General features: G+C 71.8%; 41 protein-coding genes. 15 read left to right on the top strand and 26 right to left on the bottom strand.

Going from position 1 to position 48,101, the window contains the following annotated elements; genetic code table 11:
* The coding region (locus ACZ37P_RS15825; protein WP_467346835.1) for a biotin/lipoyl-containing protein at window positions 1-567 on the top strand (567 nt) is incomplete at its 5' end.
* Window positions 568-726: 159 nt separating this feature from the next.
* Here the strand turns inward: ACZ37P_RS15825 and ACZ37P_RS15820 are convergent.
* Window positions 727-2,160, bottom strand: a complete 1,434-nt coding sequence (locus tag ACZ37P_RS15820) for an MFS transporter (RefSeq protein ID WP_391050566.1) — start codon at window positions 2,158-2,160, stop codon at window positions 727-729.
* 220 nt (window positions 2,161-2,380) lie between these two features.
* On the opposite strand from ACZ37P_RS15820, the gene ACZ37P_RS15815 reads away from it, so the two are divergent.
* Entirely contained in the window at window positions 2,381-2,992 is a 612-nt protein-coding gene (locus ACZ37P_RS15815; protein ID WP_355350344.1) for a TetR/AcrR family transcriptional regulator, read from the top strand.
* A gap of 75 nt (window positions 2,993-3,067) precedes the next feature.
* On the opposite strand, the gene ACZ37P_RS15810 is transcribed toward ACZ37P_RS15815, so the two are convergent.
* Together ACZ37P_RS15810 and ACZ37P_RS15805 are read right to left on the bottom strand one after the other, a co-directional pair.
* Complete coding sequence (locus ACZ37P_RS15810; RefSeq protein ID WP_467346858.1) at window positions 3,068-3,985, bottom strand: DeoR/GlpR family DNA-binding transcription regulator; 918 nt, start codon at window positions 3,983-3,985, stop codon at window positions 3,068-3,070.
* Between the two features lie 178 nt (window positions 3,986-4,163).
* Window positions 4,164-5,621, bottom strand: coding sequence for an NAD(P)H-quinone dehydrogenase (locus tag ACZ37P_RS15805; RefSeq protein ID WP_355350338.1), 1,458 nt, complete (start codon window positions 5,619-5,621; stop codon window positions 4,164-4,166).
* Window positions 5,622-5,751: 130 nt separating this feature from the next.
* Here ACZ37P_RS15805 and ACZ37P_RS15800 point away from each other — a divergent pair, with 130 nt between their 5' ends.
* The 3 genes from ACZ37P_RS15800 to ACZ37P_RS15790 all read left to right on the top strand — a co-directional run bounded on the left by ACZ37P_RS15800 (window position 5,752) and on the right by ACZ37P_RS15790 (window position 9,772).
* Entirely contained in the window at window positions 5,752-6,189 is a 438-nt protein-coding gene (locus ACZ37P_RS15800; RefSeq protein WP_355350335.1) for a gamma-glutamylcyclotransferase family protein, read from the top strand.
* Window positions 6,190-7,084: 895 nt separating this feature from the next.
* On the top strand, window positions 7,085-7,900 hold the full coding sequence (locus ACZ37P_RS15795) for a purine-nucleoside phosphorylase (RefSeq protein WP_391050561.1): 816 nt from the start codon (window positions 7,085-7,087) through the stop codon (window positions 7,898-7,900).
* Window positions 7,901-8,056: 156 nt separating this feature from the next.
* The gene (locus tag ACZ37P_RS15790) at window positions 8,057-9,772 is read left to right on the top strand and encodes a phospho-sugar mutase (RefSeq protein ID WP_467346832.1); all 1,716 of its coding nucleotides are present in this window, start codon (window positions 8,057-8,059) and stop codon (window positions 9,770-9,772) included.
* Window positions 9,773-9,805: 33 nt separating this feature from the next.
* On the opposite strand, the gene ACZ37P_RS15785 is transcribed toward ACZ37P_RS15790, so the two are convergent.
* From ACZ37P_RS15785 to ACZ37P_RS15730, 12 genes are all read right to left on the bottom strand, one after another.
* Window positions 9,806-10,651, bottom strand: a complete 846-nt coding sequence (locus ACZ37P_RS15785; RefSeq protein ID WP_467346830.1) for a hypothetical protein — start codon at window positions 10,649-10,651, stop codon at window positions 9,806-9,808.
* Between the two features lie 13 nt (window positions 10,652-10,664).
* Window positions 10,665-11,546: a phosphate ABC transporter ATP-binding protein gene (locus tag ACZ37P_RS15780; RefSeq protein WP_391050553.1), complete on the bottom strand. Its 882-nt coding sequence runs from the start codon at window positions 11,544-11,546 to the stop codon at window positions 10,665-10,667.
* A 168-nt stretch (window positions 11,547-11,714) separates the two neighbouring features.
* Window positions 11,715-12,641: a sortase gene (locus ACZ37P_RS15775; protein WP_355336918.1), complete on the bottom strand. Its 927-nt coding sequence runs from the start codon at window positions 12,639-12,641 to the stop codon at window positions 11,715-11,717.
* A gap of 219 nt (window positions 12,642-12,860) precedes the next feature.
* The gene (locus ACZ37P_RS15770) at window positions 12,861-14,312 is read right to left on the bottom strand and encodes a hypothetical protein (protein ID WP_467346828.1); all 1,452 of its coding nucleotides are present in this window, start codon (window positions 14,310-14,312) and stop codon (window positions 12,861-12,863) included.
* 183 nt (window positions 14,313-14,495) lie between these two features.
* Entirely contained in the window at window positions 14,496-15,617 is a 1,122-nt protein-coding gene (locus ACZ37P_RS15765; protein WP_467346827.1) for a hypothetical protein, read from the bottom strand.
* A gap of 133 nt (window positions 15,618-15,750) precedes the next feature.
* The gene (locus ACZ37P_RS15760) at window positions 15,751-16,860 is read right to left on the bottom strand and encodes a hypothetical protein (protein WP_355336915.1); all 1,110 of its coding nucleotides are present in this window, start codon (window positions 16,858-16,860) and stop codon (window positions 15,751-15,753) included.
* Between the two features lie 218 nt (window positions 16,861-17,078).
* Window positions 17,079-19,532, bottom strand: coding sequence for a hypothetical protein (locus ACZ37P_RS15755; RefSeq protein WP_467346825.1), 2,454 nt, complete (start codon window positions 19,530-19,532; stop codon window positions 17,079-17,081).
* Window positions 19,519-21,282 (bottom strand): phosphate ABC transporter substrate-binding protein PstS, encoded by a 1,764-nt coding sequence (locus tag ACZ37P_RS15750; RefSeq protein ID WP_467346823.1) that lies wholly within the window; start codon window positions 21,280-21,282, stop codon window positions 19,519-19,521. The genes ACZ37P_RS15755 and ACZ37P_RS15750 overlap by 14 nt, the downstream gene beginning before the upstream one ends.
* Window positions 21,279-22,622, bottom strand: coding sequence for a phosphate ABC transporter permease PstA (gene pstA, locus ACZ37P_RS15745; RefSeq protein WP_467346822.1), 1,344 nt, complete (start codon window positions 22,620-22,622; stop codon window positions 21,279-21,281). The genes ACZ37P_RS15750 and pstA overlap by 4 nt, the downstream gene beginning before the upstream one ends.
* Window positions 22,623-22,767: 145 nt before the next feature.
* Entirely contained in the window at window positions 22,768-23,796 is a 1,029-nt protein-coding gene (gene pstC / locus ACZ37P_RS15740; RefSeq protein ID WP_355337214.1) for a phosphate ABC transporter permease subunit PstC, read from the bottom strand.
* 254 nt (window positions 23,797-24,050) lie between these two features.
* Window positions 24,051-24,437: a YegP family protein gene (locus ACZ37P_RS15735; protein WP_355336911.1), complete on the bottom strand. Its 387-nt coding sequence runs from the start codon at window positions 24,435-24,437 to the stop codon at window positions 24,051-24,053.
* Between the two features lie 259 nt (window positions 24,438-24,696).
* The gene (locus ACZ37P_RS15730) at window positions 24,697-25,392 is read right to left on the bottom strand and encodes a PH domain-containing protein (RefSeq protein ID WP_355336910.1); all 696 of its coding nucleotides are present in this window, start codon (window positions 25,390-25,392) and stop codon (window positions 24,697-24,699) included.
* 680 nt (window positions 25,393-26,072) lie between these two features.
* On the opposite strand from ACZ37P_RS15730, the gene deoC reads away from it, so the two are divergent.
* The 3 genes from deoC to ACZ37P_RS15715 are packed head-to-tail and all read left to right on the top strand — an operon-like array spanning window position 26,073 to window position 29,411.
* Entirely contained in the window at window positions 26,073-27,017 is a 945-nt protein-coding gene (gene deoC, locus ACZ37P_RS15725; RefSeq protein WP_355336909.1) for a deoxyribose-phosphate aldolase, read from the top strand.
* 5 nt (window positions 27,018-27,022) lie between these two features.
* Window positions 27,023-28,543: an aldehyde dehydrogenase family protein gene (locus ACZ37P_RS15720; RefSeq protein ID WP_391163301.1), complete on the top strand. Its 1,521-nt coding sequence runs from the start codon at window positions 27,023-27,025 to the stop codon at window positions 28,541-28,543.
* On the top strand, window positions 28,536-29,411 hold the full coding sequence (locus tag ACZ37P_RS15715; RefSeq protein ID WP_391050537.1) for an aldehyde dehydrogenase family protein: 876 nt from the start codon (window positions 28,536-28,538) through the stop codon (window positions 29,409-29,411). The genes ACZ37P_RS15720 and ACZ37P_RS15715 overlap by 8 nt, the downstream gene beginning before the upstream one ends.
* A 175-nt stretch (window positions 29,412-29,586) precedes the next feature.
* On the opposite strand, the gene ACZ37P_RS15710 is transcribed toward ACZ37P_RS15715, so the two are convergent.
* Window positions 29,587-29,967: a hypothetical protein gene (locus ACZ37P_RS15710; RefSeq protein ID WP_355336906.1), complete on the bottom strand. Its 381-nt coding sequence runs from the start codon at window positions 29,965-29,967 to the stop codon at window positions 29,587-29,589.
* A 115-nt stretch (window positions 29,968-30,082) separates the two neighbouring features.
* Here ACZ37P_RS15710 and ACZ37P_RS15705 point away from each other — a divergent pair, with 115 nt between their 5' ends.
* Window positions 30,083-30,727, top strand: a complete 645-nt coding sequence (locus ACZ37P_RS15705; RefSeq protein WP_391050535.1) for an ATP-binding protein — start codon at window positions 30,083-30,085, stop codon at window positions 30,725-30,727.
* Between the two features lie 257 nt (window positions 30,728-30,984).
* Here the strand turns inward: ACZ37P_RS15705 and ACZ37P_RS15700 are convergent, their stop codons facing one another.
* Complete coding sequence (locus tag ACZ37P_RS15700; RefSeq protein ID WP_467346818.1) at window positions 30,985-31,812, bottom strand: SigE family RNA polymerase sigma factor; 828 nt, start codon at window positions 31,810-31,812, stop codon at window positions 30,985-30,987.
* A 284-nt stretch (window positions 31,813-32,096) separates the two neighbouring features.
* Here ACZ37P_RS15700 and ACZ37P_RS15695 point away from each other — a divergent pair, with 284 nt between their 5' ends.
* From ACZ37P_RS15695 to ACZ37P_RS15680, 4 genes are all read left to right on the top strand, one after another.
* On the top strand, window positions 32,097-32,774 hold the full coding sequence (locus ACZ37P_RS15695) for a response regulator (protein ID WP_188279231.1): 678 nt from the start codon (window positions 32,097-32,099) through the stop codon (window positions 32,772-32,774).
* 203 nt (window positions 32,775-32,977) lie between these two features.
* Window positions 32,978-34,507: an ATP-binding protein gene (locus ACZ37P_RS15690; RefSeq protein WP_391050581.1), complete on the top strand. Its 1,530-nt coding sequence runs from the start codon at window positions 32,978-32,980 to the stop codon at window positions 34,505-34,507.
* 101 nt (window positions 34,508-34,608) lie between these two features.
* A complete protein-coding gene (locus ACZ37P_RS15685) occupies window positions 34,609-35,208 on the top strand; it encodes a hypothetical protein (protein WP_391050533.1) in 600 nt (199 codons plus the stop codon).
* A gap of 45 nt (window positions 35,209-35,253) precedes the next feature.
* Window positions 35,254-35,742, top strand: a complete 489-nt coding sequence (locus ACZ37P_RS15680) for a VanZ family protein (RefSeq protein ID WP_467346815.1) — start codon at window positions 35,254-35,256, stop codon at window positions 35,740-35,742.
* Between the two features lie 133 nt (window positions 35,743-35,875).
* Here ACZ37P_RS15680 and ACZ37P_RS15675 read toward each other — a convergent pair whose 3' ends face one another.
* Window positions 35,876-36,232, bottom strand: coding sequence for an ATP-binding protein (locus tag ACZ37P_RS15675; RefSeq protein ID WP_355336901.1), 357 nt, complete (start codon window positions 36,230-36,232; stop codon window positions 35,876-35,878).
* Between the two features lie 92 nt (window positions 36,233-36,324).
* A complete protein-coding gene (locus ACZ37P_RS15670) occupies window positions 36,325-37,494 on the bottom strand; it encodes an adenosine deaminase (RefSeq protein ID WP_355336900.1) in 1,170 nt (389 codons plus the stop codon).
* Window positions 37,495-37,594: 100 nt separating this feature from the next.
* On the opposite strand from ACZ37P_RS15670, the gene ACZ37P_RS15665 reads away from it, so the two are divergent.
* Window positions 37,595-38,380, top strand: coding sequence for a dienelactone hydrolase family protein (locus ACZ37P_RS15665; protein ID WP_391050530.1), 786 nt, complete (start codon window positions 37,595-37,597; stop codon window positions 38,378-38,380).
* Window positions 38,381-38,671: 291 nt separating this feature from the next.
* On the opposite strand, the gene ACZ37P_RS15660 is transcribed toward ACZ37P_RS15665, so the two are convergent.
* Window positions 38,672-39,625 carry a LysR family transcriptional regulator gene (locus tag ACZ37P_RS15660; protein ID WP_467346813.1) on the bottom strand — a complete coding sequence of 318 codons (954 nt, stop codon included), beginning with the start codon at window positions 39,623-39,625 and terminating at the stop codon, window positions 38,672-38,674.
* 80 nt (window positions 39,626-39,705) lie between these two features.
* Here ACZ37P_RS15660 and ACZ37P_RS15655 point away from each other — a divergent pair, with 80 nt between their 5' ends.
* Complete coding sequence (locus ACZ37P_RS15655) at window positions 39,706-40,977, top strand: MFS transporter (protein ID WP_467346812.1); 1,272 nt, start codon at window positions 39,706-39,708, stop codon at window positions 40,975-40,977.
* Here ACZ37P_RS15655 and ACZ37P_RS15650 read toward each other — a convergent pair.
* The 6 genes from ACZ37P_RS15650 to ACZ37P_RS15625 all read right to left on the bottom strand — a co-directional run bounded on the left by ACZ37P_RS15650 (window position 40,949) and on the right by ACZ37P_RS15625 (window position 47,824).
* Window positions 40,949-41,524: a DUF4232 domain-containing protein gene (locus ACZ37P_RS15650; protein ID WP_467346811.1), complete on the bottom strand. Its 576-nt coding sequence runs from the start codon at window positions 41,522-41,524 to the stop codon at window positions 40,949-40,951. The genes ACZ37P_RS15655 and ACZ37P_RS15650 overlap by 29 nt on opposite strands.
* A 375-nt stretch (window positions 41,525-41,899) precedes the next feature.
* The gene (locus ACZ37P_RS15645) at window positions 41,900-43,177 is read right to left on the bottom strand and encodes a thymidine phosphorylase (protein WP_355336895.1); all 1,278 of its coding nucleotides are present in this window, start codon (window positions 43,175-43,177) and stop codon (window positions 41,900-41,902) included.
* A 33-nt stretch (window positions 43,178-43,210) separates the two neighbouring features.
* A complete protein-coding gene (locus tag ACZ37P_RS15640; RefSeq protein ID WP_355336894.1) occupies window positions 43,211-43,636 on the bottom strand; it encodes a cytidine deaminase in 426 nt (141 codons plus the stop codon).
* Entirely contained in the window at window positions 43,633-44,922 is a 1,290-nt protein-coding gene (locus tag ACZ37P_RS15635; RefSeq protein ID WP_355336893.1) for an ABC transporter permease, read from the bottom strand. The genes ACZ37P_RS15640 and ACZ37P_RS15635 overlap by 4 nt, the downstream gene beginning before the upstream one ends.
* Window positions 44,919-46,127 (bottom strand): ABC transporter permease, encoded by a 1,209-nt coding sequence (locus ACZ37P_RS15630; protein WP_401855710.1) that lies wholly within the window; start codon window positions 46,125-46,127, stop codon window positions 44,919-44,921. The genes ACZ37P_RS15635 and ACZ37P_RS15630 overlap by 4 nt, the downstream gene beginning before the upstream one ends.
* Window positions 46,124-47,824, bottom strand: coding sequence for an ABC transporter ATP-binding protein (locus tag ACZ37P_RS15625; RefSeq protein ID WP_467346854.1), 1,701 nt, complete (start codon window positions 47,822-47,824; stop codon window positions 46,124-46,126). Before ACZ37P_RS15625 ends, ACZ37P_RS15630 begins: the two co-directional genes overlap by 4 nt.
* Window positions 47,825-48,101: the final 277 nt, after the last annotated feature.

Here is a 48,101-nt window from a genome sequence, read left to right as displayed (position 1 = left end):
CGTGCGGCGCGGGCGCTGGGCGAGTTCACGGTGGAGGGGATGGCGACGGCGATCCCCTTCCACCGTGCGGTCGTCACCGACCCGGCGTTCGCACCCACCGACGGCAGTCCGTTCACGGTGCACACGCGGTGGATCGAGACGGAGTTCGACAACACGATCCCGCCGTTCGCGGGTGCGGTCGTGGACGAGGACGACGCGCCGGGCCGGGAGACCGTGGTGGTGGAGGTCGGCGGGAAGCGTCTGGAGGTGTCCCTGCCCGCGTCGCTGGGGATGACGCTGGCGCGGACGGCGGCCGCGGGGGGTGCCAAGCCCAAGCGGCGGACGGCGGCGAAGGCGGGTGCGGCGGTCTCGGGCGACGCGCTGCCCTCGCCGATGCAGGGCACCATCGTGAAGGTCGCGGTCGAGGAGGGCCAGCAGGTCACCGCGGGTGACTTGATCGTGGTCCTGGAGGCCATGAAGATGGAACAGCCCCTGAACGCCCACCGGTCGGGCACCGTCATCGGCCTCAAGGCCGAAGTCGGCACCTCCGTCTCCTCCGGCGCCGTCATCTGCGAAATCAAGGACTGACGCCACAGCACGCACGAAGGCGGTACGGCAGCGGCCGTACGTACGAAACGCCGGTGGGGGCGGTCACGACGACCGGCCCCACCGGCGTTCGCGCGTTGGTCCACGCACGCGGCTCCGTACCGTCAACACGGTCAACAGAGCCCTGTCAACGGGTCGCCGTCAGCGCAGGGACACCGGTTTCGGGCTGCGCAGCGCCAGGACCAGGGCGACGGACAGGGCGGTGAAGACCGCGGCGGCGGTGAAGGCGGCGGTGGCGCCGTGGATGAACGGCTCGCTGTGCGCGTGGCGCGAGACGGTGCCGAACACCGTGACCAGGATGGACAGTCCGAGGCTGCCGCCGACCTGCTGCATCGTCTGGAGCAGCCCGGACGCGGAGCCCGCCTCCTTCGGCTCGACGCCGGAGAGGATGAAGGTGTTGAGCGGCATCATCGTGAAGCCGACGCCGACACCGATCAGGATCAGCGGGCCGAGGATGCCGCCCGCGTACCCGTCGGACGCGTTGAGCGTGGAGAGCCAGACCGTGCCGCCGACGTTGAACAGACCGCCGGTGGCGGCGACGCGCTTGGCGCCGAAGCGGGCGAGGGCGCGCGGGGCGAGGCGGGCGGCGACGAACAGCGGTCCTGCCAGCGGCAGGAAGGCGAAGCCGGTCCGCAGCGGGCTGTAGTGCAGATACGTCTGAAGGTACTGGGTGGAGAAGTAGAACACGCCGAACATCCCGGCGGGGACGAGCAGCATGATCCCGTACGCCAGCGCGCGGTTGCGGTCGAGGAAGAGCCGCAGCACGACCAGCGGGCGCTCGACGCGGGTCTCGTTGATCAGGAACGACACGAGCAGGGCGGCGGCGATGACGAAGCTGGTCAGGGCGCGGGAGTCGGTCCAGTGGCTCTCGCCGACGCGGATGAAGGCGTAGACCAGCGAGGCCATGCCGAGGGTGCCGGTCAGGGCGCCGGCGATGTCGAACCGGCCGCCGGGGTGGCGCTCGGTCTCCTTGATGTAGCGCGGGGCGAGCAGCACGATGGCCAGGCCCACGGGGACGTTGACGAAGAAGACCCAGCGCCAGGAGCCCCAGTCGGTGAGCATGCCGCCGACGGTGAGGCCGATCGCGGAACCGGCGCCGGAGATCGCGGAGAAGACGCTCAGCGCGCGGTTGCGTTCCGAGCCCTCGGAGAACGAGGTGGCGATCAGCGCCAGGGTGCTGGGCGCGGCCAGCGCGGCGGCGGCGCCTTGCAGGCCGCGGGCGATGAGCAGGGTGGTGGAGTCGTTGGCGACGCCGCCGGCCACGGAGGCGAGGGTGAAGGCGCCGACGCCCCACATCAGCGCCCTGCGGCGGCCGATCAGGTCGCCTATCCGGCTGCCGAGCAGCAGCAGGCCGCCGAAGGCGAGCGTGTAGACGTTCAGCACCCAGGACATGCCGGTGGGCGAGAAGCCGAGATGGGTGCCGATGCCCGGCAGGGCGACATTCACCACGGTGGCGTCGAGCAGCAGCATGAGCTGCGTGCCGACGATGGCCACGAGGGCGATGAACGGGCGCCCACGGGCGGGGGACGGAGTGCGGGATGCGGTGGAGAGCGCGCGCACTGCGGGTGTGGACATGCTGAGTAAGCCTCCAGCGGAGAGCAATAAACGGAGGGTTCCTCCGTTAACTATACGGAGACAGCCTCCGGTTCTACAATCGCTTTTGGGCGGACTTTGACGAACGATGGGTTCGGGCGAGCCGCGGGCACGGGTGGCGTGGGCGTGGTCAGCCGTGGACGTGGGCGCGCCGCGGGTACGGGCGAGCCGTGAGGACCGGCACTTCAGGAGGCATGACGCCATGCGGGCAGACGCGCAGCGCAATTACGACCGGCTGCTGGAAGAGGCCGCCCAGGCCTTCTTCGTGCACGGCACCGACGTCGCCCTGGAGGACATCGCGCGGCAGGCCGGGGTGGGCATCGGCACGCTGTACCGCCACTTCCCCGACCGCTACACCCTGATGAACGCCGTCTTCGAGCGGGAGCTGGTCAAGCTCAACGCGCGCGCGCAAGAACTGCTGGAGGAGCCGGACCCGGTCGACGCGCTCACCAAGTGGCTCTACGCGGTCGCCGTGCACTCCACCGCGTACCGCGGCCTCGCCAAGGCCATCATGTCCGCGCCGGACGCGAAGATGCCCGCGTGCAAGGCGCTGCTGCGCTCGTCGGGCGAGGCGCTGCTGCGGCGCGCGCAGGACGCGGGCGAGATCAGGCCGGACGCCACCATGTCCGACCTGCTCAAGCTGATCAACGCGATCGTGCTGACCGCGGAGAACAACCGGGAGGACACGGGGCTGTTCGTTCGCCTGATGACGCTGACCCTGGACGGCCTGCGGACCCGGCAGGACACCGGCCGCGGGGCCGTGGAGGACACCGGCCGCAGGGCCGTGAGGGAGACGGCAGCGGAGCCGGTCTAGGAAGCTCGGGTAGCGGGGAGCTCCGGTGAGTGGAGAGCTCTCCGGTGGGCGGGGAGCCCCGGTGGGCGGGGTGCCCTAGCGGCGGCGGACGTCCGCCAGCCGCGGGGTGGGCTCGGTGCCGCCGCCTCCGGCCAGCGACGGGCCGCCGCCGGGCAGCGGCTGGGCGCTGCGCAGGGGCTGGGGCCGCCGGGGTCCTGGCAAAGGCTGGTCGTGGCGCGGACGTCCGGCGGCGATGGCGTCCGCGCCGGTCAGCGGCGCCACGGTGATCTGCACGCCGCGGTCGGCGAGCGCCTGGAGTTCGGTACCGGCCCGCTCGTCGCCGCCGGGCGGCTCGTCGGTGACCAGGTGGGTGATGAGGTCGGTGGGCACGGTCTGGAACATCGTGTCGGTGCCGAGCTTGGTGTGGTCGGCGAGGACGACGACCTCGGCGGCGGACTGCACCAGCGCCCGGTCCACGCTCGCGGAGAGCATGTTGGACGTGGACAGGCCGCGTTCGGCGGTCAGGCCCGCGCCGGACAGGAAGGCGCGGGAGACCCGCAGCCCCTGGAGGGACTGCTCGGCGCCGCTGCCCACCAGGCCGTAGTTCGACCCGCGCAGCGTGCCGCCGGTCATCACCACCTCGACCCGGTTGGCGTGCGCCAACGCCTGTGCCACCAGCAGGGAGTTGGTGACCACGGTCAGTCCCGGCACCCGCGCGAGCCGACGGGCCAGCTCCTGCGTGGTGGTCCCCGCGCCGACGACGATGGCCTCGCCCTCGTCCACGAGATCGGCGGCGAGTTCGGCGATGGCCGACTTCTCCGCGGTCGCTAGATGGGATTTCTGCGGGAAACCGGACTCCCTGGTGAAGCCACCGGGCAGGACCGCACCGCCGTGCCGGCGGTCCAGCAGTCCTTCGGCCTCCAACGCCCGCACGTCCCGGCGCACGGTCACTTCTGAGGTCTGGACGACACGGGCGAGTTCACGGAGCGAGACCGCCCCGTTCGCCCGCACCATTTCGAGGATCAATTGGCGACGTTCTGCAGCGAACACGGAACCGACAGTAACGCCAACGTCCGTCGGCTTTCAGCACTTTGCACCAGATGACGGAAGTCGTGCACGAAAGAGACCGGCGAGTGCTATACGCCGACCGTGCGTTCGCAAACGGCGCCTTTCCGGATGACGCGAGGGGCCGTCAGCCCAGATCCGCCTCGGCCGCCTTGCGGGTGTGCAACTGCCGTGCCACCTCGGCCACCGAGCCGGACAGCGACGGGTACACGGTGAAGGCGCTGGCGATCTGCTCGACCGTCAGATTGTTGTCGACGGCGATCGAGATGGGGTGGATCAGCTCGCTGGCCTTGGGCGCGACCACCACTCCCCCGACCACGATGCCCGTGCCGGGACGGCAGAACAGCTTCACGAAGCCGTCCCTGATGCCCTGCATCTTGGCCCGCGGATTGCGCAGCAGCGGCAGCTTGACGACATTGGCCACGATCCGCTTGTTGTCCACGTCGGCCTGCGTGTAGCCGACGGTGGCGATCTCCGGGTCGGTGAAGACGTTCGAGGAGACCGTCTTGAGGTTGAGCGGGGCCACCGCGTCGCCGAGGAAGTGGTACATCGCGATCCGGCCCTGCATGGCCGCGACCGACGCGAGCGCGAAGATCCCGGTCACGTCACCGGCCGCGTACACGCCGGGCGCGCTCGTCCGCGACACCTTGTCGGTCCAGATGTGACCGGAGTCGGTCAGCTTCACACCCGACTCCTCCAGGCCCATGCCCGAGGTGTTCGGGATCGCGCCGACCGCCATCAGGCAGTGCGTGCCCGTGATCACCCGGCCGTCGGCCAGCGCGACCTCGACCCGGTCGCCGATCCGCTTGACGGACTGGGCGCGGGAGCGGGCCATCACGTTCATGCCGCGACGCCGGAAGACGTCCTCCAGTACGGCGGCGGCGTCCGGGTCCTCGCCGGGCAGCACCCGGTCGCGGGACGACACGAGCGTCACCGTGGAGCCGAGCGCCTGGTACGCGCCCGCGAACTCCGCGCCGGTCACGCCGGAGCCGACCACGATCAGTTCCTCGGGCAGCTCGTCCAGGTCGTAGACCTGCGTCCAGTTGAGGATGCGCTCGCCGTCCGGCAGCGCGTCCTCCAGTTCGCGCGGGCGCGCGCCGGTCGCCACGAGCACCGCGTCTGCGGTCAGCCGCTCGGTCGTGCCGTCCGCGGCCTCGACCACCACGCAGCGGCTGCCGTCGGCGGCGGTCTGACAGCCGTCGAGCCGCCCCCGCCCGCGCATCACCCGGGCGCCGGCCCGCGTCACGGACGCGGTGATGTCGTGCGACTGCGCGAGCGCCAGGCGCTTCACGCGTCGGTTGACCTTGCCCAGGTCCACCCCGACGACGCGCGCCGCGCGCTCCAGCGGCGGGGTGTCGTCGGCGACGATGATGCCGAGTTCCTCGTACGACGAATCGAACGTCGTCATCACCTCGGCGGTGGCGATGAGGGTCTTGGACGGTACGCAGTCGGTCAGCACCGACGCCCCGCCCAGGCCGTCGCAGTCCACGACGGTCACCTCCGCGCCGAGCTGCGCCGCCACCAGGGCAGCTTCGTAGCCGCCGGGTCCGCCTCCGATGATCACGATCCTTGTCACGTACCCCATTGTCCCGCACGCGCCAAGTGTTCTCCGCCAGGGGGCACGCTTGTCCGATCCGGGCGCCGCCGCCCGCCGTCCGGACACCCCGAAACGGCGTGCGGCCGTCCGCCGCGCGTGCTCCCGTACTCTCGTGGTCATGTCGCTCTACGCCGCCTACGCCAGCAACCTCGACGCGCGGCTGATGACCCGCCGCGCCCCGCACTCCCCCCTGCGCGGCACCGGCTGGCTCGACGGCTGGCGGCTCACCTTCGGCGGCGAGCAGATGGGGTGGGAGGGGGCGCTCGCCACGCTCGTGGAGGACGAGGACAGCCAGGTCTTCGTCGGGCTGTACGACATCGCGCCCGTCGATGAGGAGTCGCTCGATCGCTGGGAGGGTGTGCCGCTTGGTCTCTACCGGCGCGCCACCGTCCGCGTTCACACGCTCGACGGGGAGGTCGCCTCGTGGCTCTACGTGCTCAACGATTACGAGGGCGGGCTGCCCTCTGCCCGCTACCTCGGTGAGTTGGCTGACGCCGCCGAGTCTGCCGGGGCCCCGCATGACTACGTCATGTCCCTCCGCAAGAGGCCCTGCTAGCGCCTGGGCCTTTCCCGCCCGTGTCTTTTTTGCCCGCCCGCCCACCCGTGCGGGTGCTTTGTCGTCTGCGGGTGCCGCTTGTGCCTGGTCGGTGCCGGTCCGGGGCACCTCCTCGAAATGCGGCTACCTGGCCCCGCGTATCCGGTGCCCTTCTTGTCACCGCATTTCTGCGGGGGCACCCCGGCCCGTCCCCTCCCGGTACGTCGGCGTCCGCCTGTCCGGTGGGGGTTGCCGGGGTGGGTGTCCAAGACCGTGAGGGCACCCCGCGCGTCCTCCACCCAAGGGGCTGCACGGCCCCTCACACGGTCCGCAGGCGGACAGGTGTCAGAGACAGGCAGTCTCCGCCGATTTCCCACGGCGGAGGAACAGCCGGGCGCCCCCACCGGTCTTTGACACCTCCCTCAGCCACAGCGCACAGGCACACGCCGGCGTACTGGAGCCCTCGCGCCCACCCCGGCAGGTCGACGGCGGCGCAGGACCCGCACCGCACCCCCCTCCGCCACCACAGCCGACCGTCAGACGCCGACGTGCCCGAGCCCATCCATCCCCCTCCCGCCGCCGCGGGCGGGTCGGGGGGCGCAGGGGCCGAGCCCCCACCCACCCCCCTCCCGGCAACCCCCACCGGACCGCCGGACGCCGACGTACCGGAAGGGGACGGGCCGGGGTGCCCCCGCAGAAATACGTTGACGGCCGGGTACCGAATGCGGAAAGGCCAGGTGATACGGATTTCGAGGAGGTGCCCCGGACCGGCACCGACCAGGCACAAGCGGCACCCGCAGACGACAAAACACCCGCACGGGTGGGCGGGCGGGCAAAAACGGGGCCCTGCCGGAGGAGCCGCACTTCGTAAGCCCAGGGCACCGTCTACGCGCGTAGGCCGAGACAGGTTACCCTCATGCGCGTGAACGCTTCTGTGAATGCCGACCCCTACGCCGCGGCCGACGCCGCCGCCGCCCGCCTGCGCGAGCTGACCGGCGCCGAGACCCACGACGTCGCCCTGGTGATGGGCTCGGGCTGGGTGCCCGCGGCCGACGAGCTGGGCGTGGCGGACTATGAGCTGTCGATCACCGACCTGCCGGGCTTCCCGGCCCCGGCGGTGGAGGGCCACTCGGGCAAACTCCGCTCCGTGCGGATCGGCGGAGTGCGCGCCCTGATCTTCCTGGGCCGTACGCACCTGTACGAGGGCCGGGGCGTCTCCAGCGTCGTGCACGGAGTGCGCACGGCGGTGGCGGCCGGCTGCAAGACGGTGGTGCTCACCAACGGCTGCGGCGGCCTGCGCCCCGGTTACCTGCCGGGCCAGCCGGTGCTGATCAGCGACCACATCAACATGACGGCGACCTCGCCGATAGTGGGCGCGAATTTCGTCGACCTCACCGACCTGTACTCGCCGCGGCTGCGGACGCTGTGCCGCGAGATCGACCCGACCCTGGAGGAGGGCGTCTACGTCCAGCTTCCCGGGCCGCACTACGAGACCCCGGCCGAGATCGGGATGGTGCGGGCGATCGGCGGCGACCTGGTCGGGATGTCGACCACGCTGGAGGCCATCGCGGCCCGCGAGGCCGGCGCCGAGGTGCTGGGCATCTCGCTGGTCACGAACCTGGCCGCGGGCATGACGGGCGCGCCGCTCAACCACGAGGAAGTGCTGGAGGCGGGCCGCGAGTCCGCGACCCGGATGGGTTCGCTGCTCGGGCGCGTCCTCGGACGTCTGTAGGCACGTGGAGCCCGCGGGCGCGTAAAGCCGGGTGGACGGGCGGGGTAGTACGTAAAACTGACCCTGCCGGTGGAAACCGGCCCTGCCGCCCCGCGCGGCGGCATCGGCTGGAGGGGCGGGCCCTGGCGGCCCGACCCACGTGGAACGGAGAGCGGCATGGCGGGCGGAAACGGCGGGCGTGAGCTGGTGGAGCGCGCGCGCCAGTGGCTGGCGGAGGACCCGGACCCGGACACCCGCGCGGAGCTGGCGGGCGTCCTGGAGGCCGCGCAGGCGGGCCCGGACGACCCGGGCGGCGCGCAGGCGCTCGCGGATCTGGCGGACCGTTTCAGCGGCACGCTCCAGTTCGGCACCGCGGGCCTGCGCGGCGAGCTGGGCGCCGGGCCGATGCGGATGAACCGCGCGGTGGTGATCAGGGCCGCCGCGGGCCTGGCCGCGTATCTCGGGGAGCGCGCCGAGGACGCCCTGGTCGTGGTCGGCTACGACGCCCGGCACAAGTCGTACGACTTCGCGCGCGACACCGTGGCCGTGATGGTCGGCGCCGGGCTGCGCGCCGCGCTGCTGCCCTCGCCGCTGCCGACGCCCGTACTGGCCTACGCCATCAGGCACTTGGGCGCCGCGGCCGGGGTGATGGTGACCGCGAGCCACAATCCGCCGCAGGACAACGGCTACAAAGTCTATCTGGGCGACGGCTCGCAGATCGTGCCCCCGGCCGACGCGGAGATCGCCGAACGGATCGCCGCGGTGGGCGCGCTGGCCGATGTGCCGCTGGCGGCGGGCGGTTGGCGGGTGCTCGGCCCCGACGTGGTGGAGGCGTATCTGGCCCGCGCGGCGGGCGTGGTCGCCGAGGGCGGCGCGCGCGATGTGTCGGTGGTCTACACGCCGATGCACGGGGTGGGCCTGCGGACGCTGATGGCGGCCTTCTCCCGCGCCGGTTTCCCCGCGCCGACGCCCGTGTCCGAACAGGCCGAGCCCGACCCGGACTTCCCCACCGTGGCCTTCCCGAACCCGGAGGAGCCGGGGGCGATGGACCTGGCGTTCAAATGCGCCCAGTCCGTCGGCCCCGACGTCGTGATCGCCAACGACCCGGACGCCGACCGCTGCGCCGTCGCCGTACCCGACCGTGACTCCCCCGCGGGCTGGCGGACGCTGCGCGGCGACGAGTTGGGCGCGCTGCTCGCGGTGCACCTGGTGCGTACGGGCGCGGCGGTGGCCGGGCGCGACACGTTCGCGGCGAGCATCGTCTCGTCGTCGCTGCTGTCGAGGATCGCGGCGGGCGCGGGCCTGGCGTACCGGGACACGCTGACCGGCTTCAAGTGGATCGCCCGCGTCGAGGGCCTGCGGTACGGGTACGAGGAGGCGCTGGGCTACTGCGTCGACCCGGAGGGCGTACGCGACAAGGACGGCATCACGGCGGCGCTGCTGATCGCCGAACTGGCCGCGACCCTCAAGCAGCACTCGCGCACGCTCACCGACCTGCTGGACGACATCGCGCTCGACCACGGTCTGCACGCCACCGACCAGCTCTCGGCGCGGGTCGCGGACCTCTCGCTGATCGCGGACGCGATGGCCCGGCTGCGCGACCGGCCGCCGGCCGCGCTCGCGGGCCTCGCGGTGACGTCGGCCGACGATCTGGCCGAGGGCAGCGAGCAGTTGCCGCCGACGGACGGGCTGCGCTACCGCCTGGCGGGCGCCGGGACCGTCGAGTCGGCGCGGGTGGTCGTCCGGCCGAGCGGGACCGAGCCGAAGCTGAAGTGCTACCTGGAGGTCGTGGTGCCGGTCGCATCGGCCGCCGATCTGGGCGCGGCGCGGCGTACGGCCGACGAGGTAATGGCCGCGCTGAAGGCGGATGTGGCGTCGGCGGCGGGTATTTGACGGCGCGTCACATCGCGTGCGGGTCGGGCCCGTTCAGTCGCGGGTCAGATAGCTGAAGCCGGTGTCCGGGCCCACGCAGGTCTGGAGGGTGAGGTCGCCCCAGTAGAGGCCGTTGTCGGGGCCGCCCCTGCCGGGGTTGATGTAGGTGGCGTAGACGTGGAAGGACAGCGTGCCCTTCGGGGTGTCCAGGGTGACGCGGGTGCCGACCGGCAGCGGGGCGAGCTTGTCGTAGCCGCAGTAGTCGTGGCCGACGATGACGGAGGTCCGCATCTCGTAGCCGTCGGAGAGCGCCGGATCGGGTCCCGCGAACAGCACGGCCGCCCCGCACGCGTCGATGGTGGCCTGGTCGCCGCGCACGACGGGCCGTGACCAGTCGCCGATCCGCAACACCGTGGTGCCGGGCGGGTATTGACGCTCGGCGGCGGCCTTCTTCGGCGCGGCGGGTGCGCCGCGGGACGGGTTCGGCCCCGGCCGGGCGGCCGTCGTGGCGGGCGGCGGCGCGCCCGTCCGGGAGGGGGCGGCGGATGCCCCGGCTCCCTTCGTGCCCTTCGTGCCCTTCGTGCCCTTCGCGGCCTCGGCCTTCCCGGTCGGCGGCGGGAAGGCCGGTGGGGTGCTCGCGGCCGGATCGGCGTACGGGTGCGGCCGGTTGGCGTCTCCGGCCGGTGACGCGGTGGACGGGTCGGGCACGGTAGGCGCGGTGGACCCGGCGAGCGCGGACGGCCGCTGTACGGGGACGCGCGTACGGTCCGCGGCGGCCGGTGGGGTGTGCGCCGCCGGGTGGGCGCACGAGGTCAGGGCCGCGGCCAGCGCGGTGGCCACGGACGCGGTCAGCAGCGCGGGTGCGTACGGGCGGCACCGTGGGCTGCGCGGAGGTCGCACGGGGCGCCGCCGCTCAGCCGAACCGGCCGTTGACGTAGTCCGACGTGCGTGGGTCCTGCGGGCGGTTGAACATGTCGTCGGTCGGGCCGTGCTCCACGATGACGCCGGGCGTGCCCTGTTCGGCGAGGAAGAAGGCGCAGGAGTCCGAGACACGGGCGGCCTGCTGCATGTTGTGGGTGACGATGACGATGGTCACGTCGTCGGACAGCTCCCCGATGGTCTGCTCGATGCGCCGCGTGGAGGTCGGGTCGAGCGCGGAGCACGGCTCGTCCATCAGCAGCACGCGCGGCCGTACCGCCAACGACCGTGCGATGCACAGGCGTTGCTGCTGGCCGCCGGAGAGCGCGCCGCCGGGCTGCCGCAGCCGGTCGCGTACTTCCTTCCACAGCCCGGCCTTGGTCAGGCACTCCTCGACCAGGTCGTCGCGCTCGCCGCGCCCGGCCTTGACGCCGTTCATCTTCAGTCCGGCCAGCACGTTGTCGTAGATCGACATCGCGGGGAACGGGTTCGGCTTCTGGAACACCATGCCGATCTCGCGGCGGGCGTGGGTGATCCGGCGGCCCCGGTCGTAGATGTCCTCGCCGTCGAGCAGGACCTGCCCGGCGAGCGAGGCGGTGCCGATCAGTTCGTGCATGCGGTTGAGGATGCGCAGGAAGGTGGACTTGCCGCAGCCGGAGGGGCCGATCAGCGCGGTGACGCGCTGTGCGGGCATGGTGAGCGACACCCGGTCGAGCACCTTGTGGTCGCCGAACCAGGCCGACACCTCACGGGCGTCGAGGGTCGCGGAACGGGAGGCGGAACGGGGGTCGGAGCGGGGGTCGGAGCGGGGGTCGCCGCCGGTCGGCGGGTCGCCGGGGACGGGCGGCAGTACGACGGTCTCGTCAGTCGCTGACATCGTGTTCCTCATATGCGTCGGGTATGCGTCGGGGCGGTTCGTGGCGGGCTCGGTCCGAAAGCGGCTCAAGCGGTCAGGTCCCAGGCGGTCCGGTACCAGGCGGTCCGGTCCCGGGAGGTCCGGCCTCCAGCACGCCGGTCCAGCACACCGGTCCCAAGTACGCCGGTCTCACAGCAGGTTGGGCAGCAGGCGGGTGGCCTCACCGGACAGGGCGACCACGACGGCGGCGAGCACCGGGACCGCGCAGATCCACGTCTGCCAGCGCCCCCAGCGCCGGTAGGTCCAGGTGACGGCGACCGCGACGAGCAGCAGCCCCTGCGTCCACAGCAGGATCGGCAGCCAGGCGGCCGGGTCACCGGCCAGCGGCTGCTCGGCCGCCGAGATGCCGCCGCCCGCCGCCGGGCCCGGCTGGACGTCGCTGACCAGTTCCGCGTCCACCCGCAGCACACCGTGCGGGGTGTAGAGGCCGCCGGTCGCGGTCATCAGGATCAGCCGGCCCTGTCCGGTGCCGGGCAGCGCGGGCGCCGGGTCGCCCGCGTGCCGCACCCCGGTCACCTGGTACCGCTGCTGGCCCTGGCCCGTCGTGACGGTGATCGGGTCCCCGGCCTTCAGCTCGTCGATGTGGTTGAACGGGCTGCCGTAGCCCCACTGACGGCCCATCACGATGCTGGTGCCCGGCTGGCCCGGCAGCGGGGTGTCCCTGCGGTGCCCAGGACCCGACCTGAGCACACCGGACGTCGTGCCCTGGAAGACGACCTCCTTGAGGCCGATCGCCTTGATGTGCAGCACCGCGACCGGCGAACCCAGCGGCACGGGCTCGCCCTTGTCGTCCAGGCGGCCCACCGGGGCCGTGCCCTTGGCGAGTTGGGCGCGCAGGTCGGCGTAACCGGTCTGCTGGGCGCGGGCGTGCTCGACGTGGCCGAGCAGCGTGAGATTGACGACGAATCCGAGCAGCAGCGCGGCCAGCAGGGTCAGTGCCGCGCCCGGGATGACGAACCAGGCGGCGGGCGGCTGTTCGGCCGCCCGACCTTTCTGCGGCTCGGCCGGTTCCGGCGGCGGCCCGGCGGCCTCGCGGGACGGTGACAGTACGGCCACGGGTGGCGCTCCTTCGCGTGCGTGCGTTTCGCTGACGTGCTCGGACGGGGGGGGTCGGCGCCGCGGTCTCGTACGCGGCCCCGACAGCGGTCGTACGGACCGGTCGTAGCGGTCGGTCGTAACGGCCGGTCGTACGGCGGCAGTACGGCCGGTCGCCGGGCGGCGGACGGTCGGAACCGCCCGCCGCCCGGCGTACCGCGTGCCGCGTGCCGCGTACGGTCAGTCGCGCGGCGTGGGACCGAAGGTGAGCAACTTGCCGTCCCTGCGCACCCGGTAGGCGGCATAGCCGCCACCGGTCACCATCAGGAACGCCAGCACGCTCAGCGGGACGACACCGGTGGCTCCGGTGGCCGCCAGCGGGCCGTTGCCGCCGCCGGAGCCGCCCGACGTTCCCGACGAACCGCCGCTGGACAGACCGCCGTTGGACGCGCCGCCGTCGGTCGACGTGCCTCCGCCGTCCGCGCCGCCGGTGTCGGTGGGCGTGTCCGTGGGGGTGTCGGTCGGGGTGTCCGTGGGCTCGTCGGTCGGCGTGCCGGTCGGGTCGTCGGTCGGCGAGGTGCCCGCGCCCGCCGTGAACGCGAACGTCTGCTTGATGCCGCTGGTCGCGCCGGTCAGCACCAGGGAGTGGCTGCCGTCGGCGAGGTCGGCGGGCAGGGTCACCGCGTAGTTGGCGATCTTGCCGCTGTTGTCGGCGGTCGCGTCGTCGGCGGCCGGGGACCCGTCCAGCGCGAAGGTGATCTTCTCGCCGTTCCCGCCCGTGGGGCCCGGCAGGAACCCCTCCGCGGTGACCTTGATCTTCTGACCCTTGGTGAGCGCCGGGGTGTCGTGCAGTTCGGTCCCGGAGTCGTCGAGCACGGTCAGGTCGGGCTCGGCCACCACGGGATACGACACCCCGTTCTGGCTGGCGGCGAACTTGAGCGGGTCGCTGGGCGTGAACTGCGCCGAGAGCGTGATGACGCCGGGGTTGCCGATCCCTGGAATGCTCGCCGTCGCCACGCCGTTGACCAGCGGAATCATGTTCCCGCCGGTGACGGGCACGGCGCCCTGCTTGAAGGTCACGGTGCCTTCGGCGGTGTCCGGCGTGACGGTGGCCTTGAGGGTGATCTTCTTGTCCGCCACGGCCCGGCCCGCCGGGTCGACGGTGAGAACGACGGAGGTCGACGTCGGCGGGGTGACCGTCTTCACCGCCCAGTCGGAGCCGGTGATCTCGATGAACGTGGTGAAGGTCGGCAGGTCCCCGGCGGACGGGTCGGCGGACTTGCAGACCACGTCGATCGGATACGTGCCGTCGGCGAGTTCCACGCTTGACGCGTCGAACGCGGAGCTGATCGACCGGAGGATCGTGCCGTTGCCCCCCGAGGCCGGGAGCCGCGCGGTGATGGGGGCGGTCGAGAACGGGGCGCCGTTGGTCAAGTGGGTCGCCAGGAGCGACTCCGCGCCGTCGAGGACGATGTACACGCTCACGGCGTCCTGGTAGTTCGTGGGGCATGCCTGGTCGACCGAGACCGACGTGAAGGCCGGGGAGTCGTCGACGGTGCCGGCGGCGGGCGACAGCGTCACGTTCCCGGCCAGATCCGCGTTCGCGGTCCCCGCGGTGGTGAGGACCAGGGCCCCGGTGCCCAGGACCAGTGCGAGCACGCTCAGCAGCGCCGCGTGCATTCTTCGTTTCATGTCTCCTCGTCCCCTCGGGGATATGCGTCGGTCGTACGAGTCGTGCGGGTCGTGCGGGTCGTGCGGTGATCACGTGCGGGTCGTGCGGTGGCGGTGCCGTTCCCGCCGTGTCACGGCGGCAGCCGGGCATCTGGACGATGCCCGGCCGGTGGTACGTCTGTGCTGGTCAGCGCTGTTTCGCGGTCACTTCGTGGTGAAGGTGAAGGAGACCTGGACGAAGCTGCACAGACCGGTGAGGGTCAGGGTGTGGGAGCCGCGGGCGATCAGCTTCGGCACCGTCAGGTCGTAGCCGGTGACCGAGCCCCGCGCGTCGGTCGCCACCGGGGCGAAGAGCGCGAGGGCGTTGGACACGAACGGCAGCACCTGCTCCTGGCTCTGCGGCAGGAAGCCCTGCGCGGAGACCTTGATGTGCTGTCCGGGGGTCAACTGCGGGCTGTCCCCGAGGGCGTTGCCGTCCGCGTCGGTCACCGTGACGAACGGCGCGTTGACGAACGAGTAGCTGAGGACCGAGTAGTCCTGCGCGTAGGCGAGTTGGTCGGCGGGGATGAAGACCGCGATGTAACTGCGGACGTTCGGGGCGGTGTTGGCCGGCGGCTGGAAGGTGGCCACGCCGTTCACGACCGGCACCGGGGTGTCGTACACGGTGACGCCGTTGTCCGCCTCGAACTGGACGGCTCCGGGCACGCCGCCCGCGACCTTCGCGGTGAGCGTGAAGGGCTTGCCGACCTGGACGTGGTGGGCCGGGTCGGCGCTGAGCCTGACGCTGGTGGCGACCGGGGCGGCGTGACTGGAGACCTGCCAGGTGTCACCGGTCACGTCGATGAAGCCGGTGAACGTCGGGTGCTCGGGGAAGTTCGCCCGGTCGGCGTTCGCGCAGGTCACGTGGATCGGGTAGGTGCCGTCCGCCACCGGGACACTGGCGACGTCGAAGGCGGTGGCGATCGACCGGACGATGGTGCCGTTGCCCGACGCCTCCGGGACCTGCGCCGTGACCGGGGCCTTGGCGTACGGTGCGCCGCCGGTCAGGTGGGAGGCCAGGAGCGATTCCCGGCCGTCCGGCACCACGAGCGACACCGTGAGGGCGTCCTGGTAGTTCGCCGGGCACGCCTTGTCGACCGACACCCGCGCGAACGGCGAGTCGTCGTCGATGCCGGTGCCGCGGGCGGTGAGGGTGACCGTGCCCGAAGTCGCCGTCGGGGTACCGGTGGTGGCGCCTGCGGTGCCCGCCCCCGCGAGCAGCGCGCCCGTGCCCATGGCCAGTGCGAGCGCGCCGACCAGAACGCCGCGCAGTCTTCGTCTCGTCATTGTCTTCTCTCCCCCTGAAGGAGTCCGGTGTGTGCGTGGCACCGCGTCGCGGTGCCGGGAGCGGCCGGGCGCCCCCGAGGGACGCCCGGCCCGGCGGACGGTGGTCCGCCGCTGTGACGGGTCAGACGACGGGTCAGACGAGGTCGCGGCTGACCAGGGTGGTCGCGTTGCCGCAGTTGGTGTCGGTGCCGAAGCCGTACTTGTTGATCACCGTGGTGGTGGAGTCGTACTTGGCGGTGCACACCTTGGAGGCGCTGCCGACGAAGGTGTTCTTGATGAGCGTCTCGCCGGTCACCCGGCTGTCCGGGATGACGTTGTAGACCTCACGCGTGACCGGGAACGCGGTGTTGAGGTTCCCGCTCGCGTTCAGCGGCGCGGTGGAGTTGACGGTCTTGAGCACCGCGCCGTTGCGACGGTCGGTCACGCCCGGCAGGGAGCGGCCCTGCGCGATGTGCTGCGCGATCGAGAACGGCATGAGGTCGTTCGGGCCCTGGAGGGCGCTGCCGTTGTGCTCCTGGACGGCGGCGCCGTTCGCGGCGGTGTCCTTGACGCAGGACGGCAGGGTGGTGGCGTTGAAGCCCAGCGTCGAGGCCCAGAACTTGCGGGTGCCGGAACCGGCCTGCGGCACCAGCGGGTGGACGGTGACGCCGCCGATGGTCGGGTACGTGCCGGCCGGCAGCGGGTTGCCCGCCGTGTCCAGGCAGTTGTAGACCCGGGTCAGGTCGGACGTGGCCTTCTGGGCGTTCGTCAGGGAGGAACCACCGGCCAGGTACGTGAAGTTGGCGGGCAGGTTGGTGGTGGTCGCCGTCGCCGCCGTCACCGCGTCCACGGCGAACGGGATGAAGGTGAACTGGCCCGTGGCGTTGGGGGTGGAGGAGGACCGGGCGAAGTCGATGCAGTGGCTGCCGGCCGCGATGTCGGCGCGCAGCGCGTTGACCCCGGCGCCCGAGCCGTCGGGGCGGGTGACCGACGCACAGGTGGTGTCCCGCGTCGAGATCGTGGAGGAACCGGTGGCGTCGTAGGACGCGATCAGGTTGCCGTCCGAGGAACCGGTCGGGTTCGGGTCGGCGATCTTGTTGCCGAGGCCGTTGAGCACGTCCTGCGTGGTGTCGGAGCCGACCGCGACGAGCGTGCGGTGGACACCGGCCGCCGGGTCGGCCTGAGCCGTACCGGCCACGATGGTGACACCGAGGGTCGCGGTACCGACCACGATCGCCGCCCGCTTGGCGAATTTCACGTTCACTGTATTTCCTCCGAGTCGATGCGGATGGAATTTCCAGACGTGTGACACGCAAGGAGAATTGATAATTCCCCCCAGAAGACCTGACCTGTCGGTCCGGCCATGAATGATCCTGCCGATCTCCTCAAGAAGTGGCAACCAAAATTACCGCCCCGCAAAAGTGAACAACGGGTATTCCAAATTCTCTTTTATTTTCCTTCCAAGGGGCGCCCAAGTACCCGTCACACCGGTTTCCTGCCGCGGACGACGCCCGCGCGCATCAGCAGGGGTCCGGCCAGGGAGCCCGCGATGCCCGCGATGAGGACGATCAGCAGCACCCAGCGGACGGCGCCGAGAATCGCCTGGGGGGTGGTGCCGCCGGTCTGCGCGACGTTGCTGACGGGGGGCGAGGCGGCGGGTCCGCCGGTGGAGCCCTTGGTCGTACCGGCGGCGGGGGCCGACGACGACGGGGAGGCGGGCGGTGCGCCGCCCGGACCCGGTCCCCCGCCGGTCGCTCCGTGGCCGGCGCCGCCGCCCGTACCGCCGCCGGCCGTTCCCGTACCGCCGGAGCCGGAGCCGGAACCGCCGTTGGAGGACGTGTCACCCGGTCCCGTGGCCGGGGGCACACCGGCGATCAGCGCGGACGCGGCCGTGAGGGCCTGTTCGCGCAGGATGGCGGTCAGGGGTGCGTAGCCGAGCGGCAACAGGCCGAAGCCGATGCCCTGTCGCTGGCCGGAGCCCGCCGCGTACCGGATCAGCGCGGCGTAGGTCTTGCGGTCGGCGGCGTCCAGCGAGGTGGAGGCGGCGGCGTAGGTGACGGTGGTGAGCGGGTAGGCGCCCGGTGTCTTCGCGGAGGGGTCCGCGTCCAGGACGCCCGGGGCCTTGCCCGCCTTCATCCCGTTCACCGCCCTGGTCATCGAGTCGACCGTCGGGGCGACGAACTGGCCGTCGGCGTTGAGGAGTTCGGCGGTGCCGAGCCGGTAGCGGGCGGCGCTGGCCGCGTCCGTCAGGCCCATGATGAAGTTCGAACCCGCGGGCTGCGTCTCGGCCTTCGTCAGCGCCGGGGGCGTGGACGTGGGGTTGAAGCCGGTGATGCCGCCGTTGTTGGCCTTGCGGACCGTCCTGGCGTCGTCGCTCAGACCGCTGCCGTACGGGTTCACGCCGACGGCCGTCAGCCGGATGTCGGGGAAGCGGCTGTCGGGTGCCCACACCGTCGGGTCCGGCTTGTCGAAGCCGGACGGCGGGGTGCTGACCGGTGCCAGTTCCAGGAAATACGGATTGATGACCGTGCCCCACGGGTCGGGTTTTCCGGAAAGGAAGCTCCGCGCGTCGGGGTCGGAGAGCAGCCATTTCCACAGCTGCCCCGCCGAATCGCTCGCGCCCTGCGGGACCCCGATACCGAATCCGCAGGAACTGCCCACGGGGTAGGGCACACCGGCGTTGAGCCGCGCGAATTCGGGGTCGCGCTCGATACCGAACGGGTTCTTCGCCGGAAGTCTGCCGCGCGGGAAGTCGTTGCCCGGCAGGTCGCACTGGTAGGACTCGGTGAGCATCTTCGCCACGAGCCGCGCGTTCAGCCGTATCCGGGGCACCTGTTGGGACGATCCGGCGACCTGGACGCTGTAGCCGATGACGAGTCCGGAGACCGCGACCGGCGCGTGGACGACCGGTGCCACGTCCGGCTGGGGCAGCACCGGGTTCTCGATGAAGGCGAGTCCGGCCGAGCCCGTACCGGGGCTGGTGACCTGCGTACGGGAGAAGTCCTCGAGCTGCGGAACGTATCCGTAGGTGACCTTCTGCGAGGTGCACAGGGTCGGCGCCCAGGAGCTCATCGCCTCGAAGATCATCTCGGAGCCGATGGTGGGCTGTTCGTCCTGGCCGATCGGGCAGGGCGAGTCGGTCGGGGCGAAGTCGAGGCGGAACACGATGCGTTGGGCCCAGTTCCCCGCGGACAGCGGGGAGCTGATCAGTCCGTTGGGCGGCGGCGCTTCGGAGCCGTCGGGTTCGTGGGTGCCGCGGGGCACGACCACGAGCCAGCACGGCTCGGGCGCCTGACCGGTCCTCGCCACCGTGCCGCACCCCAGGATCGGCGAGGTGTCCGCGTCCTCCGCCTGGAAGATCGTCTGGCCGCTGCCGTCGACGCCGGTCGTGGCGAGGTCCTGCTCATTGGTCGCGTACTGCGTGAAGAACTGGTTGACGTCGGTCGAGCTGGCGCCCTTCACCGTGGTGAAGGGCACGGTGTGCTGCGCCGGCTCCAGCGGGTCCAGATTGCCCACGCTCCGACCGACGTTGAGCACGCCCGTGTTCGGCGGCGGGTTCCCGTACTCGCACTGCTCCGGGGTCGGGCCGGTCGCCGCGTCACCCCAGCACTGCATGAGCTGGAGGTAGTTGCCCGCGTTGTTGGGCGAGCTCTTCACCCCGCCCGCCCATGAGACCTTCAGTCCCTGCGTCCGCAGATTCCTCGTCTGCTCGACCGTCACCCTCAGGTGCGAGAAGTCGTCGTAGGGACCCTTGGCGCCGGGCTTGGTGACGGCGGAGCCGGTGTCCGTGCCGGTGTCCGCGTGGGCCTGTCCGCCGCCCGCCGACGGCGGCAGCAGGGTCAGGCCGACGGCGGCGAGCACCGAGGTGAGGAGCGCGCCGAGGCGGACCGACAGGACGCGGCCTCGGGCGGCTCCGGGGTGGTTACGCGCGGCCATCACGCCTCCCGTTCCTGGTCAGCCGCCTGGCGAGGGTGGGCGGGGCGAGGACCACCAGCAGCAGCGCCAGGGCGGAGAGCCCCATGAGCCAGGTCCGCATGCCCCAGAAGGTCTCGTTGCCGACGCCGACGCTGGAGGCGACGATGTCCTGGTTGCCGCCGGTGCCGCCGGAGTCGCCCGCGGGCAGTCCGGTGTCGGGGTCGACGCTCTGGCCGGTGCCGCCCGCGGCGGTCGTACCGCCGGTGGCGGCGCCGCTCGTACCGGCCGTGGTGCCGCCGGACGTGGTGCCCGTACCGCCGCTCGCGCCCGCCGTGGTGCCGGACGAGCCGCCGCCCGTACCGCCGGAACCGCCCTTGCTCCCACCGGAGTTGCCGCCGTTGGAGCCGCCGCCGGAGGCGGCGTTGGCCTGCGGCTTGACCGAGGTGGGCTGCCTGGACGCGCCGCCCGTGCCGTCGGAGCACTGCTGCGTGCCCTGCCGGTCGCACGCCTTGGGGAACGGCGCGTTTTTGGCCAGGGTGTTGGTGCCGTCGCTGGAGAAGGTCGGATTGTGGCAGCCCGCCAGATTGATGGTCTGGGCCTGCACACCGGGGACGCGTTTGAGCTGGTCGAATCCGGCCTGTACGAGGTTCTTCGGCAGCGGCGAGAAGCCCAACGGCTGGGCCTGCGACTGGCCTTGGCACAGGAAGTAGTAGCCGAACGCGCCGAGCGTTCTGCCCTTGTCCTCGGTCAGCGGCGAGTCCAGCGAGGTCGGCAGGATCATGTAGCTGTAGCTGGACAGCGGATACGTCCGCGCGTCCTGGTACGCGTAGACCTTGTCGAGGATCTGCGTCAGATACTGCGAGGAGTTCTCGTCCTGGTTGATCTGCGCCTGGGTCAGCGCCACGGCGACGTTGGAGGCGGTGGGCTCGGTGTAGTAGCCCTTGGCGTTGAGCACCTTGGCGACCGGGAAGCCGGTGGTGACCGCGTAGGAGTACTCGACGTAGGTGATGGCGCCCTCGGCGTAGTTCTGCCGGGTGTAGCCGGACACGCCGAGCGAGCCGGACTGGGCGATGAAGCCGGAGCCGGGGATCACCGGGTAGTACGACGTCAGGCCGCACGGGGTGGGCTTGTTGGCGCGCTTGCAGTAGTCGTTCCACACCGCGCCCTGCTGCTTGGACATCCACAGCGTGAACTGGGCGGTGGTGCCCGAGCCGTCGGAGCGCACCACCGGGATGATCTTGCGGGCCGGGAGGGTGAGGCCGGGGTTGTCGGCGGCGATCTGCCGGTCGGACCAGTTGGTGATCCGGCCGGTGAAGATCTTGGCGACCGTGCCGCCGCTCAGCCGCAGATTGGTGACCCGCTTGCCGCCGATCTTCAGGTTGTACATGAAGGCCGTGCCGCCCGCGACGATCGGCATGTACGCGTAGCCGCGCTTGGGCGGAGGTTCACGCACCCCGAACTCGGTCATGCCGTAAGGGATTTCGGACACCGCGAAGTCGACGGTGCCATTGGTGAACTGCTGGCGGCCGTCGGACGAGCCGCTGCCCGTGTAGTCGACGGTCATCCCGTACTTCTTGACGCTCGCCCGCCACTGGTCGACGGCGTTCTGGCTCCAGGTCGAGCCGGCGCCGCTGATCCTCGCGTACGAGTCGGCCTTGGCCGGCGGTGCCTGGCCGAGGAACAGCAGCGAGATCAGCAGCGCGGCCATCGCACCCGCTGCCGCCCTCGCCGCCCTCGCCGCCCTGAGGCCCGTCCAGCCGATCCTCTTCACGATCCGTCAACTCCCTGTGCAGGTTGGATTGTTGTCGTGCGGAAGGCCGGGGCGGCCGACGCCGACGAGTAGCCGTCGCGCGCCGCGGCGCGCTCGGTGAAGCGGCGCGTGTCCCGGCGGGAGGCGACGACCCTGCGGTGGGTGCCGCGCCTGCTCAACTGGCCCGCGTCGCGCCCGCCGAGGACCCGGGCGAGCGCGAAGAGCACCAGGACGAGCACCAGCAGCACCGACGCCGCGCCGAACCCGCGCGCGATCATGGTGGGTTGGGGGGACTTCACGAACTCGAAGGTCGCGAGCGGCAGCGACACCATCGGGTTCTGCGAGGGGTCGTAGTTGGTGCTCGCGCCGAAGCCCGCCGTCAGCAGGACGGGAGAGGTCTCGCCGATGCCGCGGGCGGTGCCGAGGATGACCGCGGTGGTCAGCCCCGACCGGGCGGTGGGCAGCACCACATGCCATACGGTCCGCCAGCGCGGCGACCCCAGCGCGTACGACGCCTCGCGCAGGGTGCCGGGCACCAGCCGGATCACCACGTCGGAGGCGCGGATGATGATCGGCAGCATCATCACGGAGATGGCCAGCGACGCCGCGAAGCCCGACTTGGGGACGTTCAGCGCGAGGATCACGGTGGCGTAGATGAACAGACCGGCCACGATCGACGGCAGCGCGGTCATCGCCTCGACGACCGTACGGACGAAACGCGCGTAGCGTCCGGGCACCTCGTTGAGGAACACCGCGCACAGCAGTCCCGCCGGGACGGTGAGGACCAGGGCGATGCCGATCTCGATCAGCGTGCCGACCACGGCGTGCTTGATGCCGCCCGCGCTCAGCGGGTCGAGCGGCCCGGTGACGGACATGTCCCGGGTGAAGAAGTTCAGGTGCGGTATCGCCCTGCGGCCGGACCACAGCGTGTAGACGACGACGAACAGCAGCGCGACCAGCAGCAGCACCGCGATACTGTGGACCACGGCGGAGGCGATCTTGTCGCGCACCACCGGGCCGTCCTCGTCGAAGGAGACCAGCAGCGCGTACAGCGCGATGAACAGCGCGTACCAGAAGACGACGAAGCCGAGGGCCCCGCTGAAGGGGGCGATCCTGGCGAAGAAAAGCCAGGTGAGGGAGAGGGAGGCGGCTGCCGAGCCGAGCAGTCCGAGCAGGTCGGTCTGGCGGACGGTGGAGGTGGAGCGCCGGCGTTCCGCTGCCGCGGGGGGCGGGCCGGGGATGACGGTGCCGGTGCCGGGGGCCTTCGTGGCCGGGTGCGCCGGGGCAGGGTGCGCCGGGGCGGTGGCGGTCCCGGCGGATTCCGGCGCCGTGGTGACGGAGTCCGGTGCGTCCGTGGTCATACGAGGGGGTCTCCTGGTTCCGCCGATCGCTCGGCCTACGGCGTGCGTGCGGCTGACGGATGCGGGCTGACGACTGCGGGCTGACGGTGGGGCGGCGGCTCGGCGGCTCGGCTACTGGGCGGCTTGGCTGTCGGCTGCTCGGCGGCTACTCGGCGGTTGCGCCGGACCGGCTGCGGGCGACGATCGACGAAGCGGCGAAGTTGACCACCAGCGTCATGAGGAAGAGGGCCAGACCCGCGGCCATCAGCGCGGACATGCCCAGCGGGCTGGCCTCGCCGTACCGCAGCGCGATCAGCGACGAGACGGAGCTGGTGCCGCTCTGGAGGATGTGCGGCTGGATGACGAAGATCGGCGAGATGACCAGGTAGACGCCGATGGTCTCGCCGAGCGCGCGGCCCAGGCCGAGCATGGTGCCGCCGATCATGCCGCCCATGCCGTACGGCAGGACGACCGAGCGGATCATGCCCCAGCGGGTGGCGCCCAGCGCGTACGCGCCCTCCCGCTCCCCCACCGGGGCCTGCGAGAACACCTCGCGGATGATCGAGCAGATGATCGGGGTGACCATCATGGCCACGACGATTCCGGCGACGAAGGTGGACGCGGTGTAGACGGTCGCGGTGGCGAGCGGGTCGTGCGGGTCGGCGCCGTCCACGTGGAAGAGCGGGATCCAGCCGAAGTACGTCGACAGCCAGCGGGCCAGGCCGATCACCTTGCCCTGGAGGAAGAACAGCCCCCACAGGCCGTAGACCACCGACGGCACGGCGGCCATCAGGTCCACGGTGCTGACCAGCGTGCGGCGCAGCCTGGCGGGGGCGTACTCCGAGATGTACAGCGCCGTGCCGATCGCCATCGGCACCGCGATGACGATGGCGACCGCCGCGATCAGCACCGTGCCGATGATGACCGCCGCGATGCCGAAGTGCCCGGCGTCCGGGTCCCATTCGGCGGTGGTCAGGAACGCCGGAACGCCCACCTTGCGCAGCGCCTGCCACGCCCGGTACAGCAGGAATCCGCCGACCAGCAGCATCACGACGAGCACCAGGCTGCCGCCGCCGCGCGCCACTGCCCTGAACACCCGGTCGGGCAGCCCCGAGTCGGCGTGCAGCCGCCGGGCGCTGTCGGCTCCGGGCCCGTCACCCTGGTCCGGCTCGCCGGTTCTCGCCAGTGTTCGCATCGTCACGCATTGACGCTCATGGTCCGCGATGGCCGCATTCGCAAGCCGATGTGAACGACAGCACCCGTAGGGGCAACTTCGGTTTCCGTACGGAATCACGTGGGCCGTACAGCCGTACAGCCGTACGGGCCGGGGGGCGGCGGGCGGGGCGCGGGGCGCGGGCGGGCGCGGGGGCCGGGCGGGCGGGGAAACACGGCGGCCACGTCCCGCCGCGCGTCGGCGCGGCACGGAACGTGGCCGTTGAGGTTCTTCGGTCAGCTCGCGTCGTCCCAGGGCACGGATTCGGCGGCACCGAGCCCGAGCAGTGTCAGACGGAACCGGTCGTACGCGGCCTGGCACGTCGAGTGCCGCTCGTACGCCCGCGCCGACACGGCCTGCACACGACCCTCACTGTCCCGTAACCGCCAGATCCAGCCATTGGACTCGGCGGCGTGCTGTACTCCGCCCGCCAGTCCCTCCGCGCTCTCGCACAGCCCCTCGAAGGACGCCCTGCACGCGGCGTCGTCCGGATACGCGTTCGCCCCGAGAGCGATCACCCGGCCGTTGTTCGCCGTCAGTCGCCACGAGTGCCACCCGTTCTCGTCGATGTCGATCTGACACCGTGTCCCCACCACACTGGCCCCACCGATCTCTCCTGCCATCTGCCGCAACCCCACCCCTGATGACCTCTTTGTCGCCCCACGTCGAGGAAGGCCGCACGCGCGGTAGATCGTGCGGCACGGGCAATGTATGTGGCCTCAGATAATTGAGGGTTGTCTCACAGGTTGCCCACGGCATCCTTCACCGCGAAGTTGCCCCTTGTTCACGGACGGTCGCTAGGGGTGACGTTCGCAGGGCGCGCAGGGCGGCGCGGGGGCCTCGGGGGGCCTCCGCAGGGCTCAGGGGGCCTCGGGGGGAGGGTCAGCCGCCGATGGCGAGGAGGACGACGAGTACGACGAAGCCGGCGACGGCCGGGGCGATGACCTCGTAGGCCCAGCGGATCTCGGGCTTCGGGGGCTCGGAGCCGTCGTCGGCGCCGTGCCGCTCCTTGAGCTCGCGCAGCTCGTGGATGGCCTGGTCGGAGGGCGAACGGTAGGCGCCGTCGTCGTCGACCGGGAGGCCGGGGCGCGGCTTGCGGCGCGGGGGCGCGCCGAAGGGGTCGTCGCCCGCCGCCTTGGCGCGCATCTGCTGCTTGGTCGCGCGCTTGCGCGCGCGCAGCGAGACCGGGATCGCCCAGATCTGGTACTTCTTGCCGCCCGCGAACAGCTCGTTCGAGAACGACGCGCGCAGCGACTCGACGCCGGCCCACGCCACCGAGATCGTCCTGAACGGGTTGCGGACCTTGAGCCGCTGCTCGCCCGCGTAGACGGCGGGCCGCAAGGTGAACGCCACGATCAGCGGGATCGCCAGCAGCAGTGAGGCCAGCGCCAGCCACGGCGCGTGTCCCTTGCCGTGCACCACGGCGTCGCCGCCCAGCCACAGCGCGAGCACCAGCAGCAGCACACCGGCGCACAGTCCGGCCACCGAGCGGTAGACCCGGTCGGGGTACTGCGGTGTCCCGCCTGCCGGGTCGGGCGTGGTGGCCTGCGCGGCCGGGCGGTTGTGGTGGCTCGTCATAATCCCCGATTCTGCCCCACCGAGCCGCCGCCCTCGCCCCCAGCCCTGTTGCGTTCCCGCATCTTTCCCCCAAACCCGCACTTCCCGCCAGGCGCGCGGGGAACCGCGCGAGCAACCCCCACCGGCCGGAGGCCCGAAAACAACCGGGCTGCCCCGCGCGGGGCCGGTGGTGACCTGCGGGAGCGCTCCAACTGACCGCGCAGTTCCCCGCGCCCCTCTAACGATCGGCCCGCCCCGCCAGGGGCGCGAGGAACTGCGCGAGCAACCCACCACCGACCGGAGGCCGGAAAACAACCGGACTGCCCCGCCGGGACCGGTGGCGACCTGCGGGAGCGCCGTGGCTGGCCGCGCAGTTCCCCGCGCCCCTCAAAAGACCGGCCCGCCCCTCAGGCGAAAGGGGGCCCGCCCCGCCGGGGCCGGTCGCGACCTGCGCGGAGCGCCGTGGCTGACCGCGCAGTTCCCCGCGCCCCCAAAAGATCGCCCCGCCGCCCAAGGCGGAGAAGGGTTCAGAGGGGAGCCCCGGGAGATCGGGGGCCGTCGGGGGTGGGGGAACCCTCACCCGGAGGGGGGTGGCGGGTTGCTACGCGCGTAGATATGCTGAGGTGGTGACCATGTCTTCGCCGCCGCCTACGCCGGTAGTCCCCGCCTATGATCCCGATGCCGCGCGCCGTACGGCGACGATGTCGGATGTGACCGCTTCGGACAGCGCCCTGCGCCGCTTCCTGCACGGACTGCCGGGGGTGGACGCGGTGGGCCTGGAAGGGCGGGCGGCGTCGCTCGGCACACGGTCGATCAAGACGACGGCGAAGGCGTACGCCATCGACCTGGCGATCTCGATGATCGACCTGACGACGCTGGAGGGCGCGGACACGCACGGCAAGGTCCGGGCGCTGTGCGCGAAGGGCGTGCGTCCTGACCCGACCGACCGCACGACCCCGAAGGTCGCGGCGATCTGCGTGTACCCCGACATGGTGGCGACGGCCAAAGAGGCCCTGGGCGACTCCGGCGTGCACGTCGCCTCGGTGGCGACGGCCTTCCCGGCCGGCCGGGTCGCGCGCGACGTGAAGCTGGCCGACACCGCCGACGCGGTCGCGGCCGGCGCGGACGAGATCGACATGGTGATCGACCGCGGCGCGTTCCTGTCCGGCCGCTACATGGACGTCTTCGAGGAGATCCGCGCCGTCAAGGAGGCGTGCGCCCGCCCCGACGGCGAGAGCGCCGCCCACCTGAAGGTGATCTTCGAGAACGGCGAGCTGGCGACGTACGACAACATCCGCCGCTGCTCCTGGCTGGCGATGCTGGCGGGCGCGGACTTCATCAAGACCTCGACCGGCAAGGTCGCGGTCAACGCGACCCCCGCGAACACCCTGCTCATGCTGGAAGCGGTCCGCGACTTCCGCGCGGCCGTCGGCGTACAGGTCGGAGTGAAGCCCGCGGGCGGCATCAGGACCTCCAAGGACGCCGTGAAGTACCTGGTGATGGTCAACGAGACGCTCGGCGACGACTGGCTGTCCCCCGACTGGTTCCGCTTCGGCGCCTCCAGCCTGCTCAACGATCTGCTGATGCAGCGTCAAAAGCTCAGCACCGGCCGGTACTCCGGTCCCGATTACGTGACGGTGGACTGAAAACCATGACCGACCAGAGCACCGACCAGAGCACCGGCCAGCCCGGCGTGCGGCCCGGCCAGAATCCCGGCCGGAATCCCGGCCAGCGACCCGGCCAGAAATTCGCGTACGCGCCCGCGCCCGAGTCGCGGTCCGTCGTCGACATCGCGCCTTCCTACGGCCTGTTCATCGACGGCGAGTTCACCGCCGCCGCCGACGGCACCGTCTTCAAGTCCGTCTCGCCGTCCAGCGAGGAAGTCCTCGCCGAGGTCGCGCGCGCGGGCGAGGCGGACGTGGACCGCGCGGTGAAGGCGGCCCGCAAGGCGTTCGAGAAGTGGTCCGCGCTGCCGGGCGCCGAGCGCGGCAAGTACCTCTTCAGGATCGCCCGCATCATTCAGGAGCGCTCCCGCGAACTGGCGGTGCTGGAGTCGCTGGACAACGGCAAGCCGATCCGCGAGACCCGCGACGTCGACCTCCCGCTGGTCGCCGCGCACTTCTTCTACTACGCGGGCTGGGCCGACAAGCTGGCGTACGCGGGCTACGGCCCCGACCCGCGCCCGCTCGGCGTGGCCGGCCAGGTCATCCCGTGGAACTTCCCGCTGCTGATGCTGGCCTGGAAGATCGCCCCGGCGCTCGCCGCGGGCAACACGGTGGTGCTCAAGCCCGCCGAGACCACCCCGCTGTCCGCGCTGTTCTTCGCCGACGTCTGCCGCCAGGCGGGCCTCCCGCGCGGTGTCGTCAACATCCTGACGGGGTACGGGGACGCGGGCGCGGCCCTGGTCGCGCACGAGGGCGTGGACAAGGTCGCCTTCACCGGCTCCACCGGGGTCGGCAAGGCCATCGCCCGTACGGTCGCGGGCACGGACAAGAAGGTCACGCTGGAGTTGGGCGGCAAGGCGGCGAACATCGTCTTCGACGACGCCCCGGTCGACCAGGCCGTCGAGGGCATCGTCAACGGCATCTTCTTCAACCAGGGCCATGTCTGCTGCGCGGGCTCCCGGCTGCTGGTCCAGGAGTCGGTGCAGGACGAGGTGCTCGACGCGCTCAAGCGGCGGATGGCGACGCTGCGGGTCGGCGACCCGCTGGACAAGAACACCGACATCGGCGCGATCAACTCGGCCGAGCAGTTGGCCCGGATCACCGCGCTGGCGCAGGCCGGTGAGGAGGAGGGCGCCGAGCGCTGGGCTCCGGCGTGCGAACTGCCCGACGCCGGTTACTGGTTCGCGCCGACGCTGTTCACCGGCGTCACCCAGGCGCACCGCATCGCCCGCGAGGAGATCTTCGGCCCGGTCCTGTCGGTGCTGACCTTCCGCACCCCGGCCGAGGCGGTCGAGAAGGCCAACAACACCCCGTACGGCCTGTCCGCGGGCATCTGGACCGAGAAGGGCTCGCGCATCCTGTCGATGGCGAACAAGCTCCGGGCCGGTGTGGTGTGGGCGAATACGTTCAACAAGTTCGATCCGGCCTCCCCCTTCGGCGGCTACAAGGAGTCCGGTTACGGCCGCGAGGGCGGTCGGCACGGCCTGGAGGGGTACCTCGATGTCTGACGTCCGCGACGCTCGGCTGAGCGTGTTCAAGACCTACAAGCTGTACGTCGGGGGCAAGTTCCCCCGCAGTGAGAGCGGTCGGGTGTACGAGGTGACGGACTCCAAGGGCGGTGCCTGGCTGGCCAACGCGCCGCAGGCGTCCCGCAAGGACGCGCGGGACGCGGTGGTCGCCGCCCGCAAGGCCGTGTCCGGCTGGTCGGGCGCGACCGCGTACAACCGCGGGCAGGTGCTGTACCGCGTCGCGGAGATGCTGGAGGGGCGGCGCGAGCAGTTCGTCCGCGAGGTCGCGGAGGCCGAGGGGCTCTCCAAGACGAAGGCCGGGGCCGCCGTCGAGGCCGCCGTCGACCGCTGGGTCTGGTACGCGGGCTGGACCGACAAGATCGCCCAGGTGGTAGGGGGCGCCAACCAGGTGGCCGGTCCTTACTTCAACCTCTCGACGCCCGAGCCGACCGGTGTGGTCGCCGTCCTGGCTCCCCAGGACTCGTCCTTCCTCGGCCTCGTCTCGGTCCTCGCCCCGGTGATCGCCACGGGCAACACCGCGGTGGTCGTCGCCTCCGAGCGCTCGCCGCTGCCCGCGCTCTCCCTCGGCGAAGTCCTCGCCACCTCCGACGTGCCGGGCGGCGTCGTCAACATCCTCTCCGGCCGCACCTCCGAGATCGCCGCGCCCCTCGCCGCCCACCAGGACGTCAACGGCCTCGACCTCACCGGTGCCGACGCGGACCTCGCCGCCGAGTTGGAGCGGGGCGCGGCCGACAACTTGAAGCGGGTGCGCCGTCCGGCGCCGGAGGACTGGGGTACGGACCCCGGCCTCTCCCGCCTCACCGCGTGGCTCGAGACCAAAACCGTCTGGCACCCCATCGGCGCCTGACGGGTCCCCGTAGGGGCGCGAGGAACTGCGCGACAAGCCACGACGTGCGTGCACGTCACCACCCGCCCCGGCGGGGCAGATCGGTGGCCTCCGGACCACCGGGCCGGTGGGGGCGGGCCGCGCAGTTCCCCGCGCCCCTGAAAAATCGGCCTGCCGTCCCCGGCAAAGGAACCGCTCAGTGCGGGAGGAGTCCCGTGACAGGTCCCACCAGGGGAAGCGTGCCGAGGGAGCCCCCGTTGGTAATCGGAGCGGTCACGGCGGAGGTGGAGACGGGGTGGAAATCGGCGACCTGGGAGCCGACGGCGTTGTCGAGCGGGTCAACACCGGTGTTGCTCAACGGATCGATCGTGAGGTCGCGGACGGGGGCGACGCCCGCGCCGAGTGCGCCGGTGACGTACTGGGTGGGGAGCGCGGAGGTGACGTCGGACGTCGGGAGGGCGTCGGTGGCGCTCTGGGCCGCCGCGAGGGGATCGGCGGCGGCGACACCGGCCGGTACGACGACGGCGGCCGCGGCGGCGGTGAGGGTCAGGGCGAGGGCGGTACGGAGCGAGGGCATGGACCGGTTCCTGTCGACGGGAGTCTTCCTGGCGCAGCGTAACGCAATGACCGCGCAGGGTAGTTGTCCTACGGCGGGTCGTCCCCCGGCCGGGGATACGGGACAATTGTTCTCCGTGAGTTCATCCCCGGTGTCGCTTCGCTCCCGTGTGATCCTGCTGACCGGCCCCTCGGGGTCCGGCAAATCGTCCCTCGCCACCCGTGCCGGACTGCCGGTGCTGGCCCTCGACGACTTCTACAAGGCGTGCGACGACCCGACGCTGCCCGCCCTGCCCAGCGGCGCGGGCACCGACTGGGACGCCCCGGGTTCGTGGAACGCGGACGCGGCGCTCGCGGCCGTGGCCGCGCTCTGTGCGGACGGCGCCGCCGACACCCCGGTCTACGACATCGCGACGAGTTCGGTCACCGGCCGTACCCGCCTCGACCTCGGCGGAGCGCCCGTCTTCGTCGCCGAAGGCATCTTCGCCGCCGAGATCGCCGGGCGCTGCCGGGAGCTGGGGCTGCTCGCGGACGCGCTGTGCCTGCGCGGACGCCCGACGACGACGGCGCGCCGGCGTTTCGTACGGGATCTGCGCGAGGCGCGGAAGTCGGTGCCGTTCCTGGTCCGCAGGGGCTGGAACCTCATGCGCGCGGAACGCGCGATCGTGGCCCGTCAGACCGCTCTCGGCTGCCACCCCTGCGGCCGTGACGAGGCGCTGGAACGTATCGCCGCGGCCGTCACCCCCGCGCCCCCGCTGCCCCGCGTCCCGGCCGAGGCGTAACGCCGTAGAGCTATAAAGCCGCAAAGCTGTAGAGCCGCAAAGCCGCAAAGCCGTAGAGCTGTAGAGCTGTAGAGCCGTAGAGCTGTACGGCAGTGGACGTACGACAGGGCCGGACGGCATTCCCCTGGCCGTCCGGCCCTGCTCCCCCGTACCCCCCGGGTCCCCCCCGTTTCCCCCCTGCTCCCCCGTGTCCCCCCGACCGGCCCCCGTACCGGCGTGTGGAAATCCTTGGCCTTGAGCTGGGCCTCGGACGGCCCTCAGGCGACCAGTTCGCCGAAGGCGTCCTCCTCGTCGCGGCCGAAGCTCAGGGCCTCGTCGTCGCGCATGCGGCGCAGGGAGCGCCAGATGCTGCTCTTGACGGTGCCGACGCTGATCCCGAGGATGTCGGCGATCTCGGGGTCGGTGCGGCCCTCGTAGTAGCGGAGCACGAGCATGGTGCGCTGCTGCTCGGGCAGCCGGGCGAGCGCCTGCCACAGGACGGCGCGCAGTTCGGTGCCGCCCATCTCGTCGGTGTCGCCGACCGTCTCGGGCAGCTCCTCCGTCGGGTACTCGCTGAGCTTGCGCCGCCGCCAGGCGCTGATGTGCAGATTGGTCATGGTGCGCCGCAGGTAGCCGCCGACGGCCGCCTTGTCGCTGATCCGGTCCCAGGCCCGGTATGTGGAGAACAGGGCGCTCTGGAGCAGGTCCTCGGCCGCGAAGCGGTCCCCGGTGAGGTGGTACGCGGTCGCGTAGAGCGACGCGCGGCGCTCCTGGACGTAGGCGGTGAAGGCCGCTTCGGCCTCGGCCCGCGCCGGGGTGCGGGCGGCGGCGCCGTCGAAGGTGCCGGACGGCTGGTCGGCGGTGGTCGCGGACGGTACGGGCTTCGCCTGGTGCTCGGCGCCGCTGTCGACCGCCGCCATGAACGGCGGGCGGTGCCGGGCGCTCGTCGGGTACGAGGTGCCGCGTACGGCGCCGCGTACGTACCCCCGTCCGTTCGCGGCGCCGGCCTTCTCCGTGGTGCGGACGGCGCAGGTCCCCGTGGAGTGCGCCGAGTGCGTGTGCGTCGCATGAACCGCGGTGTCGGTGGTGATGTGCAGTGTGTTCATGTCCCGCCCCCGTCGTTGGAACCTGATGCGTGGTCTTCGGCGTCGCATCCGGTACGGCGTGCGCTCTTCCGATGTGACAACAGACTGCCGGGCCAGTTTCATGACGCTGTCCGCCGAGTGTCACAGGCCCGTCACAGAGGCCGCGCGCCGCGTGACCGGCCGGTCGGCCCGGCTGCGGCACCGCCGGTCAGCAGGTCACGAGCAGGTCACGCGGACAGGGTCATGTCAGGACGGAAGGTCCCCGCACTTCATGCGGACGCCGTCGTTAGGCAACAATGACCGGCGTGCCTTTCCTGTTGCTTATCGAGGATGACGACGCCATCCGTACGGGCCTCGAACTCGGCCTGTCCCGTCAGGGTCACCGCGTGGTGGCCGCTGCGACGGGCGAGGACGGCCTGAAGCTGCTCAAGGAGCAGCGCCCCGACCTGATCGTGCTGGACGTGATGCTGCCGGGGATCGACGGGTTCGAGGTGTGCCGGCGCATCCGCCGTACCGACCAGCTCCCGATCATCCTGCTCACCGCGCGCAGCGACGACATCGACGTGGTGGTGGGGCTGGAGTCCGGGGCCGACGACTACGTGATCAAGCCGGTGCAGCCGCGGGTGCTCGACGCCCGCATCCGGGCGGTGCTGCGGCGCGGCGAGCGGGACAGCACCGACTCCGCGGCCTTCGGCGCGATCGTCATCGACCGCAGTGCCATGACGGTGACGAAGGACGGCGAGGACCTTCAGCTCACACCGACCGAGCTGCGCCTGCTGCTCGAACTGAGCCGCAGGCCGGGACAGGCGCTGTCCCGGCAGCAGTTGCTGCGTCTGGTGTGGGAGCACGACTACCTCGGTGACTCGCGTCTCGTCGACGCGTGTGTGCAGCGGCTGCGCGCCAAGATCGAGGACGTGCCGTCGTCACCGACCCTGATCCGTACGGTCAGAGGCGTGGGATACCGCCTGGACACGCCCCAGTGACATCGCGGTTCGGCGACGGGAACGGCGGGCACGGCGGGAAGGATCGGCACGACCGGCAGGATCGGCACGACAACCCCTCCGAGAGCGGCCCGACCGACAACGGCCCTTCGGACGACGGCGGTTCCGACGGCACCGCCACCGACACCGGCACCGGCTCCGCCACCGGCCAGGAACGCGACCGGGGCTGGAACTGGTCGCCCGGCATGGTGCGTTGGACGAGTCTGCGGCTGCGCCTGGTCGCGGTCTTCGCGGCCGTCGCGCTCACGGCCGCCGTCTCCGTCTCCGGCATCGCGTACTGGCTCAACCGCGACGCGGTGCTGACCCGCGCGCAGAACAGCGCGCTGAACGACTTCCGTGACTCCTTGCAGCGCAACGCCGCCTCGCTGCCGGTCTCGCCGACCTGCGAGTCGCTGAACACCGCGGCGGGCCGGATCGGCGGACCCGACACGTACCAGGTGGTGCTGATCGACACGACGCGGGACAACGCGCCGTGCGCCGCGCCCTCCAACCGGGACGTGTTCACGCTGGACGACGTGCCCGCGCAGTTGCAGCGAGCGGTCAACACCCCGGACGCCAAGGACCACAACCGCTACCACCTGCGGTGGATGCGGATCTCGTTGCAGGGCCGCCCGTATCTGGTAGCGGGCGCGCGGATCAACGACGACGGCGCGACCGGCTACATGCTCAAGTCGCTGGACGCGGAGCGCAAGGACCTCAACTCCCTCGCCTGGTCGCTGGGGATCGCGACCCTGCTCGCTCTGGTGGGCGCCGCGCTGCTCGCCCAGGCTGCGGGCTCGACCGTCCTGCGTCCGGTGCGGCGGCTCGGTGAGGCGGCGCAGCGGCTCGGCGAAGGCCACCTGGACACCCGGCTGAAGGTGTCGGGCACCGACGAACTCGCCGAGATGTCACGGACGTTCAACAGCGCGGCCGAGGCGTTGGAGAGCCGCGTCGAGGAGTTGAGCGCGCGAGAGGCGGCCAGCCGCCGCTTCGTGGCCGACATGTCGCACGAGTTGCGCACCCCGCTGACGGCCATCACGGCGGTCACCGATGTGCTGGAGGACGAGGCGGAGGCGCTGGACCCGATGATCGCCCCGGCGGTACGGCTGGTGGTCAGCGAGACGCGGCGGCTGAACGAGTTGGTGGAGACGTTGATGGAGGTCACCCGCTTCGACGCGGGCACCGCGAAGCTGCGGGTCGACGAGGTCGACGTCGCGGACATGGTGATGGCCTGCATGGACGCCAGGGCGTGGGTCGACTCGGTCGAACTGGACGCGCCGCGCGGCCTGCTGGCCACCCTGGACCCGCGACGGCTGGATGTGATCATGGCGAATCTGATCGGGAACGCGCTCAAGCACGGCGGTTCCCCGGTCCGGGTCAGCCTGCGCAGGGAGGGGGGCGCGGACGGCGACGTCGTCATCGCGGTCTCCGACCACGGCCCCGGCATCCCCGAGGACGTCCTCCCGCATGTCTTCGACCGCTTCTACAAGGCCGACGCCTCGCGCGCCCGCTCCGAGGGCAGCGGTCTCGGCCTGTCGATCGCGATGGAGAACGCGCACATCCACGGCGGCGACATCACGGCGGCCAACTCCCCGGACGGCGGCGCGGTCTTCACGCTGCGGCTGCCGGTCAGGCCGCGCACCGACGAGGACGAGGACGACGCGGACGGCGACGGGGGCGCGAACGGCTCGGGCGCCACGGGCACGTCGCAGGGGCCCGGCGGTGACGCGCGATGAGACACCGCCCGACGAAATACCGCCCGACGAGATACGGCCCGACGAGATACGGCCTGATGAACCACCGCTCGATGAGACGCCGCCCGATGAGCCTCGGCCGGATGAGACATGCGCCACGCAAGGTGCTGGCCGTCGTCCTGCTCGCCGCGCTGCCGCTGATCGGCGGCTGCGGCATCCGGTCGACCACGGTCCCGGTGGACGCGGGGCCCGCGCCGTCGCGGGTGTCGTGCGCGGTGCCGCGCGACGGCAAGGCGCCGGAGACGGACACCGTCGTACGCCAGGTGTATCTGGTGTGCAGCATGCAGACCACGCCGGTCAAGCGGAACGTGACGCTGCGGCCGGGCAGGATCGACCGGCTGACGCAGGTCAGGGAGCTGGTCGCGCAGTTGCAGCGCAGCCCGCTGTCGGCCGAGGCGCAGGCCGGTTTCTCCACCGAGGTGCCGGGCAGCCTGGAGATCCTGGGGCCGTTCAAGGGCGATCCCGAGAACGCGCTGCGGCTGAACCAGCCGGTGGACGAGCTGCCGTCGTTCGCGCTCGCGCAGATCGTCTGCACGCTCGTCGACGACCCGTCGGTCACCGGCGACGGCGGTGTGGTGCTCGGCGGCGACGACCCCGACAGCAAGCCGCGCCGCTACGCCTGCACGCCCGACCTGCGGACCCGCCCGGACGCCGCCGACAGCGCGGGAACCGCGGTGGGGTGAAGCCGCGTCTTGGAGGGCGTGCGGCACGAAGGCTCCAGTTTCAGGGTGCGCGCGGCCGGGCTGCTGCTCACCGCCGCGTACCTCGCTTTCGTCGCCTGGCTGCTGCTGCGTCCGCATTACGTGGCGTGGGTGCCCGCGCCGAATCTGCGGCCGTTCGGCACGATCCGCGCCGACCTGGCGATGAGCGCGAGCGAGGCGGCCCGGCGGATCGCCGAGGGCCTGGGTCTGCTCGCGCCGCTGGGCGTGCTGCTGCCGATGGCGGGCGGCCGGGTCCGCACCTCGGGCTTCGCGTCCTTCGCGCGGACGGTCTTCGCCTCGCTGATGGTGTCGCTGACCCTGGAATTCCTTCAGACGATGGTGCCGGGCCAGCTCTTCGACGTGGACGCGCTGCTGCTCAACACGGCGGGCGTGGCGCTGGCGCACCTCCTGGTGGTGCCGCCCGCGCGGCGCGCGCTGCGCAGGCGCGAGGCACGCAAGCGGGCCGCGCCCCCTGCCGAGGATCGCTCGGCGGGGGCGCGGCCCGTGGGGGTCTGACCGGTCGGCCGACGTACCGAGGCGGTACGCGCCGAGGCGGTACGTACTCCGGCCGGTGCCTGCCTGCTTGCTCCGTGCCGACGTGGAGACGTGCCTACGTGCGTACGTGGAGACGCGCCGACGTGTCCGCGGCCTACTTGCCGGTGAGGCCGCCGACCGGGAGGCCACCGAGGAGGCCGTTCGCCGGGCTGACCTGGTTGCCGGAGGGCAGCAGCTTGCCCGGGTTGCCGGGGAGCGCGGAGGTGCCGTTGGTCAGCGCCTGCTGCGCGCCGTTGGCGCTGTCGGCGGCGCCGGGCAGGAGCTTGGCGGCGGTGCCGACCGGAGTCCCGTCGAGCACGGTGGGCGAACCGGCGTGGCCGAGCAGCGAACCGGCCTGGTCGGTGATCGGCAGGGCCGGGAGGGAGGCCGCGGAGGCGGTGCCCGCCGCGGCGGCGGCGAAGGCGAGGCCGAGCACGGTGGTGGCGAGGGTCTTCTGGGTACGGGTCTGCATGACTTCGGAACGTAGTCAGATGTTGACCGGCCGTGCAAACGGCGTGGCGCGGCCGTCACCCCTCGGGCCGGCCGCGCCGTGAAGGTGTTCCGTCAGCCCTCGTCGGGCACGGAATCGCTGGCCAGGGTCGGTGCGGCGGCCGACTGCCGGAACAGCCACTCGGCCTTCAGCTCCGCGTACCCCGGCTTGATCACCTCATTGATCATGGCCAGACGTTCATCGAAAGGGATGAACGCTGATTTCATCGCATTGACGGTAAACCACTGCATGTCATCGAGGGTGTAGTCGAACGCCTCCACGAGGTGCTCGAACTCCTGACTCATGCTGGTGCCGGACATCAGCCGGTTGTCGGTGTTCACGGTGACCCGGAAGTGCAGCCGCCGCAGCAGACCGATCGGGTGCTCGGCGTACGAGCTGGCCGCGCCGGTCTGGAGGTTGGAGGTGGGGCACATCTCCAGCGGCACGCGCTTGTCGCGCACGTACGACGCCAGGCGGCCGAGCTTGACCTGGTCGCCGCGCCCGTCGGAGGAGATGTCGTCGATGATCCGCACGCCGTGCCCGAGCCGGTCGGCGCCGCACCACTGGAGCGCCTGCCAGATGGACGGCAGGCCGAACGCCTCGCCCGCGTGGATCGTGAAGTGGTTGTTCTCGCGCTTCAGGTACTCGAAGGCGTCCAGGTGCCGGGTGGGCGGGTAACCGGCCTCGGCGCCCGCGATGTCGAAGCCGACGACGCCCAGGTCCCGGTAGCGGTTGGCCAGTTCGGCGATCTCCTGGGAGCGGGCGGCGTGCCGCATCGCGGTCAGCAGCGCGCCGACGCGAATGCGGTGCCCGTCCTCGCGCGCCCGGCGCTCGCCTTCCCTGAAGCCCTCGTTGACCGCCTCGACGACCTCTTCGAGGGTCAGGCCGCGCTCCAGGTGCTGCTCGGGCGCGTACCGGATCTCGGCGTAGACCACGCCGTCGGCCGCCAGGTCTTGCGCGCACTCGGCGGCGACCCGTACCAGCGCGTCCCGCGTCTGCATCACGGCGCAGGTGTGCGCGAACGTCTCCAGATACCGCTCCAGCGAACCGGAGTCGGCGGCCTCGCGGAACCACGCGCCGAGCTTGTCCGGATCGGTCTCGGGCAGCGCGTCGTAACCGGTCGCGCGCGCGATGTCCACGATCGTGCCGGGGCGCAGGCCGCCGTCGAGGTGGTCGTGGAGCAGCGCCTTGGGGGCGCGGCGGATCTGTTCCGGGGTGGGAGTGCTCGGTTTGGGGTTCTGCATGCTCAAACGATAGCCCCTACGCGCGTAGATATCGCGCTGCGCACAACAATTTTCCGCCCGGCCATACAGTGCACACCCCTGCGTCTGCCATCGTTGCGCCATGGCTTCCCAAGCATTACCGGCGCGTGGCGCACGACTGGGCCGCCCGGTGCCGTCCGGGCTGGTGCCCGCGCCGAGGCAGCGCGAACACGATACCGGCGCCACGGTGCGCGCCGTCGTGCTCGCCCTGCCCGGCGGTGACGCGCTGAGCACCCGGCGCCGCTCCCCGGTGGCGGCGGCCGTCATGTGGCCGCTGGCCCGCCATCTCGTCCGCGAGGGGGCCGCCGACGGGGTGGCCGCGCACGTCGTGCACTACCGCTTCCGCGGCTGGAACGGCGGTCACGCGCATCCGGCCGAGGACGCCGAGTGGGCGGTCGGCGAGGCCGTACGGCGCTACGGTGACGTGCCCGTCTGCCTCGTCGGCATGGACATGGGCGCGCGGGCTGCCCTCCACGCCGCCGGTCACCCCGCCGTGACCTCCGTCGTCGCGCTCTCTCCGTGGCTGCCGCGTGGTGCCGAGCCCGAGCCGGTCAAGCAGCTCATCGGGCGGCGCGTGCTGCTCGTCCACGGCACCGAGGACGAGTCCACCGCGCCCGACATCTCCTACGGCTTCGCCGAACGCCTCAAGAAGGTCAACCGCGACACCTGCCGCTTCGAGGTGCACTCCGACGGTCACGGCCTCCACCAGCACCGCAGCGAGGTCTTCGCCCTCACCTCCGATTTCGTCCTCGGCTCGCTTCTCGACCGGCCCCACGCCCGGCCCATCGCCGACGCCCTCGCGGCTCCGCCGCCCCTCGGCCTCCGCATGCCCCTGGCCTCCGGCTTCGGCAAGTCCCTCCGCGTCTGACCCGCCCCCCGGGGGAGGGCGCCCCCCACCGTGGCCGCACCGCCTTCCGCCCGGACGCCAGCCACGTGCTTTTAGGGGCGCGGGGAACTGCGCGGCCAGCCCACCACCGGCCGGTGGTCGCGAAACACACAGCGTCTGCCCCACTGGGGCGGTTTTTTACCCGCGCCGCCGTCGTGGCTGAGCGCGCAGTTCCCCGCGCCCCTAAAAACATGGGCTGGCGTCCCACGCCAAGGAACCGTACAGGGGCCGCGCCCCAAAGACGTCGGGCTTCGCCCTCCGCAGGAGACCGGCTCAGGCCGGCAGAAGGGTGCCCGTCTGGGCGAGCAGGAAAGCACGGAAAGCGGCGACCGGGGGCGGGGCCGGGGCGCCGTCGAGCCAGGCGAGACCGATCTCGCGGACGGCACGTCGCCCGGTGAGGTCGAGTTCGACGACGCCGGGCCGGGGCACGGCCGGCGGGGGAAGGACGGCGACGCCGAGCCCGGCGGCGACCAGCCCCCGAAGCGTCTCGGCCTCCTCGCCCTCGAAGGCGACCCTCGGCGTGAACCCGGCCTCGGCGCACAAGGCGTCGGTGATGCGCCGCAGCCCGTAGCCCGGTTCGAGCGTGACGAACGCCTCGGCGGCGGCCTCGGCGAGCCGCACGCGCTTGCGGCCGGCGAGCCGGTGCCCGGCGGGGACGACGAGCCGCAGCCGCTGCTCGTCGAGTTTGCGGACGACGAGACCCGCCTCGTCCGGCGGCGGGGACGTCAGGCAGAGGTCGAGTTCGCCCAGCCGCAGGCGTTCCAGCATGGCCTCGCCGTACGTCTGCACGAGCTGGAAGCGGACGCGCGGATACTCGGCGCGGAAGGCGCGCAGGAGGGAGGGGACGGTCTCGGGCCCGAGCGTGTGGAGGAACCCGAAGGCGACCCGCCCGCTGTCGGGATCGGCGTCGAGGCGTACGGACTCGGCGGACCGTTCCACCTCGGCGAGCGCCCGCTCGGCGGCGGCGCGGAAGGTGACCCCGGCGCGGGTGAGGCGGACGGCGCGGCCGTGGCGGGCGAAGAGGGCGACACCGAGATCGGCTTCGAGACGGGCCAGCGCGCGGCTGAGCGTCGACTGCGGCATGCCCAACTCCTGGGCCGCGCGCGTCACATGCTCGTGCCGCGCCACGGCCGCGAACTGCGCGAGGCGCGGTGCCAGCAGCGCGCCCCAGGACTCCGGGTCCGGCCCCGTACCGGCTGTGTCGGCCACCGTATATGCCCTCTCCACCTGCGCTCATGCACCAGTGCATCAATCATGCACGATCTGTGCATTGGACGCATAAATGTGGACGCCCCTACGGTCGTGACATGTCACCCGCCGATACCGGGGCGGTCGCCGCGACCCGCGCGAACGCCCGAGCCCGAACGCAGGCCGCCACCACGGCCGATGACCGGCTCCGCCCCGGCTCCCCCGGCTACCGCCGCGCCAACCTCGCGCTGTTCGCCGCGGGACTGGCCACCTTCGCCCTGCTCTACTCCACGCAGGCGCTGCTGCCCGCCCTGTCCTCCGGCCTGTCGCTGAGCCCCGCGCGGGCCAGCCTCACCGTCTCGGCGACGACGGCCGCGCTGGCCGTCGCACTCCTGCCGGTCAGCGCCCTCAGCGAGAAGTACGGCCGTACGCCGGTGATGACGGCCTCCGTCTTCGCCGCCTCGCTGCTCGCCCTCGCCGTGCCCTTCGCGCCCGACCTGGCCGTCCTCGTCGCGCTGCGCGCCGTGCAGGGCGTGGCGCTCGCCGGGCTGCCCGCGACCGCGATGGCGTATCTCGCCGAGGAGGTCCACCCGGCCGCCGTCCCCTCCGCGATCGGCCTGTACGTGGCGGGCAACTCCATCGGCGGCATGAGCTCGCGCGTCGTCGGCGGGGTCCTCTCCGAGGCGTTCGGCTGGCGCGCCGCGCTCTTCGCCGTCGGCCTGTCGGCGCTGGCCTGCGCGGTCGCCTTCCGGCTGCTCGTGCCGCCCGCCCGGCACTTCACGCCGGGACCCGTGCGTCCGGCCGCGCTGTGGCGCACGGTCACCGGGCACCTCGGCGACCCGCTGCTGCGCGGCCTCTACGCGATCGGCCTGCTCTTCATGGCGGTCTTCGGCGCCGTCTACACCGTCCTCGGCTACCGGCTGACCGGCGCGCCCTTCGGCCTCTCCCAGGCCGCCGTCGGCGCGATCTTCCTCGTCTACCTCGTCGGTACGGCCGCCTCCGCCGCGTCCGGCGCGCTCCTCGCCCGTACGGGCCTGCGCGGCGCCTTCACCGTCGCCGCCGTACTGTGCGCCGCCGGGCTGCTGCTCACCCTGTCCGGGTCCCTGGCCCTGATCCTGCTCGGGCTCGTCCTGGTCACGGCCGGTTTCTTCACCGGCCACTCGGCCGCCTCCGGCGCGGTCAGCCGGACGGCCCTCACGGGCCGCGCGCAGGCGTCCGCGCTCTACCTGACCGCGTACTACATCGGCAACAGCCTCGGCGGCACGCTCGGCGCCGGCGCGTTCCACGCCGGGGGGTGGGGCGCGACGGTGTCGCTCGCGCTGGCGACCGTCGGCGCCGTCGGGCTCGTCGCGGGCCTCGCGCTCAGGCGGCCGGGCGCCGCCACGCCGTGACGTCCAGCTTTCCGGTGGTGCCCAAGTCGACCATCATCGTGACGCGTTGGGGCGGGGCGTCCTTGACCGGCGTGATCTCCAGGTATTCGCCCGTGCTCGCCGCCACCGTGCTGTCCGTCACCGTGTTGCGCCACACCAGCACTGTCAACGCCCGCTGTCCCGGCCGCAGTTCGATACGTGTCGGGGCCGGGTCGTCGATGCCGGTCGTGATCGACAAGCCCTGATGGACCGTCACCTTCAGGCGCTCGCGCGCCTTGTCCAGGACATACGTCCGCGGGTAACCCTCCACCGTGCGCGGCGACTTCCCGCAGTTCGTCACGTAGACGGCCATCGCCCGCAGGCCCATCGCGGCGTCGGGTTCCTCACCGGTGACGGCCAGGCCGCCCTCCGGACACGGCGGTTCCGTCACCACCGGCGCCGGCGCGGGCGGTGCCGCGTCCGTCGGCAGCCCCACGGCCGCCTCGGACCCCGCGTCCGTCCCGCACCCGCCCACCGCCAACACCGTTGCGGCCGCCGCCGCCACCGCCCACGTCCTCATCCCCACCATCCGCCGATCCTGACACATCCCCGGGGAGCCCCTCCGGGGCGGTGAGCCGATCTTCGACGGGGCGCGGCCCCGACGCCCCTTCCACCCAGGGCGGTGGGCCGATCCTTTAGGGGGCGCGGCCCCGGACGCCCCCTTCGCCCAGGGCGGTGGGCCGATCCTTTAAGGGGCGCGGGGAACTGCGCGGCCCGCCCCCACCGGCCGGTGGTCCGGGGACAACCGATCTGCCCCTCTGGGGCGGGTGGTGACGTGCACGCACGTCGTGGCTTGTCGCGCAGTTCCCCGCGCCCCTAAAGGCCAGGCCCTGCGCAAAGGCACCGCGCCACCGGCGCCCCTAAAAACCAGGCCCTGCGCAGAGGCACCGCCCGGCGCGGGGGCCTAGACGATGCGGTCGAGGATGATCGGGCGGGGGGAGAAGGAGGCACCCTCCGGGGCAACGGAGAAGGAGCCGTCGAGAGCTTCCTCCGCGTACGGGAACTTTTCCGGCGTGTCGGTGTGGAGGGTCAGGAGGGGCTGGCCCGCTACGACCGAGTCGCCCGGTTTGGCGTGGAGCTCGACCCCGGCCCCCGCCTGGACGGAGTCCTCCTTGCGGGCGCGGCCGGCGCCGAGCCGCCAGGCGGCGACGCCGACGGCGTAGGCGTCGAGGGAGGTGAGGACGCCGGAGGCGGGCGCGGGGACGACGAGGGTTTCGCGGGCCACCGGGAGCGGAGCGGAAGGGTCACCGCCCTGGGCGCGGATCATGCGGCGCCAGACGTCCATGGCGGAGCCGTCGGCGAGCGCCTTGGCGGGGTCGGCGTCGGGAAGCCCGGCGGCGGCCAGCATCTCCCGGGCGAGCGCCAGGGTCAGCTCGACGACATCGGCGGGGCCGCCACCGGCCAGCACCTCGACGGATTCGCGGACTTCGAGCGCGTTGCCCGCGGTGAGCCCGAGGGGTACGGACATGTCGGTGAGCAGGGCGACCGTGCGGACGCCGTGGTCGGTGCCGAGCCCGACCATGGTGGACGCCAACTCCCGTGCGTCCTCAAGGGACTTCATGAAGGCGCCGGAGCCGACCTTGACGTCGAGCACGAGCGACCCGGTGCCCTCGGCGATCTTCTTGGACATGATCGAGGAGGCGATCAGCGGGATGGCCTCGACCGTCCCGGTCACGTCGCGCAGCGCGTACAGCTTCTTGTCGGCGGGCGCGAGCCCGTCCCCGGCGGCGCAGATGACGGCGCCGACGTCGTCCAGGACGGCCAGCATCTCCTCGTTGGAGATCGAGGCGCGCCAGCCGGGGATGGATTCGAGCTTGTCGAGGGTGCCCCCGGTGTGGCCGAGGCCGCGCCCCGAGAGCTGCGGGACGGCGGCGCCGCACGCGGCGACCAGCGGGGCCAGCGGCAGCGTGATCTTGTCGCCGACGCCGCCGGTGGAGTGCTTGTCCGCGGTGGGGCGGGTGAGCGCCGAGAAGTCCATCCGCTCACCGGAGTTGATCATCGCGGCGGTCCAGCGGGCGATCTCGGCGCGGTCCATGCCGTTGAGCAGGATGGCCATGGCGAGCGCCGACATCTGCTCGTCGGCGACGGCACCGCGCGTGTAGGCGTCGATGACCCAGTCGATCTGGTCGTCGCTCAGCCTCTGGCGGTCCCGCTTGGTACGGATGACGGAAATGACGTCCACGAATAGTCCTAGCGGTGTAGCGGTTCAACCGCGTCAGCGGTTCAGGTCTTCCGGGCCGAACGCGTCCGGCAGGATCTCACTCATCGGCCGGATGCCGCCCGCGGTGTCGACCAGCAGGCCGGGCCCGCCGTTCTCCCACAGCAGTTGGCGGCACCGCCCGCACGGCATCAACAGGTTGCCGCGCAGGTCGGAGCAGGTGAAGGCGGTCAGTCTGCCGCCGCCCGAGGCGTGCAGCGCCGAGACCAGCCCGCACTCGGCGCACAGCGCGACCCCGTACGCGGCGTTCTCGACGTTGCAGCCGACGACCGTACGGACCGTGCCGTCGTCGGCGACGGCCAGCGCCGCGGCGCCGACCGGGAAACCGGAGTACGGCGCGTACGCCTTCTCCATGATCTCCCGGGCGGCGGACCGCAGGCGGTCCCAGTCGACGGCGGCCGGGTCGGTGACGGGAGGCGTCATCCGCCCTCCCCCTTCCGGTACGGGACCCCGTCCGCCTTCGGCATGCGCAGCCGCTGTGCGGACAGGCCCATGACGAGCAGCGTGGCGACGTACGGCGTGGCCTGGACGACCTCGTCGGGGACGGAGTCGGTCAGCGCGTACCAGACGGCGAGCAGGACGGCGAAGCCCAGGGCGACGGCGGCGGGCACGTAGGACTTGCGGAAGAACTTCCAGGCGGCCATGGCCAGCAGCAGCAGCGCGAGCAGGAGCAGCAGGGCGTGCACGGAGGAGCTGCCGTTGCGGAGCTGGAGGCTGTCGGCGTATCCGAACAGGCCCGCGCCCATGGCGAGTCCGCCGGGGCGCCAGTTGCCGAAGATCATGGCGGCGAGACCGATGTAGCCGCGTCCGCCGGTCTGGCCCGCGAGGTAGAAGTGCGTGCCGATGGCGAGGAAGACACCGCCGAGTCCGGCGAGGCCGCCGGAGACGATGACGGCCATGTACTTGTAGAAGTACACGTTGACGCCGAGGGATTCGGCGGCGACCGGGTTCTCGCCGCAGGACCGCAGCCGCAGGCCGAAGGCGGTGCGCCACAGCACGAAGAAGGTGGCGACGAAGAGCACCAGCGTGAGGATGGTCAGCGACGAGATGTGCGTGACCAGGCCGCCGAGGATGCCCGCCACGTCGGAGATCAGGAACCAGTGGTGGTTCTCGACGGTGGCCAGCCAGTGCGAGAGTCCGGGCACGGTGAAGGACTTGATGGAGTCCATCGGCGGGGACTGCTTGGGGCTGCCGCCCTTGGAGGCCGCCTCGCCGACGGTGAACCAGCGCTTGGCGAGGTACGCGGTGACGCCGGTGGCGAGGATGTTCATGGCGACACCGGCGATGATGTGGTCGACGCCGAAGGTGACGGTGACGATCGCGTGCACGAGGCCGCCCGCCGCGCCGCCGAGCACACCGGCCAGGACGGCGAGCCACGGGTCGGTCTGCCAGCCCACCGCCGCGCCGAAGAAGGCGCCGAGGATCATCATGCCCTCGAGGCCGATGTTGACCACACCGGCCCGCTCGGACCACAGGCCGGCGAGTCCTGCCAGGCCGATCGGTACGGCGCCGGCGAGCGCTCCGGCGATCTGGCCGTCGGAGGTGATGTCGTTCGCGCCGGTGATGATCCGGACCAGGGAGACGACGATCAGCGCGGCGGCGATCATCAGCAGGATCACCGGGAAGGTGAGCTTGAGCCGGGGCGCCTTGCCGCCGTTGGTCACGCGCGGCGCGGCCGGCGGCGGGGTCTGGGTAGCGGTGGCAGTCACGCCGTCACCTCCTGCTTGTCGTCGGGGCCGGAGTCGGGGCCATTGCCGGTGCCATTGCCGGTGCCGTTGCCGGTGCCGTTACCTGAACCGTTGCCGGTGCCGGGGCCTGTTCCGTTGCCCGGACCGGACGCCGCGGCGAGTTCCGCGCCCACCTGGCGCTGCTGGCGGGTGATGCCGTAGCGGCGGACCAGTTCGTAGGCGATGACGACGGCCAGGACGATGACGCCCTGGATGACGCCGACGATCTCCTTGTCGTACCCCTCGAACTCCAGGCCGTTGGAGGCCCGCTCCAGGAAGGCCCAGAGCAGGGCGCCGATGCCGATGCCGATCGGGTTGTTGCGGCCGAGCAGGGCGACCGCGATACCGGTGAAGCCGATACCGGTCGGGAAGTCCGTGCCGTACTCGTACGACTGGTTGAGCAGGGTCGGCATGCCGACGAGTCCGGCCATCGCGCCGGAGATCAGCATGCTGGTGACGACCATCTTCTTGACGCTGACGCCGCTGGCCTCGGCGGCGGACTCCGAGCGGCCGACCGCGCGCAGGTCGAAGCCGAAGCGGGTGCGCGAGAGCACGAACCAGTAGATGACACCGGCCAGCACCGCGAAGACGATGAAGCCGAAGACCGGGTCGGTGGAGGTGGTGAAGTTGAACAGGTGGCTGGAGGACGGCAGCGGCTTGGTGGAGATCATGTTCGCCGCTTTGTCGGTGACGCCGAGCCGTCCGTCGCGCAGGAAGTAGCCGATCACGATGCCCGCGAGGGAGTTCAGCATGATCGTGGAGATGACCTCGCTGACCCCGCGGGTCACCTTGAGGACACCCGCGATGGCCGCCCACAGCGCGCCGACGACCATGGCGGTGAGGATGATGACCGGGATCTGGATGATGCCGGGGATCGACATCGCGCCGCCCGCGGCGGCGGCGAAGAAGGCCGCGAGCCGGTACTGGCCGTCCACACCGATGTTGAACAGGTTCATCCGGAAGCCGACCGCCACCGCGAGACCCGCGAGGTAGTACGTGGTCGCCTTGTTGAGGATGTAGACCTGGCTGTCGGTCTTGCTGCCGTAGTTCACCATCACGTCGAACGCGTGGAACGGCTCCTTGCCGGTGGCCAGCAGCACCAGGGCGGTGACCACCAGCGCGCCGACGACGGCGAGCACGGGGGCGGCGACGCCCAGGGCCAGCCGGTCCTTGTCGAACTTCTTCATCGGTCCTCTCCCCCGAGCTTCTTGGGCCGGTCCTCTGAGACGGCCGAGGTGTCGGTCCCGGCCCCGTGTTCGAGATGGCCGCTGGCGGCACCGGTCATCGCGGATCCCAGCTCTTCCGGGGTGATGGTGGCGGGGTCGGCGTCGGCGACGAGCCGTCCCCGGTACATAACGCGCAGAGTGTCGGACAGGCCGATCAGCTCGTCGAGGTCGGCGGAGATCAGCAGCACCGCCAGACCCTCGCGGCGAGCCTCACGGATCTGGTCCCAGATCTGCGCCTGCGCGCCGACGTCCACGCCCCGGGTGGGGTGCGCGGCGATCAGCAGCTTGGGCAGGTGGCTCATCTCGCGGCCGACGATCAGCTTCTGCTGGTTGCCGCCGGACAGCGAGGCCGCGGTGACCTCGATGCCGGGGGTACGGACGTCGTACTCCTTGACGATCCGCTCGGTGTCGCGGCGGGCGGCGCCGGAGTCGATCAGGAAGCCGCGGCTGTTGGGGCGCTCGGTGACATGGCCGAGGATGCGGTTCTCCCACAGCGGCGCTTCCAGCAGCAGGCCGTGCCGGTGCCGGTCCTCGGGGATGTAGCCGATGCCGTCCTCGCGCCGCTTGCGGGTCGGCACGTGGGCGATGTCGCGGCCGTCGAGCACGAGGCCGCCGGAGTCCAGCTCCCGCATGCCCATGATGGCCTCGACCAGTTCGGCCTGGCCGTTGCCCTCGACGCCCGCGATGCCGAGGATCTCGCCCTTGTGGATGGTGAAGGAGATGTCGTCGAGCACCTTGCGCTCGATGCCGTCGAGGTCGACGGTGCCCAGCCGCAGCCCGTCCACGGTGAGCATCGGCTCGGTGGTGACGGTCGACTCGCGGGTCTCGGGCGAGGGCAGTTCGCTGCCGACCATCAGCTCGGCGAGCTGCTTGGCCGTGGTGGTCCCCGGGTCCGCCTCGCCGACGGTGGTGCCGCGCCGGATGACGGTGATGACGTCGGCGACCGACAGCACCTCGCCGAGCTTGTGCGAGATGAAGATGACGGTCAGGCCCTCGGCCTTCAGTCCGCGCAGGTTCTCGAAGAGCGCGTCGACCTCCTGCGGCACCAGGACGGCGGTCGGCTCGTCCAGGATCAGCGTGCGGGCGCCGCGGTAGAGGACCTTGAGGATCTCCACCCGCTGCCGGTCGGCGACGCCCAGGTCCTCGACCAGGACGTCGGGGCGTACGCCGAGGCCGTAGGCGTCGGACAGCTCCTTGATCCGGGCGCGGGCCTTGCCGCCGATGCCGTGCAGGCCCTCGCTGCCGAGGACGGTGTTCTCCAGCACGGTGAGGTTGTCGGCGAGCATGAAGTGCTGGTGCACCATGCCGATCCCGCGGGCGATGGCGTCGCCGGGGTCGCCGAGCGTCACCACCTCGCCGTCGATGGCGATGGTGCCCTCGTCGGGCTTCTGCATGCCGTAGAGGATCTTCATCAGGGTGGACTTGCCGGCGCCGTTCTCGCCCACGAGGGCGTGCACGGTGCCGCTGCGCACAGTGATGTCGATGTCGTGGTTGGCGACGACGCCGGGGAACCGCTTGGTGATGCCGCGCAGTTCGACGGCGGGCGGCGCGGCGGACCGGCCGGGGGCCGGGGCGGCGGGTGGACTCGTGGACGCGTTGATGACGCACTCTCCTGGGGGGAAAGGCTCGGAGCGGCAGGGCGGGTGGGGTGAAGGTATCGCGTGAACGTATCGCGGAAATGGCACTCTACGCGCGTAGTTGTGTTCATTCCACAGGCTGGGGACCACGGGATTCCGACAGGACGGTTCCTGGGTTTTCCGGGTGTTCCCGGATGGTTCCGCACAGTGATCGAGGCTCGGGGGGGGGGGGGCGGGGGGGCCCCCCCCCCCCCCCCCCGCAACCGGTTGTGTTCCCCCCATTCCCCTGGGGAACCCCGGCGGGGTCCCCCCTTCTCTCCCCACCTCTCACCCCCCCTCCTCCCCCCCCAAACAACCC

Source organism: Streptomyces sp. NPDC024632 (assembly GCF_055559175.1).
The sequence above is the reverse complement of the archived record's forward strand: the minus strand, read 5'-3'. Positions and strand labels throughout refer to the sequence as shown.

Excerpts from the sequence above, each read along its gene's own strand:
- ACZ37P_RS15640 (WP_355336894.1), bottom strand. The coding sequence starts at position 43,636 with ATGACGCCTCCCGTCACCGACCCGGCCGCCGTCGACTGGGACCGCCTG.
- ACZ37P_RS15795 (WP_391050561.1), top strand. The coding sequence starts at position 7,085 with ATGCGCGTGAACGCTTCTGTGAATGCCGACCCCTACGCCGCGGCCGAC.
- pstC (WP_355337214.1), bottom strand. The coding sequence starts at position 23,796 with ATGCGAACACTGGCGAGAACCGGCGAGCCGGACCAGGGTGACGGGCCC.
- ACZ37P_RS15720 (WP_391163301.1), top strand. The coding sequence starts at position 27,023 with ATGACCGACCAGAGCACCGACCAGAGCACCGGCCAGCCCGGCGTGCGG.
- pstA (WP_467346822.1), bottom strand. The coding sequence starts at position 22,622 with ATGACCACGGACGCACCGGACTCCGTCACCACGGCGCCGGAATCCGCC.
- deoC (WP_355336909.1), top strand. The coding sequence starts at position 26,073 with ATGTCGGATGTGACCGCTTCGGACAGCGCCCTGCGCCGCTTCCTGCAC.
- ACZ37P_RS15700 (WP_467346818.1), bottom strand. The coding sequence starts at position 31,812 with ATGAACACACTGCACATCACCACCGACACCGCGGTTCATGCGACGCAC.
- ACZ37P_RS15655 (WP_467346812.1), top strand. The coding sequence starts at position 39,706 with ATGTCACCCGCCGATACCGGGGCGGTCGCCGCGACCCGCGCGAACGCC.
- ACZ37P_RS15685 (WP_391050533.1), top strand. The coding sequence starts at position 34,609 with ATGAGACATGCGCCACGCAAGGTGCTGGCCGTCGTCCTGCTCGCCGCG.
- ACZ37P_RS15675 (WP_355336901.1), bottom strand. The coding sequence starts at position 36,232 with ATGCAGACCCGTACCCAGAAGACCCTCGCCACCACCGTGCTCGGCCTC.
- ACZ37P_RS15690 (WP_391050581.1), top strand. The coding sequence starts at position 32,978 with ATGGTGCGTTGGACGAGTCTGCGGCTGCGCCTGGTCGCGGTCTTCGCG.
- ACZ37P_RS15730 (WP_355336910.1), bottom strand. The coding sequence starts at position 25,392 with ATGACGAGCCACCACAACCGCCCGGCCGCGCAGGCCACCACGCCCGAC.
- ACZ37P_RS15780 (WP_391050553.1), bottom strand. The coding sequence starts at position 11,546 with ATGTCAGCGACTGACGAGACCGTCGTACTGCCGCCCGTCCCCGGCGAC.
- ACZ37P_RS15790 (WP_467346832.1), top strand. The coding sequence starts at position 8,057 with ATGGCGGGCGGAAACGGCGGGCGTGAGCTGGTGGAGCGCGCGCGCCAG.
- ACZ37P_RS15650 (WP_467346811.1), bottom strand. The coding sequence starts at position 41,524 with ATGGTGGGGATGAGGACGTGGGCGGTGGCGGCGGCGGCCGCAACGGTG.
- ACZ37P_RS15715 (WP_391050537.1), top strand. The coding sequence starts at position 28,536 with ATGTCTGACGTCCGCGACGCTCGGCTGAGCGTGTTCAAGACCTACAAG.
- ACZ37P_RS15665 (WP_391050530.1), top strand. The coding sequence starts at position 37,595 with ATGGCTTCCCAAGCATTACCGGCGCGTGGCGCACGACTGGGCCGCCCG.
- ACZ37P_RS15765 (WP_467346827.1), bottom strand. The coding sequence starts at position 15,617 with ATGACGAGACGAAGACTGCGCGGCGTTCTGGTCGGCGCGCTCGCACTG.
- ACZ37P_RS15805 (WP_355350338.1), bottom strand. The coding sequence starts at position 5,621 with ATGGGGTACGTGACAAGGATCGTGATCATCGGAGGCGGACCCGGCGGC.
- ACZ37P_RS15770 (WP_467346828.1), bottom strand. The coding sequence starts at position 14,312 with ATGAAACGAAGAATGCACGCGGCGCTGCTGAGCGTGCTCGCACTGGTC.
- ACZ37P_RS15630 (WP_401855710.1), bottom strand. The coding sequence starts at position 46,127 with ATGAAGAAGTTCGACAAGGACCGGCTGGCCCTGGGCGTCGCCGCCCCC.
- ACZ37P_RS15735 (WP_355336911.1), bottom strand. The coding sequence starts at position 24,437 with ATGGCAGGAGAGATCGGTGGGGCCAGTGTGGTGGGGACACGGTGTCAG.
- ACZ37P_RS15710 (WP_355336906.1), bottom strand. The coding sequence starts at position 29,967 with ATGCCCTCGCTCCGTACCGCCCTCGCCCTGACCCTCACCGCCGCCGCG.
- ACZ37P_RS15810 (WP_467346858.1), bottom strand. The coding sequence starts at position 3,985 with ATGGTGCGGGCGAACGGGGCGGTCTCGCTCCGTGAACTCGCCCGTGTC.
- ACZ37P_RS15670 (WP_355336900.1), bottom strand. The coding sequence starts at position 37,494 with ATGCAGAACCCCAAACCGAGCACTCCCACCCCGGAACAGATCCGCCGC.
- ACZ37P_RS15800 (WP_355350335.1), top strand. The coding sequence starts at position 5,752 with ATGTCGCTCTACGCCGCCTACGCCAGCAACCTCGACGCGCGGCTGATG.
- ACZ37P_RS15820 (WP_391050566.1), bottom strand. The coding sequence starts at position 2,160 with ATGTCCACACCCGCAGTGCGCGCGCTCTCCACCGCATCCCGCACTCCG.
- ACZ37P_RS15815 (WP_355350344.1), top strand. The coding sequence starts at position 2,381 with ATGCGGGCAGACGCGCAGCGCAATTACGACCGGCTGCTGGAAGAGGCC.
- ACZ37P_RS15755 (WP_467346825.1), bottom strand. The coding sequence starts at position 19,532 with ATGGCCGCGCGTAACCACCCCGGAGCCGCCCGAGGCCGCGTCCTGTCG.